This window comes from Burkholderia sp. AU17457 (assembly GCF_002223255.1).
Taxonomy (GTDB): domain Bacteria; phylum Pseudomonadota; class Gammaproteobacteria; order Burkholderiales; family Burkholderiaceae; genus Burkholderia; species Burkholderia sola.
Genome location: NZ_NKFB01000005.1, coordinates 919355 through 976359, shown reverse-complemented (window position 1 = coordinate 976359; position 57005 = coordinate 919355). Strand labels below are relative to the sequence as shown.

General features: G+C 67.2%; 51 protein-coding genes (2 of these 51 running past the window's edge). 23 read left to right on the top strand and 28 right to left on the bottom strand.

What is annotated here, in order from left to right:
• Together CFB49_RS21635 and CFB49_RS21630 are read right to left on the bottom strand one after the other, a co-directional pair.
• Positions 1-636: the 5' portion of a response regulator gene (locus tag CFB49_RS21635; protein WP_069616428.1), read on the bottom strand. The gene continues 39 nt to the left of window position 1, outside the view; only the first 636 of its 675 coding nucleotides appear in the window; it begins with the start codon at positions 634-636; its stop codon lies beyond the left edge, outside the window.
• Between the two features lie 125 nt (positions 637-761).
• Complete coding sequence (locus CFB49_RS21630; protein WP_089492265.1) at positions 762-1997, bottom strand: multidrug effflux MFS transporter; 1236 nt, start codon at positions 1995-1997, stop codon at positions 762-764.
• A 101-nt stretch (positions 1998-2098) separates the two neighbouring features.
• Here CFB49_RS21630 and pdxR point away from each other — a divergent pair, with 101 nt between their 5' ends.
• The 5 genes from pdxR (at position 2099) to CFB49_RS21605 (ending at position 9065) form a co-directional block, all read left to right on the top strand.
• On the top strand, positions 2099-3577 hold the full coding sequence (pdxR, locus tag CFB49_RS21625; protein WP_089492264.1) for a MocR-like pyridoxine biosynthesis transcription factor PdxR: 1479 nt from the start codon (positions 2099-2101) through the stop codon (positions 3575-3577).
• A gap of 191 nt (positions 3578-3768) precedes the next feature.
• A complete protein-coding gene (locus tag CFB49_RS21620) occupies positions 3769-4869 on the top strand; it encodes an ABC transporter substrate-binding protein (RefSeq protein ID WP_069616425.1) in 1101 nt (366 codons plus the stop codon).
• 113 nt (positions 4870-4982) lie between these two features.
• A complete protein-coding gene (locus CFB49_RS21615) occupies positions 4983-6755 on the top strand; it encodes an ABC transporter permease (protein WP_069616424.1) in 1773 nt (590 codons plus the stop codon).
• A complete protein-coding gene (locus CFB49_RS21610) occupies positions 6748-7815 on the top strand; it encodes an ABC transporter ATP-binding protein (protein WP_089492263.1) in 1068 nt (355 codons plus the stop codon). The genes CFB49_RS21615 and CFB49_RS21610 overlap by 8 nt, the downstream gene beginning before the upstream one ends.
• A gap of 158 nt (positions 7816-7973) precedes the next feature.
• The gene (locus tag CFB49_RS21605) at positions 7974-9065 is read left to right on the top strand and encodes a porin (RefSeq protein ID WP_089436375.1); all 1092 of its coding nucleotides are present in this window, start codon (positions 7974-7976) and stop codon (positions 9063-9065) included.
• A 178-nt stretch (positions 9066-9243) separates the two neighbouring features.
• Here the strand turns inward: CFB49_RS21605 and CFB49_RS21600 are convergent, their stop codons facing one another.
• From CFB49_RS21600 to CFB49_RS21585, 4 genes are all read right to left on the bottom strand, one after another.
• Positions 9244-9819, bottom strand: coding sequence for a PIN domain-containing protein (locus tag CFB49_RS21600; RefSeq protein ID WP_069616421.1), 576 nt, complete (start codon positions 9817-9819; stop codon positions 9244-9246).
• Complete coding sequence (locus CFB49_RS21595) at positions 9816-10283, bottom strand: helix-turn-helix domain-containing protein (protein ID WP_089492262.1); 468 nt, start codon at positions 10281-10283, stop codon at positions 9816-9818. Before CFB49_RS21595 ends, CFB49_RS21600 begins: the two co-directional genes overlap by 4 nt.
• A gap of 187 nt (positions 10284-10470) precedes the next feature.
• Positions 10471-11430 carry a quinone oxidoreductase family protein gene (locus tag CFB49_RS21590; RefSeq protein ID WP_089492261.1) on the bottom strand — a complete coding sequence of 320 codons (960 nt, stop codon included), beginning with the start codon at positions 11428-11430 and terminating at the stop codon, positions 10471-10473.
• 31 nt (positions 11431-11461) lie between these two features.
• Positions 11462-11713: a hypothetical protein gene (locus tag CFB49_RS21585; RefSeq protein WP_069616418.1), complete on the bottom strand. Its 252-nt coding sequence runs from the start codon at positions 11711-11713 to the stop codon at positions 11462-11464.
• Between the two features lie 96 nt (positions 11714-11809).
• On the opposite strand from CFB49_RS21585, the gene CFB49_RS21580 reads away from it, so the two are divergent.
• Positions 11810-12601 (top strand): AraC family transcriptional regulator, encoded by a 792-nt coding sequence (locus tag CFB49_RS21580; RefSeq protein ID WP_069616417.1) that lies wholly within the window; start codon positions 11810-11812, stop codon positions 12599-12601.
• Between the two features lie 75 nt (positions 12602-12676).
• On the opposite strand, the gene hpaI is transcribed toward CFB49_RS21580, so the two are convergent.
• The 7 genes from hpaI to CFB49_RS21545 form a co-directional block, all read right to left on the bottom strand.
• Positions 12677-13483 carry a 4-hydroxy-2-oxoheptanedioate aldolase gene (gene hpaI / locus CFB49_RS21575; RefSeq protein ID WP_089492260.1) on the bottom strand — a complete coding sequence of 269 codons (807 nt, stop codon included), beginning with the start codon at positions 13481-13483 and terminating at the stop codon, positions 12677-12679.
• 12 nt (positions 13484-13495) lie between these two features.
• Positions 13496-14299 (bottom strand): 2-oxo-hept-4-ene-1,7-dioate hydratase, encoded by an 804-nt coding sequence (gene hpaH, locus CFB49_RS21570; RefSeq protein ID WP_069616415.1) that lies wholly within the window; start codon positions 14297-14299, stop codon positions 13496-13498.
• Between the two features lie 20 nt (positions 14300-14319).
• Positions 14320-14712, bottom strand: a complete 393-nt coding sequence (locus CFB49_RS21565) for a 5-carboxymethyl-2-hydroxymuconate Delta-isomerase (RefSeq protein ID WP_069616414.1) — start codon at positions 14710-14712, stop codon at positions 14320-14322.
• Positions 14713-14756: 44 nt separating this feature from the next.
• Positions 14757-15605 (bottom strand): 3,4-dihydroxyphenylacetate 2,3-dioxygenase, encoded by an 849-nt coding sequence (gene hpaD, locus CFB49_RS21560; RefSeq protein ID WP_069616413.1) that lies wholly within the window; start codon positions 15603-15605, stop codon positions 14757-14759.
• A gap of 216 nt (positions 15606-15821) precedes the next feature.
• On the bottom strand, positions 15822-17285 hold the full coding sequence (gene hpaE, locus CFB49_RS21555) for a 5-carboxymethyl-2-hydroxymuconate semialdehyde dehydrogenase (protein ID WP_089492259.1): 1464 nt from the start codon (positions 17283-17285) through the stop codon (positions 15822-15824).
• 25 nt (positions 17286-17310) lie between these two features.
• Positions 17311-18075: a fumarylacetoacetate hydrolase family protein gene (locus CFB49_RS21550; RefSeq protein ID WP_089492258.1), complete on the bottom strand. Its 765-nt coding sequence runs from the start codon at positions 18073-18075 to the stop codon at positions 17311-17313.
• Positions 18072-18761: a fumarylacetoacetate hydrolase family protein gene (locus CFB49_RS21545; RefSeq protein WP_089492257.1), complete on the bottom strand. Its 690-nt coding sequence runs from the start codon at positions 18759-18761 to the stop codon at positions 18072-18074. The genes CFB49_RS21550 and CFB49_RS21545 overlap by 4 nt, the downstream gene beginning before the upstream one ends.
• Before the next feature lie 152 nt (positions 18762-18913).
• On the opposite strand from CFB49_RS21545, the gene hpaR reads away from it, so the two are divergent.
• On the top strand, positions 18914-19354 hold the full coding sequence (gene hpaR / locus CFB49_RS21540) for a homoprotocatechuate degradation operon regulator HpaR (RefSeq protein WP_050010892.1): 441 nt from the start codon (positions 18914-18916) through the stop codon (positions 19352-19354).
• 54 nt (positions 19355-19408) lie between these two features.
• Here the strand turns inward: hpaR and CFB49_RS21535 are convergent, their stop codons facing one another.
• Positions 19409-20620 carry an SDR family oxidoreductase gene (locus tag CFB49_RS21535; protein ID WP_089492256.1) on the bottom strand — a complete coding sequence of 404 codons (1212 nt, stop codon included), beginning with the start codon at positions 20618-20620 and terminating at the stop codon, positions 19409-19411.
• Between the two features lie 647 nt (positions 20621-21267).
• Here CFB49_RS21535 and CFB49_RS21530 point away from each other — a divergent pair.
• On the top strand, positions 21268-21615 hold the full coding sequence (locus tag CFB49_RS21530; protein WP_069616407.1) for a DUF3564 family protein: 348 nt from the start codon (positions 21268-21270) through the stop codon (positions 21613-21615).
• Between the two features lie 423 nt (positions 21616-22038).
• Entirely contained in the window at positions 22039-23937 is a 1899-nt protein-coding gene (locus tag CFB49_RS21525; RefSeq protein ID WP_089492255.1) for a peptidoglycan D,D-transpeptidase FtsI family protein, read from the top strand.
• 27 nt (positions 23938-23964) lie between these two features.
• On the opposite strand, the gene CFB49_RS21520 is transcribed toward CFB49_RS21525, so the two are convergent.
• The 4 genes from CFB49_RS21520 to CFB49_RS21505 form a co-directional block, all read right to left on the bottom strand.
• The gene (locus CFB49_RS21520; RefSeq protein WP_069616405.1) at positions 23965-25680 is read right to left on the bottom strand and encodes a cation:proton antiporter domain-containing protein; all 1716 of its coding nucleotides are present in this window, start codon (positions 25678-25680) and stop codon (positions 23965-23967) included.
• 205 nt (positions 25681-25885) lie between these two features.
• Positions 25886-27313 (bottom strand): cytochrome c, encoded by a 1428-nt coding sequence (locus CFB49_RS21515; protein ID WP_089492254.1) that lies wholly within the window; start codon positions 27311-27313, stop codon positions 25886-25888.
• Positions 27310-29088 (bottom strand): GMC family oxidoreductase, encoded by a 1779-nt coding sequence (locus CFB49_RS21510; protein WP_069616403.1) that lies wholly within the window; start codon positions 29086-29088, stop codon positions 27310-27312. Before CFB49_RS21510 ends, CFB49_RS21515 begins: the two co-directional genes overlap by 4 nt.
• Positions 29088-29828 carry a gluconate 2-dehydrogenase subunit 3 family protein gene (locus CFB49_RS21505; RefSeq protein WP_069616402.1) on the bottom strand — a complete coding sequence of 247 codons (741 nt, stop codon included), beginning with the start codon at positions 29826-29828 and terminating at the stop codon, positions 29088-29090. The genes CFB49_RS21510 and CFB49_RS21505 overlap by 1 nt, the downstream gene beginning before the upstream one ends.
• Positions 29829-30417: 589 nt before the next feature.
• Between CFB49_RS21505 and CFB49_RS21495 the strand changes: the two genes are divergently transcribed.
• Positions 30418-31005, top strand: coding sequence for an RNA 2'-phosphotransferase (locus CFB49_RS21495; RefSeq protein ID WP_089492253.1), 588 nt, complete (start codon positions 30418-30420; stop codon positions 31003-31005).
• Positions 31006-31024: 19 nt separating this feature from the next.
• Here the strand turns inward: CFB49_RS21495 and CFB49_RS21490 are convergent, their stop codons facing one another.
• A complete protein-coding gene (locus CFB49_RS21490; RefSeq protein ID WP_089492252.1) occupies positions 31025-31441 on the bottom strand; it encodes a DUF3995 domain-containing protein in 417 nt (138 codons plus the stop codon).
• A gap of 287 nt (positions 31442-31728) precedes the next feature.
• On the opposite strand from CFB49_RS21490, the gene ald reads away from it, so the two are divergent.
• Positions 31729-32844, top strand: coding sequence for an alanine dehydrogenase (gene ald / locus CFB49_RS21485; RefSeq protein ID WP_089492251.1), 1116 nt, complete (start codon positions 31729-31731; stop codon positions 32842-32844).
• Positions 32845-32889: 45 nt separating this feature from the next.
• On the opposite strand, the gene CFB49_RS21480 is transcribed toward ald, so the two are convergent.
• From CFB49_RS21480 to CFB49_RS21465, 4 genes are all read right to left on the bottom strand, one after another.
• The gene (locus CFB49_RS21480; RefSeq protein ID WP_089492250.1) at positions 32890-33093 is read right to left on the bottom strand and encodes a hypothetical protein; all 204 of its coding nucleotides are present in this window, start codon (positions 33091-33093) and stop codon (positions 32890-32892) included.
• 8 nt (positions 33094-33101) lie between these two features.
• Positions 33102-33494, bottom strand: a complete 393-nt coding sequence (locus CFB49_RS21475; RefSeq protein ID WP_069616397.1) for a TraR/DksA family transcriptional regulator — start codon at positions 33492-33494, stop codon at positions 33102-33104.
• A gap of 389 nt (positions 33495-33883) precedes the next feature.
• Complete coding sequence (locus CFB49_RS21470) at positions 33884-35290, bottom strand: undecaprenyl-phosphate glucose phosphotransferase (protein WP_089492809.1); 1407 nt, start codon at positions 35288-35290, stop codon at positions 33884-33886.
• 11 nt (positions 35291-35301) lie between these two features.
• Positions 35302-36084 (bottom strand): Crp/Fnr family transcriptional regulator, encoded by a 783-nt coding sequence (locus CFB49_RS21465; RefSeq protein ID WP_069616396.1) that lies wholly within the window; start codon positions 36082-36084, stop codon positions 35302-35304.
• A 915-nt stretch (positions 36085-36999) separates the two neighbouring features.
• On the opposite strand from CFB49_RS21465, the gene CFB49_RS21460 reads away from it, so the two are divergent.
• The 6 genes from CFB49_RS21460 (at position 37000) to CFB49_RS21435 (ending at position 43921) form a co-directional block, all read left to right on the top strand.
• Entirely contained in the window at positions 37000-37782 is a 783-nt protein-coding gene (locus CFB49_RS21460) for a Crp/Fnr family transcriptional regulator (protein WP_176730121.1), read from the top strand.
• A gap of 179 nt (positions 37783-37961) precedes the next feature.
• Positions 37962-38213 (top strand): acyl carrier protein, encoded by a 252-nt coding sequence (locus CFB49_RS21455; RefSeq protein WP_006490451.1) that lies wholly within the window; start codon positions 37962-37964, stop codon positions 38211-38213.
• Entirely contained in the window at positions 38210-39406 is a 1197-nt protein-coding gene (locus tag CFB49_RS21450) for an acyl-CoA dehydrogenase family protein (RefSeq protein WP_089436358.1), read from the top strand. Before CFB49_RS21455 ends, CFB49_RS21450 begins: the two co-directional genes overlap by 4 nt.
• Complete coding sequence (locus CFB49_RS21445; protein WP_069616394.1) at positions 39403-40386, top strand: amino acid--[acyl-carrier-protein] ligase; 984 nt, start codon at positions 39403-39405, stop codon at positions 40384-40386. The genes CFB49_RS21450 and CFB49_RS21445 overlap by 4 nt, the downstream gene beginning before the upstream one ends.
• Positions 40383-41438, top strand: coding sequence for a DUF1839 family protein (locus CFB49_RS21440; RefSeq protein ID WP_089492808.1), 1056 nt, complete (start codon positions 40383-40385; stop codon positions 41436-41438). Before CFB49_RS21445 ends, CFB49_RS21440 begins: the two co-directional genes overlap by 4 nt.
• Positions 41439-41467: 29 nt before the next feature.
• Complete coding sequence (locus CFB49_RS21435; protein ID WP_249190215.1) at positions 41468-43921, top strand: glycoside hydrolase family 2 protein; 2454 nt, start codon at positions 41468-41470, stop codon at positions 43919-43921.
• A 41-nt stretch (positions 43922-43962) separates the two neighbouring features.
• On the opposite strand, the gene CFB49_RS21430 is transcribed toward CFB49_RS21435, so the two are convergent.
• Both CFB49_RS21430 and CFB49_RS36850 read right to left on the bottom strand, forming a co-directional pair.
• Positions 43963-45354 (bottom strand): sigma-54 dependent transcriptional regulator, encoded by a 1392-nt coding sequence (locus CFB49_RS21430; RefSeq protein ID WP_069616393.1) that lies wholly within the window; start codon positions 45352-45354, stop codon positions 43963-43965.
• 146 nt (positions 45355-45500) lie between these two features.
• Positions 45501-45623 carry a hypothetical protein gene (locus tag CFB49_RS36850; RefSeq protein ID WP_256976287.1) on the bottom strand — a complete coding sequence of 41 codons (123 nt, stop codon included), beginning with the start codon at positions 45621-45623 and terminating at the stop codon, positions 45501-45503.
• Between the two features lie 919 nt (positions 45624-46542).
• Between CFB49_RS36850 and CFB49_RS21420 the strand changes: the two genes are divergently transcribed.
• Both CFB49_RS21420 and CFB49_RS21415 read left to right on the top strand, forming a co-directional pair.
• Positions 46543-47121, top strand: coding sequence for a drug:proton antiporter (locus CFB49_RS21420; protein ID WP_089492806.1), 579 nt, complete (start codon positions 46543-46545; stop codon positions 47119-47121).
• The gene (locus CFB49_RS21415; RefSeq protein ID WP_069616392.1) at positions 47118-48695 is read left to right on the top strand and encodes a mannose-1-phosphate guanylyltransferase/mannose-6-phosphate isomerase; all 1578 of its coding nucleotides are present in this window, start codon (positions 47118-47120) and stop codon (positions 48693-48695) included. The genes CFB49_RS21420 and CFB49_RS21415 overlap by 4 nt, the downstream gene beginning before the upstream one ends.
• Before the next feature lie 95 nt (positions 48696-48790).
• Here the strand turns inward: CFB49_RS21415 and CFB49_RS21410 are convergent, their stop codons facing one another.
• A complete protein-coding gene (locus CFB49_RS21410) occupies positions 48791-50077 on the bottom strand; it encodes a right-handed parallel beta-helix repeat-containing protein (RefSeq protein WP_089492249.1) in 1287 nt (428 codons plus the stop codon).
• A gap of 292 nt (positions 50078-50369) precedes the next feature.
• Between CFB49_RS21410 and CFB49_RS21405 the strand changes: the two genes are divergently transcribed.
• The 4 genes from CFB49_RS21405 (at position 50370) to CFB49_RS21390 (ending at position 55166) form a co-directional block, all read left to right on the top strand.
• Positions 50370-51416 (top strand): glycosyltransferase family 2 protein, encoded by a 1047-nt coding sequence (locus CFB49_RS21405; RefSeq protein ID WP_089492805.1) that lies wholly within the window; start codon positions 50370-50372, stop codon positions 51414-51416.
• A 317-nt stretch (positions 51417-51733) separates the two neighbouring features.
• Positions 51734-52882 carry a glycosyltransferase gene (locus CFB49_RS21400; protein ID WP_089492248.1) on the top strand — a complete coding sequence of 383 codons (1149 nt, stop codon included), beginning with the start codon at positions 51734-51736 and terminating at the stop codon, positions 52880-52882.
• A 21-nt stretch (positions 52883-52903) separates the two neighbouring features.
• Positions 52904-53983, top strand: coding sequence for a glycosyltransferase family 4 protein (locus CFB49_RS21395; protein ID WP_089492804.1), 1080 nt, complete (start codon positions 52904-52906; stop codon positions 53981-53983).
• Between the two features lie 130 nt (positions 53984-54113).
• Positions 54114-55166 (top strand): acyltransferase family protein, encoded by a 1053-nt coding sequence (locus CFB49_RS21390; protein WP_089492247.1) that lies wholly within the window; start codon positions 54114-54116, stop codon positions 55164-55166.
• A gap of 39 nt (positions 55167-55205) precedes the next feature.
• Here CFB49_RS21390 and CFB49_RS21385 read toward each other — a convergent pair whose 3' ends face one another.
• Together CFB49_RS21385 and CFB49_RS21380 are read right to left on the bottom strand one after the other, a co-directional pair.
• The gene (locus CFB49_RS21385; RefSeq protein ID WP_089492246.1) at positions 55206-56594 is read right to left on the bottom strand and encodes an oligosaccharide repeat unit polymerase; all 1389 of its coding nucleotides are present in this window, start codon (positions 56592-56594) and stop codon (positions 55206-55208) included.
• Positions 56591-57005: the 3' portion of a polysaccharide biosynthesis tyrosine autokinase gene (locus CFB49_RS21380; protein WP_089492245.1), read on the bottom strand. 1859 nt of this gene lie beyond the right edge of the window; 415 of the gene's 2274 nt are visible here — the last part of the coding sequence; the start codon falls outside the window, past its right edge; its stop codon occupies positions 56591-56593. The genes CFB49_RS21385 and CFB49_RS21380 overlap by 4 nt, the downstream gene beginning before the upstream one ends.

Here is a 57005-nt window from a genome sequence, read left to right as displayed (position 1 = left end):
GCGCAGCGTGACGATCGCGACGCCCGAGTTCTCCAGCTTCTTGCGCAGCCGGTACACGTAGATCTCGATCGCATCGGCGTTGACCGACTCGTCGAGCCCGAAGATCTTCTCCGACAGCGTGTCCTTGTTGATCGCGCGGCCGTTGCGCAGGATCAGCACCTCGAGCACCGAGCGCTCGCGCGGCGTGAGCGACAGCGGCTCGCCCGCGAGATGAAAGCCGCGGTCGATACTGTCGTACGAAAGCGGCCCGCATTCGACGCGCGAATGTTCGTGGCCGAGGCTGCGCCGGATCAGCGCGCGGGCACGCGCCTCCAGTTCGGTCAATTCGAACGGCTTCGCGAGATAGTCGTCGGCGCCGAGGTCGAGCCCCTTCACGCGGTCCTCGACCGACCCGTGCGCGGTGAGGATCAGCACCGGCACCGGGTTGCGACGGGCGCGCAGCCGCCGCAGCACCTCCAGCCCGTCGAGCTTCGGCAGTCCGAGATCGAGGATCACCAGCGCGTAATCCTGCGTGCGCAGCACGTGGTCCGCCGCCTCGCCGTCGGCCATGTGATCGACCGCGAAGCGCGCGGCGCTCAGCGCGTCGTTCAGCGACTGGGCCAGGTTCGGGTTGTCTTCGACGAGCAGCACGCGCATGGGGATTCCGGTAAGGTCAGCGACAGCCCGCTACATTACATGATCCTTTCCGTCTCCACGCCTCGCGCAAACACGGGTTGCGCGGGTGCCGCGAACCCGCCGCGGGCGGTGCCGGCGGCTGCCGCTCAGCGCTCGGCAGCCGGACGGTTGCGCGCCGCGATGCGCGCATCGCCGGTCACGCGCCGCTCGCGAAAACCGGCCACCACCGCGACGAACGCGATACTCGCGCCCGCCGTGACGACGATCATCGGGCGCGCGGTGCCGTCCGACAGCCATGCCAGCACGCCGCCGCACGCGGCCGTGATCGCCATCTGGATAAAGAAGAACAGCCCCGACGCCGTGCCGGCGATCCTCGTGTAGGGCTGCATCACCGCGAACTGGCAGGCCGGAATCGCGATCCCGACCGCGATCATCACGACGAACATCGGTGCGACGAGGGCCGTCACCGAGGTCGGGGCGATCGCGCCGCCGATCCCCAGCACGGCGGCGCCGACCAGATTGACGGCCGCCGCCGCCGCGATGACCGAATCGGCTGACCAGCGCGCGCTGATCCGCGCGAACATATTCGACCCGACCAGATAGCCGAGCACCGTCACGCCGAAGATCGCCGCATAGACCGGTCCGGACACGCCGATTTGCCGCTGGAACAGCGTCGACGATTCCGCGATGAACGGATAGTACGTGCAGTAAGCGCAGCTGATCGCGAGCGAATAGCGCAGGAAGCGCCGCTCGCGCAACAGGCCGGCATAGGTCCGCAGCAGCCCGGCGCCGGCTGGCGGCCGCGCATCGCATTCGCGCGTCTCGGGCAGGTAGCGCCGCACCATCGCGGTCGCGACCAGCCCGCCGGCCGCCAGCCAGCCGAACACGCCACGCCAGCCGAGCCACTCGGCAATCGCGCTGCCGGCCAGCGGCGCGACCACCGGCGACAACGCCATGCCGGCCGAAATATGGCCGAGCATCGTGGCCTGCGTCGCGGCCGGAAAGCGCTCGCGCACGATCACGCGGCCGATCACGGTGCCGCTGCAGCCGCCCAGCGCCTGGAACATGCGCGCGACGATCAGCGCAGGGATGCTCGTCGACCATGCGCATGCGACGCTCGCGACGACGTACACGCACAGGCCGCCGAGCAGCACCGGACGTCGGCCGTAGCGGTCGGACAGCGGCCCCGACACCAGCATCGACAGCGCATAGCCGACCATGTACAGCGTCAGCGTGAGCTGCAACTGTGAGTCAGTGCCGTGCAGCGCGTCCGCCATCGCGGGCAGCGACGGCAGGTACGCATCGATCGTGACGCGCGGCAGGCACACCACGAGCATCAGCAGGAACAGCCAGCCCCATCGGGGTAACGAGCGCGTCTTCATGCGGTGAGTCCGTTTCGGTCAGGATGGTTGGGGCGACAGCAATCTAAGGCGAAAGTGATATAAGCTGAAGGACCATTAAATCGACCGTTGACTGGACCACTATGCCGCGAGGCAAAGCCGCGATCCCGCTGGACCTGCCGCGCCCCGCTGGGCTGTCGGGCGGCAGCCCGCAGTCGAAGCAGGAATGCATCGCCGATACGATTCGCGACGCGATCCTGAAACGTCTGCTGCCCGCCGACAGCCCGCTGCCATCGAGCCGGACGCTGGCCGCGCGCTGGGACGTCGCGCGCGGCACCGTCGAAGCGGCATACGACATCCTGTGCGCCGAGGGCTACATCGCTCGCGCTCAAGGGTCCGGCACGCGGGTCTGCGCGGTGGTGCCGGACAGTTATCTGCGCGCGGCCGCGCAGTCGCGCGGCGGCAGCCCGCTCCACGCCGCCGCCTCCCCCGCGCCGGCAGCGGCGGCCGAACCCGAGCACGGCGTGCGTCCGGGCGTCCCGTTCGTCGCGCGGCTCGCCGATCCCGGCCTGCTGCCGATGCAGCAATGGAAGAAGGCGCTCGGCGCCAGCCTGCTTGCCGCGACGGCCGACGAGCTCGGCGCGACGCCGGCCCAAGGCGTCGAAAGCCTGCGCGCGGAAATTGCCGCGTACCTGCGGGAATACCGCGGCATCCCGTGCGGGGCCGGCGACATCGTCATCACGACCGGCATCCGCCACGCGATCGATCTCGTCGCGCGCACGCTGCTCGCGCCCGGCTCGACGGTGCTGATGGAGGATCCCGGCTATGCGTCGGCGTGGCAGATCTTCACGATCGCGGGCGCGACCGTGATCGACGTGCCGGTCGATCGGGAAGGCATCGACACCGCATCGCTGGACCGCCATCCCGATGCGCGTGCCGCGTATGTGACCCCGGCCCATCAGGCGCCGCTCGGCGTCACGATGTCGGTCTCGCGCCGGCTCGAGCTGCTCGACTGGGCGCAGCGCAACCGCACGTGGATCATCGAGGACGACTACGACGGCGAATTCAGCTACCAGACCGCCCCGCTGCCCGCGCTGAAATCGCTCGATGCGTGCGATCGCGTGATCTACTGCGGGTCGTTCAACAAGACGCTGTTTTCCGGACTGCGCATCGGCTTCATGATCGTGCCGGCGGCACTGCGCCCGGCGCTGTCCGCCGTGTGGCACGCGACCGCGCGCTCGGTCGGCGTCGCGCCGCAGCTCGCGCTCGCGCGCTTCATCGGACACGGCGATTTCGCGAAGCACCTGCGCGCCGCGCGTCACGCGTACCGTCAGCGGCGCGACATCGTGCTCGACCAGTTGGTGAAGCATGCCGGCGGCCGGTACACGGTGTCCGGCGAGCACGCGGGCTTTCATTTCGTGCTGTGGCTGCCGCCCGGTATCGATGACGCTGCGTACGTCTCGCAAGCCCGCGCGGCCGGCGTCGAGTTGCAGCCGATCCGCGGCTTCTGTCGAAGCGCCCGGTGCGAAGCGGGCGTCGTCGTCGGATATGCCGCGCTGACGGCCGCGCACGCGCGGCATGGCGGCCGCCTCCTCGGACAACTGCTGGCCGCGTCCGCGTAGCCGGCAACCTCGCCCCTCTCCCTTTCGAGCCCTGCCGCGCCCCGCGAAACCCGCGGCCGGCGCCGCGCCGACCTCGGGAAATCCATGACACGAATGGCATGATTGCGAACGGAAATGAAAGCGGGCTGAAAGTGCCTCGCACTTAACATCCGCGTCACTCGAACAACATCGACGCATCACTGGAGGAAGACATGCCGTTTGCACCGAAGCACCTCGCCGCCGCGCTGGCGGTCGTTCTGGGCGCTGCCGCCGGCAGCGCCGCCGCGCAGGTTCCGGCCGGCTACCCGGGGAACTACCAGGGCGTGATCGACGCCGCGAAGAAAGAAGGCAAGCTGATCGTCTACTCGACGACCGACACGGGCCTCGTACGTCCGCTGATCAAGGACTTCGAAAGCCTGTACGGCGTGAAGGTCGAGTACAACGACATGAACAGCACCGAGCTGTACAACCGCTACATCAGCGAGAACGCGGCGAGCAGCACCAGTGCCGACGTGCTGTGGAGCTCCGCGATGGACCTGCAGGTCAAGCTCGTCAACGACGGCCTGATGGCGTCCTACGATTCGCCGGAAAGCCCGAACGTGCCGCAATGGGCGCAATACCAGAAGCAGGCGTACGGCACGACGTTCGAGCCGCTCGCGATCGTCTACAACAAGCGCCTGATCCCCGAGAACGAAGTGCCGACGACGCGCGCCGACCTGATCAAGCTGCTCACCACGCAGGCCGACAAGTTCAAGGGCAAGGTCACGACCTACGACATCGAGAAATCGGGCGTCGGCTTCAACTACCTGACCCAGGACGCGCACGTGAACGAGAAGGTCACGTGGGAACTCGTGAAGGCGATCGGCGCGACCGGCCCGAAGCTGCAGTCGAGCACGGGCGCGATGATGGAGCGCATCTCGTCGGGCGAGAACCTGATCGGCTACAACATCATCGGCTCGTATGCGTACGCGAAGGCGAAGAAGGACAAGTCGATCGGCTACGTGTTTCCGAAGGACTACACACAGGTCGTGAGCCGCCTCGCCACCGTGTCGAAGAAGGCGAAAAACCCGAACGCCGCGAAGCTGTGGGTCGACTACCTGCTGTCCAAGCGCGGCCAGACGCTGATCGCGAACCAGGCGAACCTGTATGCGATCCGCGCGGACGTGACCGGCGAGACGTCGGCCGCGAGCCTCACGAAGGAACTCGGCGATTCGCTGAAGCCGATCCAGATCGGCACCGGCCTGCTCGTCTATCTCGACCAGTCGAAGCGCCTCGCGTTCCTGAAGCAATGGCAGCAGGCGATCAAGCGCTGATGCGCTGATCGGCTTCGGCTGACCCAGGCCGCCCGCCGCCCGTCGCGCGGGCGGCTCCTTCTCCTCACCGACTTCCTTGAGGCGGCCATCCGGATGGCCGCAGGGGCGAACTCATGCTTTCAACCAGCACACGCGGCACGGCACCGGCCGCGCCACCCGCCGCCGGCCCGCGCGACGCCATTCCCGCGCTGCCGGTCAGCCGCCTGCAGCCGCTCGCCGGCATGCTGCGCTGGATCGTCGTCGCGGTACTGACCGTCGCGGTCGCGCTGCCGCTCGGCTTCATCCTGTTCCAGAGCCTGCTGTCCGCGCCGTTCTTCGACGCGAACAAGACGCTCGGCATCGACGGCTTCCGCTTCATCTTCAGCGATCCCGATTTCTGGTCGGCCGTGAAGAACTCGTTCATCATCGCCGGCGGGATGCTGTTCATCTCGATCCCGCTCGGCGGCATCCTCGCGTTCCTGATGGTGCGCACCGACCTGCCCGGCCGCCGCTGGCTCGAACCGCTGCTGCTCACGCCGGTGTTCGTGTCGCCGATGGTGCTCGCGTTCGGCTACGTGGTCGCGGCCGGCCCGGTCGGCTTCTACTCGGTATGGTTCAAGGAACTGTTCGGGGCGCAGAACGTGCCCTGGAACGTGTATTCGATCTTCGCGATCACGGTGATCGTCGGCCTCACGCACGTGCCGCACGTGTACCTGTATTCGTCGGCCGCACTGCGCAACCTCGGCTCGGACGTCGAGGAAGCCGCACGCGTGACCGGCGCCCGTCCGTTCCGCGTCGCGCTCGACGTGAGCCTGCCGATGACGATGCCCGCGCTGCTGTTCGCCGGCGTGCTGGTGTTCTTCCTCGGCTTCGAGGTGTTCGGGCTGCCGCTCGTGCTCGGCGACCCGGAAGGCCACCTCGTGCTCGCGACCTACCTGTACAAGCTGACCAACAAGCTCGGCGTGCCGTCGTATCACCTGATGGCCGCGGTCGCCGTGTGCATCGTCGCGATCACGTTCCCGCTCGTGCTGCTGCAGCGCCGCCTGCTGAAGACGGCGAACCGCTTCGTCACGGTGAAGGGCAAGGCCGGCCGCGCGACGGTGCTGCCGCTCGGCGTGTGGCGCTGGGTCGCGCTCGCGATCGTCGCGCTGTGGCTGATGCTGACTGTGATCGTGCCGATCTCGGGCATCGTGCTGCGCGCGTTCGTGACCAACTGGGGCGAAGGCGTCGCGCTCGCCGAAGTGCTGACGCTGTCGAACTTCATCGAGCTGTTCGAGCAGGACAACCTGGTGCGCGCGATCGTCAACACGCTCGGCATCGGCGTGATCGGCGGCGCGCTCGCGATCGGCTTCTACTCGCTCGTCGCGTTTGCCGGCCACCGCCGCCCCGACTGGGCGACCAGGCTGCTCGACTACCTCGTGCTGCTGCCGCGCGCGGTGCCGGGGCTCCTCGCCGGTCTCGCGTTCCTGTGGATCTTCCTGTTCGTGCCGGGCCTCCGCGAGCTGAAGAACTCGATGTGGAGCATCTGGATCGCGTACACGGTCGTGTGGCTCGCGTACGGGATGCGGCTGATCCAGAGCGCGCTGCTGCAGGTCGGCCCCGAACTCGAGGAAGCCGGCCGCAGCGTCGGCGCGACGCGCAGCCGCGTGTCGCTCGACGTGACGTTGCCGCTCGTGCGCTTCGGCCTGCTCGCCGCGTGGCTGCTGATCTTCATGATCTTCGAGCGCGAATACTCGACCGCCGTCTACCTGCTGTCGCCCGGCACCGAAGTGATCGGCGCGCTGCTCGTGTCGCTGTGGGCGACCGGCGCCGTCGACCAGGTCGCCGCGCTCTCTGTCATCAACATCGCGATGGTCGGCGCCGGTCTCGGCGTGGCCCTGCGCTTCGGAGTGAAACTTCATGGATAAGCTCATCGTCGACGATCTGCACCTCAGCTACGGCGCCAACCCGATCCTCAAGGGCGTGTCGTTCGAACTGAAGGCCGGCGAAGTCGTGTGCCTGCTCGGCGCGTCGGGCAGCGGCAAAACCACGCTGCTGCGCGCGGTGGCCGGCCTCGAACAGCCGTCCGACGGACGCATCCAGCTCGACGAGCGCGTGTTCTTCGACGGCGCGCAACGCATCGACCTGCCCGTCGAACAGCGTTCGCTCGGCCTCGTGTTCCAGTCGTACGCGCTGTGGCCGCACCGCACCGTCGCCGACAACGTCGGCTACGGCCTCAAGCTGCGCCGCGTCGCGCCGGCCGAACAGAAGCGCCGCGTGCAGACCGCGCTCGACCAGCTCGGCCTCGGCCACCTCGCCGAGCGCTTTCCGCATCAATTGTCGGGCGGCCAGCAGCAGCGTGTCGCGATCGCCCGCGCGCTCGTCTACAACCCGCCGGTGATTTTGCTCGACGAGCCGCTGTCGAACCTCGACGCGAAGCTGCGCGAGGAAGCGCGTGCGTGGCTGCGCGAGCTGATCGTGTCGCTCGGGCTGTCGGCGCTGTGCGTGACGCACGACCAGACCGAGGCGATGGCGATGTCCGACCGCATCCTGCTGCTGCGCAACGGCCGCATCGAGCAGGAAGGCACGCCGGCCGAGCTGTACGGTGCGCCGCGCTCGCTGTACACCGCCGAGTTCATGGGCAGCAACAACCGGATCGACGCGCGCGTCGCCGCGATCGACGGCGAATGCGTGACGCTCGCCGGCGACGGCTGGGAGTTGCGCGCCATCGCCCGCGACACGCTCGCACCGGGCCAGGACGCCCAGGCCGTGATCCGTCTCGAACGCGTGCAGGTCGCCGACGGCCCGGGCGCGAACCGGCTGCAGGCCGACCTCGTCACGTCGATGTATCTCGGCGACCGCTGGGAATACCTGTTCCATTGCGGCGACATGCGCCTGCGCGCGTTCGGTCATGTGCCGCGCGCGGCCGGCAAGCACTGGATCGAATTCCCGACCAACGACTGCTGGGCGTTCGCGAAAGCGGGCTGACCCGACCGCGGCGGCTCACGCGCCGCCGCGCATGCAGTCAAGCGCGCATCCCTTTGCGACTCGCATCGGCGGACGCTTCCTCGCGTCCGCCGATGGCGCGCTGCGTACCTGTTTTCTGTTTCACCTCACCCAAAACAAACCAAGGAGACACCGTCAAAATGAAGTCACGCGCAGAACGTTCGATTCGAACAGTAGTCCTCACCGGTTCGGCCGCGGCAGCCTGTCTCGCCGCGCCGGCCGCGCACGCGCAGTCGTCGGTCACGATATACGGGATCATGGACGCCGGCATCGAATACACGAACCATGCGGCGCCGGATGGCGGCAATTCGTTCAAGCTGAAGTCGGGCAACAAGAACACGTCGCGCTGGGGCTTGCGCGGTGTCGAGGATCTCGGCGGCGGGTTGAAGGCGGTGTTCCGCCTCGAAAGCGGGATCGATCTCGCGAACGGCGCGTCCGACGACGGCCCCGACTCGATCTTCGCGCGCCGTGCGACGGTGGGCCTGAAAGGCAAATGGGGTGAGCTGACGCTTGGCCGCAACTTCACCGTCACATACGACTACATGCTGCCGTTCGACCCGATGGGTTACGCGCAGAACTACTCGTGGGCGACGTCGTCGATGGCGACCGGCGGCCGCAAGGACGGCCTGTTCACGCGCTCGTCGAACGCGGTGCGCTACGACGGCGAATTCAGCGGCTTCAAGTTCGGCGCGCTGTACGGTTTCGGCAACGTGCCGGGCAGCGTGAAGACCAGCTCCAAGTACGATTTCGCGATCGGATACGAGACGGGGCCGTTCGCCGCCGTCGTCACGTTCGACCGGCAGAACGGCGCGGCCGACAGCGTCACGCCGGCCGATACCGTCAACTATATCCAGGGCATCCATGCGGGCCTGAGCTACGACTTCGGCAACCTGAAAACGATGGCCGGCTATCGCAATTACAAGCGCACCTTCCGCACCGCGGCGGCGAACCAGTTGAGCGACATGGTCTGGCTCGGCGGGTCGTACCAGTTCACGCCGACGTTCTCGCTGATCGCGGCCGTCTATCACCAGAACATCAAGGGCGGCACGGATGCCGATCCGACGCTGGTGTCGGTGCGCGCGCAGTACGCGCTGTCGAAGCGCACGGTGCTGTATGCAGCCGGTGCGTTTGCGATCGCGAAGCACGACCAGAAAGTCGGCGTGTCGCGCGATTTCAACGGGTACGGCACCACGCAGGTCGGGGTAACGGCGGGGATCCAGCAGCGGTTCTGACCGTTGCGACGTGACGGCAAGCGGAGGACGGCACAAGCGTTTCGGGAGCGCGTCGTCATCCGCTTCGTCGAATGTCGGGGCACGGCACGAGCGACCGAAGAAACATGTTGAAACTGAAACAGATGCGCGAGCAACGTGCCGGCGATTCGCTGAGCACGCGAACGCGATGGCGGCTCGTTCAGAGAATCGCCCGGTAAGCTTCGAGCGCCTTGCAGGTCTGAACCATCCCCTGCCGCTGCAGGATGTCGAGGTAACGATCCACCATCACCGGAGGATGCTTGAGCATTTCGCGTTGTCGCCGTGCTGCGGCGACAACCGCAGCCGGCTCGAGATCGAAGAGATTGTCGACGAACACGTCGGGATGCTGCGCCTCCACCCCGTACGCCGACAACACTTCGTCGGGAAAGTCCTTCTGGTTGAACGTCACGATCACACTGGCGTTGCAGCGGATCGCGGCGGCCAGTACATGCCGATCAGCGGCATCCGGCAACGTCAGGCCCTCGATCAACGCTTCGTACCCGGTCACCAACGCATCAGGTATCGCCCGATCCATCAGACTCGCGGTACGGTCGAGTTGCGCGGCACTGAGGTCCGCGCGCTTGCGCAGCAGATTCCGTTTCCATTCGTTGTGGATATCGATACTCCAGCGAGCCCTGAAACATCCGCTCAATGCAAGCCACATCAGGAAATCGCGCAGCGGTGCCGGGTACAGCACGCAGGCATCATAGACCGCCGTGAATGGCGAACTCGTCATTCGTAGCCCATCCCGAACGCCTGCGCTTGCCGACTCAACTCTTCCATCGCACTGGTGCTCGCCTGATCGCGTTCGGTCTTGTAACGCATCAGATCGGAAAAGCGCACACGACGGTGCTTGCCAGTCTTGTGATATGGCAGCGCCTTCAATTCGAGCAGCTTGATCAGGTGTGGACGGGACACATTGAGCAGGTCGGCTGCTTCCTGCGTGGTCAGTTCCGCGTGAACGGGTACGACCTTGACCGCATTGCCGTCTGCGAGCTCCGCGAGGATGTCGACCAGCAGACGCAGTGCAGAAGTCGGAAGCTCGACCTGATGCGCACGATTCTCGTCATCGAAAATCTGGATGCGCTGTATTTCCGTTCGCGTGGCCAGATAAGCCGCCAGCGCACGCTGTCCTTCGACCGCCGCCTGCACCTCCCGCTCCACCGGCAAAATCGTATCGGACATCGAGGTATGGGGCATCGCGCACTCCCAAGCAGGTTCTCAAATGCGCCATCTTATTCGAAATAAACGAAATTCGCAATAAACGAAAATCGATGCGACCCTTATAAGATCGCCGAACCTCGATATCAGTCAATACGCGCCGTCACTCGGCTTCTGGCCCTTACTCTTGGCGGGCGACGATCACTGCACGCCGATGCGCCGCTCACTAGCCGCGCATCGTGAACACCAAACGTACGACGCTGCTCGTATCGCTCCAATGTTCGCCGACCGCCGACAGCGGCACCGTGCGCGTGTCGATCGTGAGGCCTGCCTCACCGGCCGCTTCGAATACGCCGCGCACCGACGCCAGCAAGCGCGGCAACGACACGCTGCCGATCCCGCTGCCCATCAGTTCGATCGCGGTGGCCCGCAGCACGGCGCCGGGCACCAGCACGTCCGCGCCGCCGATCGAGCCGATCTGCACGAAACGCAGCCGCCGTCCGCCGGGTGTCGCTTTCGCGGCCGCGCCGAGCAGTGTCTGCGCGCTGGCGCCCCACAGATAATCGAGCACGACATCCACGCCCGCGCGGAAATGCGGTTCCAGCGCCCGCGCCAGATCGGCGTCGTCCTGCTGCAGCGACACGACGGCGTCCGCGCCGGCCTTCAGCAACGCCTGCAACGCGGCCGCGTTGCGGCCCGTCGCGATCACCTTCACCGCGCCGAGATGCTTCGCGATCCGCACCGCGAGCCGCCCCGACGTGCCCGTTGCGCCGTTGACGAGCACAGTCTCGCCCGCGACGAGCCGCGCACGTTCGGTCAGCGCCGCCCACGACGACATCCCCGGAATCGCGATCGCCGCGGCGGTGACATCGTCGAGCGTGTCCGGCAGCGGCACGCACTGCGTATCGGGCACGATCGTGCGTTCGGCCATCGCCCCGAACGGCACCGGGGCGCCGAAGAAGTAGACGCGCCGGCCATCGTCGAGACGCCCCACGCCGTCGACACCGACGACGAACGGATAACCGCCAACGGAGGAATAATGCGTCCCCGCCGCACGTCCCTGCGCGATGCGGCTCAGCGCGGACGCCGTCACGTCGATCAGGCGGTGGCCCGGCATCGCGCGCGGCGGTTCGAACGCCGTATAAACCGGGCGCTGTCCAGCGCCTTCAACGACTGCTGCTTTCATGCTGGTTCCTTCAATTCTGGAGAAAGGGCCTTTACCGGGCATCGAGCCACGCGCGCAGCGCGGGATCGCGTACTTCCAGCACGTCGAACAGGCCGAGCGCGCGCAGTGCTGGCAACGCATCGATCGCATCGGCCTCCGCGCGCGCCCGCTCCTCCGGCGCGGCGTTCGGGTCGATCAATACACGCGCATTGACCAGAAACGCACCAACGGTGCCCTTGCGAATCGTCGTACCGCCGGCATCGATCCGGTCGGCATGGTCGGGAAGCATCTGTTCGGCTCGCATCGCGTCTTACTCCGGTTGTCATCGATGGAATGCAGTGTAGGCGTGCGAAGCCGGCCAATCTCCGGTATAACAGCCATTCGATACCGATATCCGGCCATGTCCGATCCGCTCCTGCCCGCCCGCTTCGTCACGTCCGACGACGGCCCGTTCGTGGTCGCCGCCGTCCTGTCGCAACGCGACCCGCGCATCACCGCGCCGCATTCGCATGCGCGCGGCCAGCTCGTCGGCGCGCTGAGCGGGCTGGTGACGATCGGCCTCGACGACCAGGAATGGGTCGTACCGGCGATCCACGCGATCTGGATTCCGCCGCATTGCCGGCATTCGCTGCGCTCGTTCGGACCGATTTCGGGCTGGTCGGCGTTCGTCGCCGAAGCCCGCTGCGCGGCGCTGCCGGCGACGCCGCGCGCGATCCGCACGACGCCGCTGCTGCGCGAAGCCGTGCAGCGTGCGGCAAGCTGGGGGGATGCCGAACTGAATGCCGCGCAGACGCGGATCGCCGACGTGATCCTCGATGAAATCGCGGCATCGGAAGCCGAGGCGCTGGGGCTGGTCCGGCCGCGCGACCCGCGGCTCGTGAAGATCACCGATGCGCTGGCCGCGGATCTCGCGAACGACCGGCGGCTGGAGGAGTGGGCCGAATGGGCCGGCATCGGCGCGCGGACGATGAGTCGCCGCTTCGTCGCCGAGACGGGGCTGACGTTCGCGCAGTGGCGTCAGCAGGCGAGGCTGCTGCGGGCGCTGGAGCGCATTGCCGACGGCGTGCCGGTGACGACGATCGCGCTCGATCTCGGGTACGACAACGTGAGCGCGTTCATCGACATGTTCCGGCGTGCGCTGGGGACGACGCCGGGGAAATATATGGAGGCGGGAAGCCAAGCGCAGCGATAGGTGCGGCCATGCGCATGAATGAAGCCGCACGGCGAAAGGCCGGCGGTCGGCACACGAACACAGCCCGCCGCTGCATCAATACGTGCCGTCGCCCTTCTTCACGACATCACCGCCAATCCCCTTGAACTGCGCGGAAAGCCGCTCCGCGCTCCGTGCCAGCAGCGTCGTATCGACGCCGACCGCGACGAACAACGCGCCCGCTTCCAGATAGCGCCGCGCGGCTGCTTCATCCGCGCTCAGGATGCCCGGCGCCTTGCCGGCCGCCTTGATCGCGCGGATCGCGCCGTCGATCGCGGCCTGCACGTCCGGGTGCCCGGGGTGGCCGAGATGCCCGAGATCGGCCGCGAGATCGGCCGGCCCGATGAACACGCCGTCCACGCCGTCGACCCGCGCAATCGCGTCGACCGCATCGAGCCCCGCGCGCGTCTCGACCTGCACGAGCACGGCCATCTCGTCGTTCGCGCGATGCAGGTACTCCCCGACGCGATTCCATCGCGACGCGCGCGCGAGCGCACTACCGACGCCGCGCATCCCATGCGGCGGATAACGCGTCGCGGCCACCGCCACACGCGCTTCGTCCGCGCTCTGTACCATCGGCACGAGCAGCGTCTGCGCGCCGAGATCGAGCACCTGCTTGACGATCACCGGATCGTTCCACGGCACGCGCACGACCGGATGCGACGGATACGGCGCGATCGCCTGCAGTTGCGCGAGGATCGTCGGCACCGTATTCGGCGCATGCTCGCCGTCGATCAGCAGCCAGTCGAAACCGGCGCCCGCGACCACTTCGGCGCTGTACGGATTCGCGAGGCCGAGCCACAGGCCGATCTGCGCGTCGCCGCGTGCGAGCGCGGCCTTGAAGACATTCGACGGAATCTGCATCGTTCGCTCACCTCACTCGAAGTAGCACTGGATCGTCCCGAGCGGGCCGTAGTCGACGCTGAACGTATCGCCCGAACGCGCCGCGCACGGCCGCGTAAACGATCCGCCGAGCACGATCTGCCCCGGCTCCAGCGCGACGTCGAAGCGCGACAGCCGGTTCGCGAGCCATGCGACACCGTTCGCCGGATGGTTCAGCACGCCGGCCGCGACCCCGGTTTCCTCGACCACGCCGTTGCGCGACATGATCGCCGCGACCCACCGCAAATCGACGTCCTGCGGGCGCACCGGCCGGCCGCCGATCACGACGCCCGCGTTCGCCGCGTTGTCGGCGATCGTGTCGAACACCTTGCGCGGCCGTTTCGTGTCGGGGTCGATCGACTGGCTGCGCGCGTCGATGATCTCGAGCGCCGGCACGACGTAATCGACCGCGTCGTACACGTCGAAGATCGTGCAGTTCGGGCCGGCGAGCCGCTTGCCGAGCACGAACGCGAGCTCGACCTCGACGCGCGGCACGATGAAGCGGCCGGTCGGGATCGTGCCGCCGTCGGCGAAGAACATGTCGTCGAGCAGCGCGCCGTAGTCGGGTTCGTCGATCTGCGACGTGTTCTGCATCGCCTTCGACGTCAGGCCGATCTTGTGCCCCTTCAGCGTGCGGCCTTCCGCGAGCTTGAGGGTCACCCACGCGCGCTGGATCGCATACGCGTCGTCGATCGTGATGTCGGGATGGTCGAGCGAGATCTGGCGGATCTGCGTGCGTGCGCGCTCGGCGTCGTGCAGACGGTGCGCGAGCTGGTCGATGATGGCGGGTTCGAGCATGATCGGATCGGGAATGGGGTTCAGCCGGCCCGCTTGTAGCGGGCGTGGATGTTGTTGTGCTTGTACGAGCCGCTTTCGCTGAACTCGGTCAGCTCCATCGACAACGCGAGGCTGCGTTTCGCGTACAACTCGGCGAAATGGGCCTTGATCGCGTCGAACAGCGCGTCGCATGCGGCTTTCTTCGTTTCGTCGCTGCGGCCTGCGCCGATCTTCAGCGTCACGTGGACGAACGCGTCGTCCTCCGTGCCGTCGGCGACGCAGTAGTCGTGCAGCTCGATCGCGCGCGAACGGATGCCGCCGGTGGGGAACACGCCGCCCTGCGCGATCAGCGTCGCGTTGATCGTGCGCAGCAGCGCGGGAATGCGTGCGTCGTCGCGGATGTTCGCGGTGTATTCGACGACGATGTGTGGCATGGCAACGCTCCAGTCGGTTTCGAAGGCATGGTGGACGGCAACGCTCAGGGCAACGGGAAGATCGCGTTGATCTGCCCGGTGCCCGAGCTCGCGAAATAGTCGGTGACGATCTCGACGGGCTGGTCGTAACGATCCCAGCCGAGCAGCCCGAGCAGCATCGCCGTGTCGTGCATCCCGCCTTCGCCGTGGCAATGCACGTTGTATTCGGGCAGCATCGCGCAAAAGGTCTTGAAATCGCCCTGCTTCCACAGCTCGACCACGCGCAGGTCGACCTGCCGGAAGAATTCGCGGCTGATCTGGTGGATCGATTCCTCGGGGCTGCCGTTGTCGTTGAAGCGGTGCGACAGCGACCCGCTCGCGAGGAACGCGACGTTCGAATCGCTCTTCTCGATCGCCTCGAGCAGCGCCTCGCCGAAGCGCCGGCTTTCGTCGAGCGTGTGCCACATGCACCAGCCCGCGATCGACACGACCTTGAAATGCTGGTCGCCGTTCATGTAGCGCATCGGCACGAGCGTGCCGTATTCGAGTTCGAGGCTGTCGATCTCGTGCGCACGCGTCGCGACGCCGCGCTCGGTGGCCGTTTCCGCGATCAGCCGGCCGAGCGCCGGGTTGCCCGGATACGCGTACTGCATGTCGCGGATGAAATGCGGCAGCTCGTTGCTCGTATAGGTGCCGGCGAACCGCGCATTGCAGTTCACGTGATAACCCGCGTTGACGAGCCAGTGCACGTCCGACACGACGATCGTGTCGACGCCGAGCGCGCGGCAGCGTTCGCCGATCAGCCGGTGGCCGCGGATCGCCGCATCACGGCAGCCGTGATGCTTGCCGGGCAGTTCCGACAGGTACATCGACGGCACGTGCGTGATCTTCGCGGCGAGGGACAGTTTGCCCATCGTTCAAGTCTCCTGTCGACCGGAGTTAGCGCTTTAGCGGTTACTCCGGTCCCATGCTTCGCGGTCGACCGGAGTTAGCGCTTTAGCGGTTACTCCGGTCCCATGCTTCGCGGTCAACCGGAGTTGGCGCTTTAGCGGTTACTCCAGTCCCATGCTTGTTGGCCGGCGTGCCGGCCAAGGAATCGTTCGTTCTTGCGGCGCCACGGCCCGCGCCCTTCAAACGCCCCAGCGAGGAATGTGATGCGAACCCATCGAGATGCACACGTTCTTGATCTCCGCGAACACCTCGAAACTGTACTCGCCGCCCTCGCGCCCGGTGCCCGATTCCTTCACGCCGCCGAACGGCTGGCGCAGGTCGCGCACGTTCTGGCTGTTCACGAACACCATCCCGGCCTCGATGCCGCGCGCGAGCCGATGCACCTTGCCGACGTCCTGCGTCCAGATGTACGACGCGAGGCCGTACGCCGTGTCGTTCGCGAGCCGCAGCCCTTCGTCTTCGTCCTCGAACGGGATGATGCACGCGACCGGCCCGAAGATCTCTTCCTGCGCGATGCGCATCCGGTTGTCGACGTCGGCGAATACGGTCGGCCGCACGAAGTTGCCGTGGCGCAGATGATCGGGCAGCCCGGCCGGCTTGTCCGCGCCGCCCGCGACCACGCGCGCGCCTTCCTGCTCGCCGATGCGGATATAGCCCGTCACCTTCTCCCAGTGCTGGCGCGTGATCATCGCGCCAAGGTTGGTGGCCGGATCGGTCGGATCGCCGACCACCAGGTTGTTCGCGCGGCGGGCGAATTCCTGCACGAAGCGGTCGTAGATCGTGCGCTGCACGAAGATCCGCGAGCCGGCGGTGCAGCGTTCCCCGTTGATCGAGAAGATCGTGAACAGCGATGCGTCGAGCGCGCGGTCGAAGTCGGCGTCGTCGAAGATCAGCACCGGCGACTTGCCGCCGAGCTCCATCGAATACTTCTTGAGGCCCGCGCGCTCCATGATCCGCTTGCCGGTGACGGTGCCGCCGGTAAACGACACCGCGCGCACGTCAGGATGCCGCACGAGCGCGTCGCCGGCCGTCGCGCCGTAACCCTGCACGACGTTCAGCACACCGGGCGGGATGCCGGCTTCGAGCGCGAGCCGGCCGAGCTGGTCGGCCGTCAGCGGCGACAGCTCGGACATCTTCAGCACGGCCGTGTTGCCGAGCGCGAGACACGGCGCCGTCTTCCACGTGGCCGTCATGAACGGCACGTTCCACGGCGACACCAGCGCGCACACGCCGACCGGCTGGTACAGCGTGTAGTTCAGCATCTGGTCGTCGACCGGATAGGTACGGCCGTTCATCTGCACGCACACTTCCGCGAAGAAGTTGAAATTCTCGGACGCGCGCGGAATCAGCTGCTTGCTCGTCTGCGCGATCGGCAGGCCGGTGTCCTGCGTCTCCAGCGCCGCGAGCATCGGCACGTTCTTCTCGATCAGTTCGCCGAGCTTGCGCATCAGCTTCGCGCGCTCCTTCGCCGGCGTGTTCGCCCATTTCGGGAACGCATCCTTCGCCGCGCGCACGGCCGCGTCGACCTCGGCCTCGCCGCCCGACGCGACGTCGGTGATGACGTCGCCCGTCGCCGGGTTCAGCGTCGTGAAGGTGTCGCGGCTCTCCACTTCGCGGCCGCCGATCCAGTGCTTGATGGTCATGTGCTCTCCTTCGTTGGCGACGGCCTCAACCGGCGCGATAGTAGTCCGCTTCGCCGACGATCGTGTTCACGAGCCGGCCGATCCCTTCGATTTCGGTCACGACCTCGTCGCCCGGCTGCGTGTCCGCCAGCCCCTCGGGCGTGCCGGTCAGGATCAGGTCGCCCGGCGAGAGCGTCATGAAGCTGCTGATGTGCTCGATCAGCGCCGGCACGTCGAACACCATGTCGCGCGTGCTGCCGCGCTGCGTCTCCCGGCCGTTCACGGTCGTGCGCAGCGTCAGGTCGCGCGCGTCGCCGATCTCGTCGCGGCTGACGAACCACGGCCCGAGCGGCGTGCAGGTGTCGCGGTTCTTCACGCGCAGGTTCGGCCGGTAATAGTTCTCGAGATAGTCGCGGATCGCGTAGTCGTTCGCGACCGTATAGCCGGCCACGTAGTCGATTGCCTGCGCACGGCGCACGTGGCGCGCGGGCCGGCCGATCACGACGGCCAGCTCGCACTCGTAGTGCATGTGCGCGGCGTCCGCCGGGCGCACGGTCAGCGACCGGTGGCCGACGAACGTGTTCGGCCCCTTCAGGAAGATCAGCGGCTCGCTCGGCGCGTTGAACGCGAGTTCCTTCGCATGGTCGGCGTAGTTCAGGCCGAGCGCGAACGTCGTGCGCGGCGCGACGGGCGGCAGCCACACTACGGCCTCCTCGGCCACCACGCGCCCCGTATCGATGCGGATCGCGCCGCCGCCGGCCGGTTCGGCCGCATGCAGTGCGCCGTTGTAGATCACGCGCGCCGTCTTCATCGTGCCTCCTCCGCCGTCAGCGTATGCCGCAGCGTGCCGATCCCGGCCGCGGCGATCTCGATCGTGCTGCCTGCGCGGGCATGCGGTGCGCCGCCCGCGACGCCGAGCAGCAGCACGTCGCCCGCGTCGAACGACATGAAGGCCGTCACGTCGGCGATCAGCTCGCGCACCGGGCGAATCAGCGTCGCGGTCGACGCGGACGCGCCCACCTTGCCGTCGATCCGCACCGTCAGCCCGATCGCGTCGACATCGGCGAGCGCGGCGGCCGGCACGATCGCCGGGCCGAGCGGACAAAAGCCGTCACGGCACTCGAAGCGCACGGCCGGACGGTAGTAATCCGGATGCGGCACCGACACGTCGCTCGCGAGCGTGAAGCCGTGCACGTAGTCGAGCGCACGCGCGGCCGCCACGCGCGTCGCGCGACGCGCGAACACGACGGCCACCGACGCGCCGATTTCCAGCGCGTCGACGCCGGCCGGCACGACGACGGCGGCGCCGTCGGCCGCGTGCGTGTTGGCGGATTTGATGTACAGGATCGGCGCCTGCGGCGGCCGGCCGTAAGGCGGTGCGTTCACCGCATCGCCGAGCGCGGCGAGCGCCGCGCGCTCGTTGAGCAGCGCACCGTAGACGGTACCGATGGCGACCGGCAACGGCGGCGCCGCGGCGGTCGTGCAAGACAGCTCCATGCGTCATTCCCCTGCCGCGCGTCGCGGCGCATCGTCAATAGTTAATATCTTAAGTAAACAATCGGGCGCTGACAACCTCGATTACCCTGATACACGAAATTCATCAGCTTCGGCTGTTAAGATTGATGCGTCCCCGTCCTCTGCTCACCCCGATGAACCGTACGCTCGACCATCGCAACCTGGCCATGCTGCTGCTCGAGGCCCGCGAAACGCTGATGGGCCTGTTTCGCCCCATTCTCAAGGAATTCTCGCTGACCGAACAGCAATGGCGGATCATCCGCGTGCTCGACGGCGAGCCGGCGCAGGCGCTCGAAGCCGGGCAGATCGCGAAACGCTGCTGCATCCTGAGCCCGAGCCTGACCGGCGTGCTGGAACGGATGGAGCGCGACGGCCTGATCACGCGCACGCGCGCGCAGGAGGATCAGCGCCGGCTGCTGGTCAGCCTGACGCCGCAAAGCAGGAAACTGGTGACGGAAATCGGTCCGCGCATCGACGAGCAATACCGTCAGCTCGAAGCGCGATTCGGCGAGGACGGCCTCGACGACATCTACCGCGCGCTCGACCGGCTCATCGAACTCGGCAACCAGGCATAAAGACGGCGCCGCGCCCGCAACGTACGGGAACGGGCGCCGGGGCGATGTGGCCGGTTAGTGGACCGCGCCGCGCATCAGCTCGGTCACCGCCACGCCGCGCGACGTGCGCATGCATTCCTCGACGTAGTCGATGAACGGCAACGGCTCGAAATCGATTTCGTCGCGCACGCGGCGATTGTCGAACACGCGATCGACCGTCGCGAATTCGCCGCAGCGCTGCAGCGCCCGGCCGATCACGCGCTCGAGCGCCGGATCGGGGCGCCCGAGCACGTCGCGCACGACGAGCGGCAGTTCGGCCGGCGCGCATGCCACGTAGCGCGGCGCCCCGGTCATGCCCGCCGCCTCGTCCATCGCGCGCACGATCTGCGCGACCTGGGGCGCCTCGTCGCCGGCCGATACGTGATAGACGTCGTGCGCGAGCGTCGGCTTGACGGCCAGCAGCATCGTCGCGCGGGCCACGTCGTCCACCGACACGATGTCGATGCGCGTCATCGGCCGCGCGGTGAAGCGGCGCGCCGCATGCGCGAGCCGGAACATCCAGAACGAATTCGGCGCGGGCCGCGTACCGAGCACCGTGTGGCCGACCACGTGCGACGGCCGCACGACGACGAGCGGCAGCCCGAGCGCGCGCAGGCGCTGCTCCGTCTCCGCCTTCGCGTGCAGGTAGTCGGCCGCGAGCACCGCGCCCGGCAGGCCGTCATCGGCCCGCGGCGCGACGTCGTTCCCCGTGCGCTCCGCCTCTTCCTGCACGATCCCGCCGCGGCCCGCATGCGCGTAGGCCGTGCCGACGTACACGAAGCGTTGCAGGCGCGGCGCGCGCGCAAAGCGCTCGGCGAAGCGCACCGCATCGGCGATGTCGGCCTGCAGGTGCGCGCCGTCGGCCGGCGACGCATGGCCCGCGCAGTGAATCACATGCGTCGCGCCGGCCAGGCGCGGCGCATCGGCGCCGTGCCATACGTCGCCGAGCGCGCCGACGATCACGTTCGCATCGGTCAGACGCGACGCCCAGTACGGCGCGAGCCCCGCGCGCAACGCGGCTTCACGCAGCCGCGCGACCGCATGGCCGCGGTCCTGCGCGCGCACGACGCAGACGATGCGTTCGAGCAGCCCTGCATTGACGAGCGCCGTCAGCACGGTACTGCCGATGAAGCCGGTGGCGCCGGTCAGCACCAGCCGTCCGACGTTCGCCGCCGCGACCGGTGCGCTGGCCGGCGACACGAGGCTCGTCCGCCAGTTGAGCGACAACGCGGTTTTCCAGATCAGCACGATAGTCTCCTTCGAAGAATCGGCCGGGCGGCGCGGCGCCCGCGGTTGCGGGCGGCGCCCGGCTCGCCGGCCGGGCCGGGGCCGACGCGGGCCCCGGCGGCTCCCGACCGGGCGTGCGGCCTGCGATCGCGTCGATCGCGCTCTGGCACGAGACGGCGGCAGCCGGCGCGGACGGGCGTCCGCGGCACAGGATCGGGAAGTTCCCAGTGTGGGGCCCGACCGCTTGCAAGTCTGTCCCGAAAGTTTCGTGAAAGTGTGCCGATTTGTACGCGATTGTCGGAGTGTGTCGTGCCGGCCATCTGATCAAAACGATGAAACGTTCGATCGGCTGCATTCGACCGGTGCCGAAACGCGCCGGTCGGCCCGGTTGCGATGGCGGCCGGTGCGCGACAGATCGACGCGGCCGGCGGCCTTGTCATCCCATGTCTCGACCGCCGCGCGTGCCCGAACGGCCACGACTATCGCCGGTATCGCGCGCCTGTGCTGACGCGTCGGGAATGACCATGAATCGTCAGACGTCCTTTCATCTGGAATCGAAATAGGCCCAATATAAATTTATTGCGGATTATCACTTGCGTTTCACACCAGTCTATCTAGACTGTTCAAGTTCAAACGGTCGAATGTGTCTTTTTTCAGGAGACGATGCAATGCGCCTCACCATTCGGATTAATGGCAGCGAATCGGCAACCCGGCATTCCTTCGCAGTCTTGTGGGTCGATACCGACGAGGGTCTGTGGTCGCGCGAGGCACATCAGGGCATCGACCTTCCGACCTGGGGCAAGGTCCGCGACATCGAAGGTGCGATGGCGCTCTGTGCGGCCGACAGCGGCAATGCCGTCTGCCAACTGAAGGGACTGTCGTTCGACGCGATGCGCCGCGAACAGGGCCCCGCGGTGCTCGCCGGCGATCATCCCGACGGCGCGTGGCGCCTGCAGGCGGTCGATACCTGCACGACCGAGCCGGAATACCGGGAATTTATTTCCGTTGCCCGATAGGTATTATTGACATGAATCGTCTACGGTTGTCGGGTTCATTCCGGCAGTAGTGATATTCATTTCGATATTCAACATGGATGGCGCCTCCGTTCGAGGCGCTTTTTATTTTCAAGAGTAGAGAAATAATCGCCGCGCGGGCAATTGATCGTGGGCCCGGGATGATTGCGTTCGAGCGATGGCGGAAATCGCGACCCCGAATCGGCATGCGATGAGTCAATCCGCGTTTCACCATCGGCGCCCGCCGCGAAAACCCTGCGTCGGCCTCGCCTTTCCGGTCCGTTCCTCTCGCTCTTCCCGATGGCCTGCCGTTCGCCTTTTTTGCGGGGCCGGAACATACTTTCCTCACACGGCGTTTACTCATTTATTACAATCGCATTATTCAGACTGACCAGCCGCCATCCGGCGGCTCCACCCGGCCATTGCATGAGCGTGAAAAAGAAGACCCACCCTGCCGATCCGTATGCAGCGGCGACCAAGAATCCGATGCTCGCCGCGCGCCTGCCGATGTGGCGCTCGCGGCTGATCGTGGTCGTCGTGTTCCTCGCATTCGCCGCGCTGATCGTGCGCGCTTTCTGGGTGCAGGTCGCGAACCAGGATTTCTACGTCGGCCAGGGCCAGAAGCGCTATCAGCGCACGATCGAGCTCGACGCGATGCGCGGGCGCATCGTCGACCGCAACGGCGCGATGCTCGCGGTCAGCCTGTCGACCTATGAAATCTGGGCGAACCCGAAACAGGTCGCCGACACCGACTACCCGCAGATCGCGAAGCTGCTCGACCTGCCGCTCGCCGAGGTGAAGCGGCGTCTCGGCAACGACAAGACGTTCGTGCTGCTCAAGCGGCAGGTCGACGCGGACACCGCCAGCCGGCTCGACAAGCTCGCGATCGACGGCATCACGCAGATCGCCGATTCGAAACGCTTCTACCCGGAAGGCGAATCGGCCGCGCACGTGGTCGGCTTCACGAACGTCGAGGACAAGGGCCAGGAAGGCGTCGAGCTCGCGGCGAATGCGCGCCTGCAAGGCACGTCCGGCCAGCGCGAGGTGATCCGCGACCGCCTCGGCCGCATCGTGTCGGACACGCGCCCGCTCGTTCCCGCGCAGCACGGCGCGACGATCGAACTGACGATCGACCGCCGCATCCAGCAACTCGCCTTCAGCCAGCTCAAGGCGGCCGTGATCGAGAACAACGCGGTGGCCGGCAGCGTCGTCGTGCTCGACGCGCAGAACGGCGAGATCCTCGCGCTCGCGAACTATCCGACCTTCGACCCGAACGACCGCGCCCGCCTCACCGGCCAGCAATTGCGCAACCGCGCGGTGATCGACACGTTCGAACCGGGCTCGACGATCAAGCCGCTCGTCGTCGCACTGTCGATCGACGAGCGCAAGGTCACGCCGAACACGATCATCAACACGTCGCCGGGCACCTACAAGATCGGCCCGGCGGTGATCCACGACACGTCGAACCACGGGTCGCTGACGGTATCGCAAGCGCTGCAGAAGTCGAGCAACGTCGCGCTCGCGAAACTGGCGCTGAACCTGCCCGCCGAAACGATCTGGAACAAATACCAGGAGTACGGGATCGGCCGCGCGCCGGAACTGACCTTCCCGGGCGTCGCGTCGGGCCGGCTGCGCGGCTACAAGCGCTGGCGGCCGATCGAGCAGGCGACGATGGCGTACGGCTACGGGCTGTCGATGTCGCTGCTGCAGATCGCGCAGACCTACACCGCCTATGCGGGCGACGGCACGCTGCACCCGGTGTCGCTGCTGAAGAACGGCACCGACCAGCAGACGATCGACGCGCACCGCGGGCATCGCGTGACGTCGCCGCAAACGGCCGCCGCGATCCGCTCGATGCTCGAGATGGCGGTCGGCGAAGGCGGCACGGGGCGCCGCGCGCGCGTCGACGGCTACCGGATCGGCGGCAAGACGGGTACCGCGCGCAAGCAGGTCGGCGCGAGCTATGCGAAGGGCAAGTACCGCGCGCTGTTCGCGGGGATGGCGCCGATGAGCAACCCGCGCCTGATCGTCGCGGTGATGATCGACGAGCCGCGCGGCAAGGGCTACTACGGCGGCACGGTCGCCGGCCCGGTGTTCGCGTCGGTCACGAGCGGCTCGCTGCAGTTGCTCGGCGTGCCGCCCGATGCGCCGGTCGAACCGGAGAAGAATGCGCCGACGCAGGCCGCCGCGGCGCAGAAAACGGTCGCGGCGCCGAAAGCGGCGGCGCCGGCAGCGACGACCGTCACGCAGAAACCCGCGGCATCGTTGAAGACGGCCGCGCAAACCGGTACCGCCGCGCTCGCGAAGGCGGCTACCGCAGGCTGACGAGGCCCGACGCGCCGCCGCGCGCCGTCAATGCGCGGCCGCGACAGGCTTCGCCATCCGGCCGAGCACGTGCTCGGTCATCCCGCGCGCGAGTTCGGTCTCACCCATGAACACGGTGCCGATGCCCTCGCTCGACAGCAGCGCGGCCTCGTCGCCGCTGTTCGTGCACAGCACGACCTCGAGCGTCGGGTTGAGCGTGCGCGAGATCTCGACGATCTGCCGCACGTCGAACACGTCGGGCAGCGTGACGACCAGCATCCCGGCGCGGGCGATATGCGCCTGCACGAGCACGATCGGCTCGATCGCGTCGCCCGACACGGCCGCGGTGCCGTCCGCGCGCAGCTTCTCGACGAGCTCGCGATTCTGCTCGACAACGACATAGGCGATCCCGCGCTCGTCCAGCGCATGCGCGATCCGCGTGCCGACCTTGCCGTAACCGACGATCACGACCTGCCCGGTCAGATGCGTCTGCGGCGTCGACATCGGCAGCGCGGCGAGCGGATCGTCACGCGCCTCGAGCTTGCGTGCGAATGCCGAATGCTTGCGGATCCACGCGAGCGCCGGATCGATCATCGCGAACAACAGCGTGTTCATCGCGATCGAGATCAGCGCGACCGCGAGAATCAGGCTCTGCCCCTCGGCCGACAGCAGCCCGAGTGCGCGGCCGAGTCCCGCGAGGATGAACGAGAATTCGCCGATCTGCGCAAGGCCCGCGCCGACCGTCAGCGCGGTGTTCAGCGGATAGCGGAACGCGATCACGAGCGCGACGGCCGCGAGCGTCTTGCCGACCAGCACGATCGCCGCGACCTCGATCACGTGCACCGGCTCTTCGATCAGGACCTTGGGGTCGAACAGCATGCCGACCGAGATGAAGAACAGCACCGAGAACGCGTCGCGCAACGGCAGCGTCTCGTCGGCCGCGCGCCGGCTGAATTCCGACTCGCGCATCATCATCCCCGCGAAGAACGCGCCGAGCGCGAACGACACGTCGAACAGTTTCGCCGCGCCGAACGCGATGCCGACCGCCGCGGCAATCATGCAAAGCGTGAACAATTCGCGCGAACCCGTGCGCGCGACGAGCCACAGAATGCGTGGGAACACGCGCTTGCCGACCACCAGCATCAGCGCGATGAACGCGGCAACCTTCAGCATCGTGACGCCGAGCGTGCCCCACACGCTGCCGCCGGCCGCATGCGCGTCGCCGGGCGGCGTGCCGCCGAGCAGCCCCGCCACCGGCGGCAGCAGCACCAGCACGAGCACCATCACGAGATCCTCGACGACCAGCCAGCCCACCGCGATGCGCCCGTTGACCGTCTCGACGAGCCCGCGCCCTTCGAGCGCGCGCAGCAGCACGACGGTACTCGCGACCGACAGCGCGAGCCCGAACACGAGCGCCGCTCCGAGGCTCCAGCCCCAGGTGAGCGCGAGCCCGCCGCCCAGCAGCGTCGCGACGGTGATCTGGACGATCGCGCCCGGCAGCGCGATCTTGCGCACCGCGAGGAGATCACCGAGCGAGAAATGCAGGCCGACGCCGAACATCAGCAGCATCACGCCGACTTCGGCGAGTTGCTGCGCGAGCGACAGATCGCCGACGAAACCGGGCGTGCCGGGGCCGATCACGATCCCGGCGAGCAGATAGCCGACGAGCGGCGGCATTTTCAGCAGCGACGCGAGGTAACCGAAGATCATCGCGAGACCGAAACCGGCCGCGAGCAACGCAATCAGGCTGACGTCATGAGGCATCCCCCCTCCCAAGCTCTTGTAACTATTTAGTAAGGTTCAAGAGTGAAAGGATAAGGGATGAGGCGGAAGAATGGCGCGCAGCCGGGGAAAATTTCACGGCGTTGCGCGCGGCGCGGGGTACAACCCCGGCGAAGGGAAAGGCGTCGCGGGCCGCCGCGCGTGGGCGTCAACGCGGCGGCAGGCGGGGCTCACGCCCCGCCTCCCGTCAGCGCGACGCTTGCGGGAACCGCGCGCCGGGCGGCGGCTCGGGCCGCGTCGACGGCACGCTCTTGCGCACCTTCGCGACCTGCGCGGCCGTCACCGGCGCGCCTGTGTTACCCCAGCTCGTGCGCACGAAGTTCGACACGTCCGCGACTTCCTGGTCCGACAGCCGCCAGCCGAACGGCGGCATCGTGAAGGTCGACGGCGCGGTGCGCGTACCCTGCAGTGCGCTGCCTTCCAGCACGACGTGGATCAGCGACGTCGGATCGTCGCCCTGCACGACCGGGTTGCCGGCGAGCGCCGGGAACACGCGCGTGTAGCCGTGACCGTCGCTGCGGTGGCAGGCCATGCAGTTGTCGCGATAGACGGCCGCGCCCGGCTTGCTCGCGTCGCCGGTCTGCAGCGCCTTCGCCGCGGCCGCGTCGTACACGTGCGGCTGCTCGCCCTGCACGCGCGGCGGCAACGTCTTCAGGTAGCGCGCGATCGCGTTCAGGTCGTCGTCGGTCATGTGCTGCATGCTGTGGCCGACCACGTCCGTCATCCCGCCGAACGCGGCCGTACGCAGCGTGCGGCCGGTCTTCAGGAACTGCACGATCTCGGTTTCGTTCCACATGCCGAGACCGGTGCGCGGCTCGCCGCGCAGGCTCGTCGGCACCCAGCCGTCGATCGCCGCGCCGCCGGCCAGGAAGTCGGGGCCATCGGCGTCGGTCAGCCCGCGCTCCTGCATCGTCGGCGCGCGCGGCGTGTGGCACGCGCCGCAGTGGCCGAGCCCCTGCACCAGATACGCGCCGCGCGCGACCACCGGGTCGGGGTACGACGCCGCGTCGAACGGCTTCGGCGACGGCGCGAACAGCTTGCGCCAGATGCCGAGCGGCCAGCGCATCGACAGCGGCCACACGATGTCGACCTTGCGGTTCTCGTGCTCGACCGGCGCGACGCCGTGCATGAAGTACGCGTACAGCGCCTTCATGTCGTCGTCGGTCAGCCGCGCGTACGACGGGAACGGCATCGCCGGATACATCGTGTCGCCGTTCTTGCGCACGCCTTCGCGCACCGCACGAGTGAAGTCCTGGTAGGTCCAGCCGCCGAGGCCCGTCTTCGAGTCCGGCGTGATGTTCGTCGAATAGATCGCGCCGATCGGCGTGTCGAACTTCAGTCCGCCCGCGAACGGCTTGCCGCCGTTCGCGGTGTGGCAGGCGATGCAGTCGCCCGCGCGCGCAAGATATTCGCCGCGCTTGACGAGGGCCGCGTCGGCCGACGGGGTGGCAGGTGCGGCCGCCAGGCCCGAAGCCGCGGCCGGCGCGGCCGCCGGCTGCGCGAACGCGGCGCCGCCCGCGAGACCGAAGGCCGCCCATGCCGTGCCGATCGCCAGCGCGCGCCGCAGCGGGGAAACCGGGTGGGCGGCGTTGTGGTGGTTCATCGTCCTCTTCATGCGGTCACCAGCGGGGCGGGATTTTTCAGGTATTGCTCGCGGATCGCACGTGCCGACCAGTAGGCCAGCGCCGCGATGATCCCGGTCGGGTTGTAGCCGATGCCCTGCGGCAGCGCGGATGCGCCCATCACGAACACGTTGTGCACATCCCAGCACTGCAGGTAGCGGTTCAGCACGCTCGTTTTCGGGTCGGTGCCCATGATCGCGCCGCCGACGAGGTGGGTCGTCTGGTACTGGCGCGAGTCGAAGTGCTTGCCGAACTCGCGCGTCGACACGCCGATCGCCTTCGGCCCCATCGCCTCCGCGATCTTCTTCATCTGCCCGGTCACGTACTGCGCCATCTTGATGTCGTTGTCCTTCCAGTCGAACGTCATCCGCAACAGCGGCTGGCCGTACGAATCGCGATAGGTCGGATCGAGGTCGAGATACACGTCGCGGTACGACATGTTGGTGCCGTGCGCATCCATCGAGATCGTGTGCGCGTAGTTGTCCTTGACGGCCTTCTTCCACGCGGAGCCCCACTGCGGCGTGCCGGGCGGCGTCGCGATGCCGCTGATCGGCTTCACGCCGGCCTGATTCACCCACAGCGGCGAGCCGCCGACGAAACCGAGCGGGCCGTGGTCGAAGTTGTCCGCGTTGAAGTCGTCCACCGCGACGCCGTTGCCACCCGCGCCGATGAACGGATTCGTGTAGGTATCCTTGTCGAAGAACGCCTTGATCGTCGACAGGTTCTGATACGCGAAATTGCGGCCGACCACGCCTTCGCCCGAGATCGGATCGTACGGCTTGCCGATGCCCGACAGCAGCAGCAGGTGCACGTTGTGATACTGGAACGCGGCCACGATCACGAGATCGGCCGGCTGGTGCACTTCGCGCCCGGCCGGATCCACGTAGGTCACGCCGGTCGCGCGCTTCTTCGTGTCGTCGAGGTCGACGCGCAGCACGTGGCACTTCGAGCGCAGCTCGAAGTTCGGCGCCTGCTTCAGCGCCGGCAGGATGTTCAGGTTCGGCGACGCCTTCGAATACATGTAGCACGCGTAGCCGCTGCAGTAGCCGCAGAAGTTGCACGGGCCCATCTGCACGCCGTACGGGTTCGTGTACGGGCCCGACGTGTTCGCCGACGGCAGCCGGTACGGGTGCAGGCCGAGCGAATGCGCCGCGTCGAAGAAGCGCTGTGCCGAATACGTATTGAGCTGCGCGGGCAGCGGGAAATTGTCGCTGCGGTTGGCCTCGAACACGTTGCCGTCGCCGACCACCTTGCCGCCGACCTTGTACGCCTGCCCCGAGGTGCCGAACACCTTCTCGGCGAAATCGAAATGCGGCTCGAGCTCGTCGTACGTGACGCCCGTATCCTGGATCGTCATCCCTTCGGGGATGAATTTCTTGCCGTAGCGCTCTTCATAGTGGCTGCGCAGGCGCAGCTCCTCCGGCGTGATCCGGAAGTGCACGCCCGACCAGTGCAGCCCCGCGCCGCCGACGCCTTCGCCCGGCAGGAACGCCGCGAGCTGCCGGTACGGCAGCGCGGTGTCCTGCAGGCCGTGGCGGATCGACACGGTCGTCTTCGACAGGTCGAGGAACAGCTTCTTGCGGATGTTGTAGGTCAGCTCGTCGATCGTGTTCGGATACGCGCCGTCCGGGTAGGTGTCGCGATATTCGCCGCGCTCGAGCGCGACGACGTTCAGGCCCGCTTCGGTCAGTTCCTTCGCGAGAATCGCGCCGGTCCAGCCGAAGCCAACGATTACCGCATCGACATGCGGCTTCTTGTCTGCGGCCATCAGCTGCGCTCCCCGTTGATCGAGACGGGGCCGTACGGATAGGGCTTGCCGCTCTGGTTGACGAAATCCATGAAGTCCGCGCGCGCGCCCGGGAAACCGATCATCTTCCACGCGGCCATGTCGCGATTGCCGCCATGCACCGGATCGCAGAAATAGCCTTCGCGCGTGTTCTGCAGCAACTGGCCGAGGAACACGCCGGGCGGGACGTCGTCGATCTGCGCGCCGCCCTTCTCCAGCGCGCCGAGCACGGCGTCGCGCGTCGGCGCGTCGAGATCCGCGAACGCCTTGCCGTGCGCCTTTTCGCAATAGCGGTTGACCGCCGCGATGCCGAGCCGGTAGATGTCGCGCGGCACCAGTTTCAACTGGTAGCCGAGCTCGGGCACGCCCTGCTGGAACGGCCCCTGCATGTACCACGTCGCGCCGTGCGCATACGGCGTCTCCATCTGGCGATCGATGAATTCGGGCACGCCCGCTTCGAGCGCGCCGGGGCCTTCGGCGTCAGCCGGAATCAGCCGGTCGACGGCGGCCTGGACGAACGCCCATTCCTTCGCATCGAAAAAGGTCGGCTTGTACGGCGCGCGGTCGGCGCTGGCCGACGCAGTGGACGCGTTGCCGGCCGTCGTCGCGGACGGCGACGACGAGCGCAGGTCGCAGCCGGCGACCGACGCGATCGGCACGAGCGCGACCGATGTGCGCAGAAAACGGCGACGCGAATTGGGTTTGTCAGGTGGCGTGGACATGGTCGGATATTGATCGTTGGGGATCGGGGTTCGGACGCGCGCATTCCGCATGCAGCGTGCCCGGCAGGCAGCCGTGCCGCAGGCGGCCGGTCGCCCTGTTCTTTCGTGTGTTGCGCACAACCTCGATGCAGGGGGCCAGCCGCGACGAGCGGGGCCCCTTATTGCAGCCGCGCATCGCCCCGGATGCCGGCGGCGGGCTGCACGGATTGCCCTGTTCTCGGGCCTATCGTCGGACAAATACCGGCATCGGCCTGCATCTGTCCGCCATCGCCCGAACCCTTGTTCAACTTAGACGTCGCGTCTGCACACGGCAAGCGCAACGTGCACGACCCTCTTTCGGGTCCGGCGACGAGTGCGGGCGATTATATATGGAACCGGTTCCATTGCTAGGGGGTTCAATGCAATTCAGTGCATCGAAATTAGCAACAATGGGAAATCTTGAAGCCGGAATGTGCAAGGATGGCGAGATCGCGGCAGCCTCGCCGGTCGGGAGAACGATCAGGCTGCGGCGCGCGCGTGTCGCTTTCCGGCGACGCCCGAGCAGATGACGGTATCGAGTTGCAGCGCGCTCTGATAGCCTCCGCAACTCATGAATACCGAGAAAAACAAACAGCCGGCGCCCGATGCGACCGGCATCAGCAAATATTTGAGCTACGTGCTGCGCCACGAGCCGCAGGCCATTGGCCTGCAACTGGACGCCGAAGGCTGGGCCGACATCGACGCACTGATTGCCGGCGCCGCCCGTCACGGACGCCGGCTCGATCGCGCGACGATCGAAAGCGTGTGCGCAACCAGCGACAAGCAGCGCTTCGCGCTGTCGGATGACGGTCAACGCATCCGCGCGGTACAGGGTCATTCGACGCCCGCCGTGCAGCGCCAGTATCCGGCCGTGCAACCGCCCGGGCGTCTCTATCACGGCACGGCGACGCGCTTCCTCGATTCGATTCGCGCGCAAGGGCTGAAACCCGGCGCCCGTCATCACGTACACCTGTCGGCGGACGTCCGCACGGCGCTGGCCGTCGGTGCGCGCTACGGCGTGCCCGCGATCCTCGCAGTCCATGCGCGGCGCATGCATCGGCAGGGCCATACGTTCTTCGTCTCCGAAAACGGCGTCTGGCTGACCGATGCCGTACCGGCCGAATACCTCGAGTGGATCGACGACACGCGCACGGAGTGAGCCGTGCGCCGGCCGCCATTCACCACGGCCAGAACATCGACGCGATCGACAACGCCAGCGCCGCGCACAGCGGCGAGTAATACAGCGTGTCCATCCGCGCGAAACGCGACCCGCGAATCCGCTTGAAGAAGCCGACGTAGCGGAAATCGCCGACGGCCCGCACCGCGAAGATCAATGCGAGCGCAACGACTGCGAACGCGACCGTGCATGGATGCGCATTGCGCCCGAGCCAGCCGGCACGCGCGGCGACCACGCCGGCGCCGCCCAGCAGTGCCGCCGCGACGGCGAGCGTGCCGACGGCAGTCGGCCGCAACAGCGGTACGCCGTCCTGCTCCGGAATGGCCGCACGCTTGCCCAGCCGCCCGCCGAACGCCCAGTAGACGTGCACGAGCGCGATGGCGCAAAGCGCCGGCACGCTGAAATACGCACCTGTCATGTCGATCGATGTCCTCGTCTCGTTGTTTTGCCGAAAGGATCCGGCACGCGGCCCCGGCCCGCGTCACGCACGACGATACCGAAACCCGGCCACGCGCGCATTGCGACGTCCGGTCGCAATCGGTCGCCGCGCATGCTGCGTTGCAGTGCGGATGCGTCGTCGCGCAAGCCGGCTGCTTGACTTCCCTCCGCGCACCGCTACGCTGTTATTCCAGTACTGCGGTCGGCACGCCGCTGCACAACCGGCTGCCCGCACGACGACGATAACGAAGGCCATGGAGGCGACTCATGCTGATCGGTGTGCCGAAAGAGATCAAGAACCACGAATACCGCGTCGGCCTCACGCCGGCCGGCGCGCGCGAACTCACGCGGCACGGCCATCGCGTGCTCGTGCAGCGCGGCGCGGGCACGGCGATCGGCCTGCTCGACGACGACTACACGGCCGCGGGCGCGTCGCTCAGCGACGGCGCGGATGAAATCTTCGCGCGCGCCGACATGATCATCAAGGTCAAGGAGCCGCAGCCGGCCGAATGCGCGATGCTGCGGCGCGGCCAGATCCTCTACACGTATCTGCATCTCGCGCCCGATCCCGATCAGGCCGCCGCGCTCGTGAAATCCGGCGCGGTCTGCATCGCATACGAAACCGTGACGGGCCCCGGCGGCGGCCTGCCGTTGCTCGCACCGATGAGCGAAGTCGCCGGCCGCATGTCGATCCAGGTCGCGGCGACCCACCTCGAAAGCCCGCGCGGCGGCCGCGGCGTGCTGATGGCCGGCGTACCAGGCGTACCGGCCGCGCACGTCGTCGTGCTCGGCGCCGGCGTCGTGGGCACCGGCGCGCTGCAGATGGCGGTGGGCTTGGGCGCACGCGTCACCGTGCTCGACACCAACGTGAACCGGCTGCGCCAGCTCGATCTCGTGTTCGCCAACCGGATCGCGACCGTCTGCTCGAATGCGCATACGGTCGACGAAGCCGTGCGCGATGCCGACGTCGTGATCGGCGCCGTGCTCGTGCCGGGCGCATCGGCGCCGCGGCTCGTCACGCGCGACATGATCGCGACGATGCGCAAGGGGGCGGTCGTCGTCGACGTCGCGATCGACCAGGGCGGGTGCTTCGAGACCTCGCATGCGACCACGCACGCGGCGCCGACCTTCGTCGTCGACGGGGTGGTCCACTACTGTGTCGCGAACATGCCCGGGGCGGTCGCGCGCACGTCGACCTTTGCGCTGAACAACGCAACGCTCGGCCATGCGCTCGCGCTCGCCGACAAGGGCTGGAAACAGGCGATGCTCGACGATCCGCATCTGCGCGCGGGCCTGAACGTGTGCGACGGCCATATCACGTACGAAGCGGTCGCGCAGGCGCTCGGCCTGCCCTACGTCCCGGCGACCGGCGTACTCGGATGACCTTGCCGGCATGAGTCGAACGCGTCACCGCCGGCCGCGACGCGTTCACGCACGCTTCGGCCGGCTCCGCTTCGTGCCGCTGCCGCCCGTCGTGCGCGCCGGCAGCGGCCGCGGTTGCGCGAGCGTGCGCGTGTTCAGCACGTCATGCCACGTCAGCCGGCCGCGCCCGATCGACGGAATCTTCCCGGGATTGTCGCCGTTCGCGATCGTCGTCGGGATGTCGCGGCCATAGACGGCGATCGTACGCACGCACGACGTCAGAGCGATGCGCGCGGGGTCGTCGCGTAGCGCCGCTCGTAGAGCGACTGGCAGTGCGTGCAGCGTTCGGCGGTCGGGCGCGCCAGCAGGCGCTCGTAGCCGACCGAGCCGTCGCAGTCGATGCATTCGCCGTAACTGCCGTCGCGCATCCGCTGCTGCGCGCGGCCGACCGCGCGCAGTTCGGTCAGCTTCATGCCGATCAACGCATGGTCGACGTCGACGAAGAGGTCCGCGTTCGCCTCGTCGCCCTCGTCCGGCGCCGCGCCGGCAAGCTCCGCATAGGATTCCGACGCGCGCTGGTCTTCGCTCGCGCGGATCTCCGCACGCAGCGCCTGCTCGCTCTCGTTCAGCCGCTGCTTCAGCGTCTGCCGTTGTTGTGGGTCGAGCGACATGGCCGTCTCTCCTGTTCCGGGTTCCGCGCGAAACAAGAGCGGCGCGCGGTATCGCACCGGTGCGCGGCGCGCAGGCATGACCTGCGCCGTCGCATCCGGATGGGCGGCCGGACGCGCGAAACGCCGGACGCATTCGACGCAGGATAAACCCATTGAACACGCGTGTGTTGACCGGAATCAGCGTGCCGTTCACGCGGCGACAGCGGTGCGGAAACTGGGGACGGACGCGCAATCCCGCCTTGCGGCGCGCGCGTCGAAGCGCGTTGGCACAACCGCAGCGCAGCAATTTCCCGCGCGGTCGCCTCGGTTCTATACGCGCCGGCGAACCGCCATCGCGCGGTCGATACGATCGATCGCTCGCGCGGTGCCGCCGCAATCATTCGCAATCCTCAGAACGCGTTGCGTCCGATGAAGCCGCGCACCACCGTCATCAGGATGATCTTGATGTCGAACCAGAAGCTCCAGTTCTGCATGTAGAACAGATCGAACTTCACGCGCGCCGCCATCGCCTCGACCTTGCGCGTTTCACCGCGATAGCCGTTCACCTGCGCCCATCCGGTGATGCCGGGCCGCACGCGGTAGCGATACATGTAGCAGTCGATCAGTTGCCGATACAAGTCGTCGTGTTCGATCGCGTGCGGACGCGGGCCGACCACCGACATCTGCCCGAACAGCACGTTGAAGAACTGCGGCAGCTCGTCGAGCGACGTGCGCCGCAGGAACGCACCGACGCGCGTGATGCGCGAATCGTTGCGCGACGCCTGCCGCACGACGCCCGGCTGCGCGCGATGCACGCGCATCGTCCGGAACTTCAGGATATCGAATTCGCGGCCGTCGATGCCCTTGCGGCGCTGCCGGAACAGTACGGGCCCCGGCGACGACAGCTTGACCGCGATCGCGAGCATCGTCAGCAGCGGCAGCAGTGGAATCAGCACGCCGAACGCGAACAGTCGGTCGAACGCGAACTTGGCCCACAGCTCCGGCGCGGAGCGCGGCGTGGTCGCGAGATTGATCGCCGGCATGCCGAGCACGTCGGTCGCGGAACGATCGACGACCGCCATCTGCCGCACGTCGGGCAACAGCCGCAACTCGACGAACTCGTCGCGCAACTCGCGCACGACGCGCTGGATCCGCCACTCGTGCGACATCGGCAGCGTGAGCCACACCTCGTCGATGTCGCCGCCGCGAATCCGGTCGCGCAACGCGTTCCAGTCGGCGATCACCGGTACGCCGCCGATGCCGCCCGCGGCGGCCGGCGCATCGTCGTCGAATACGCATGCGGCCGCGAACGGGCCGTTCGGCGCGAGCTGCATCCGCTCGATCGCCACGCGCCCGTATGCCGTCGCGCCGACGATGGCAACGCGGCGCTGCCGCGCACGCGGATCGCCGCGCGTCAGCGCGAGCGCCAGCAGCGCCGCGCGGCCGAGCAGCAGCGTCGCGTCGCCGGCCAGCACCGTGCGCGCGATCCAGCGGGTCGTCACCGTGCCGCCGCGATTCATGATCCACATCGTGCCCGCCACCGTCAGCACGCTCGCGCACACCACCGCCACCAGCGTGTGCGTCAGCACGTGCACGCCGCCCTGCACCACCACGCCGCCGCGCACGGTGCGCAGGTAGCGCGGCAGCAGCGCCACCGTCAGCACGCACAGCAGCGCGATCGCGCCGCGCTGCGCGTCGGACAGCGCATGCCAGCCGAGCCCCGATGCCGCCTGGGCGGCGAGCGCCCCGGCCAGCACGAGCACGACGTCGGCCGCCGCGATCGCGGCACGCCGGATCGCATTCGTTCCACCGGACATCGACTGCATCGTCACGCACCATGTGCGGGGAATCCGCGGTGCGTGTCCGGCATGCGCGGGCGAATCGTCGCCGGCCTCGCATGCTCGCGCGTGCCGAGCAACCGCCGATAGTCGGCGCGAATCAGGTTGTAGCATTCGCACGCGTGATGTTCGAGGCCGTCGCGGTCGAGCACCGTGATGCGGCCGCGGCGTTGCCGGATCAGCCCGGCTTCCTGCAGGTTCCCGGCCGCTTCCGTCACGCCCTCGCGCCGCACGCCGAGCATGTTCGCGATCGTCTGCTGGGTAACGGCCAGCTCGTCGCCGTCGATCCGGTCGTGCGCGAGCAGCAGCCAGCGGCTGAGCTGCTCGCTGACCGAGTGATGCCGGTTGCACAGCGCGCTGCGCGAGATCTGCGCCATCGTCGCCTGGCAGATATTGAGCAACAACCGGTAGGTCTGCGCCGACCGCTCGAATTCGGCGCGCATCACGCAACTCGGCACGCGATAGGCCATTCCGCCGATGCGCACCTCGACCCGGCTCGACGCGGCGATACCGCCGACCAGCGTCCCCAGCCCGACCACGCCCTCGCGGCCGACCACCGCCACCTCGACCATCGCACCGTCCTCCATCAGGTGCTGCACCGACATCATCGCCGTCGTCGGAAAATGCAGATGACGCATCGGCTCGCCGACCCGGTCGAGCATCCCGGCCTTGATCCTGACCAGTTCGAGATGCGGGGCGATGGCGCGGATGCTGTCCTCCGGGAGGGCAGCAAGGATGGCGTTCGCCGAATAGCTCGAGTGAAGATGAAGCATGTCTGTATCCCTTTTATCGTCCGCGCCACCAGCGGCAGGCACGGAACTCGTTATCGCGATGCGCGCCCGGACATTGACAACGGTTGCGGCCCACAACCCTGAATCCGACCGATCATCGGCTTGTCAACGCCGAATTGAGTCGACTGCCCCGTTTCGACACGCCAGCCCGAATAAGCGATTTACGTGCCAATAGCCGCCCGTCCTTAATATATGAATCACATCCGATTTAGAGCCGCCGAATAACGGACCCAAAAACCAAAAAAACGTCTCATTTCCGGACACTCCCCCATGCGGCGGACACAGCACGCATTCGACTGATCAATTCCCGCGCGCTGGATCAGGACGCGGCGTTACGGCCGCGATGCTTATCGTTCAAATACTTACAGCCGTTTTTCAATTGTTTCCGTGATGTGCGGCGCAGCATTTCCCGGCATCGCCGCACCGCACATGCCCGTTTCAAACTGTCTCAAATTTGAATCGGCACACTCATTCCAGGCTCTGTCCTCTACCGCACATATCGCCCACAAGCCGTTGATATAAATGAAAAATATAGCGAGCCCCATTTATTTGTCAAATAATGTTCAATGTCTTCCCGCTACTTCCGCGGTACGATTCGTCACGTTGTCCGATTGATTCCGGTCGACATAGAATGACAAGCAGGTTCACGATTCCATTTCCGGATAATTAATTCCACAGAAAGGAATCCTTAAATCGATATAACGTTTGCGCGCAGTCGGAATCGTCAAACTTTGTGAAATGGCAAAAGCCCGAATTGGCCGATTTCAATTGCGTGCTAGCCTTTTTCGCGAGTATCGTCATTCCGTTTTTTGATCAACAAAAGTCCGCACGGTCGTGCGATTTCCGTTCCGGGATTCGCTGCAACGACGCGCGACCGCCCACCTGCGAGGATGTGCCGTGACTCATCAGGCCACCGACGCCGTCGCTTATGCGAACGGCATGATCGAGCTTTCCCACAGCTTTGACGCCAACCGGTTTCTCGCGGCCATCGACCGCGACGAACTCGCCACCCTGACGCCCCACCTGCAACTCGTTCACCTGAAATCCGGGCAAGTGCTCTGCGAACCCGGCGAAATGCTCGCCGCGGTCTACCTGCCGGTCACGACCGCGATTTCGCTGCAGTACGTGTCGTCCGGCGGCATGACGCTGGAAGTCGCGGAGATCGGCAGCGAAAGCGTGGTCTGCGACGACGTGATCGGCGGCAGCGGCCGAATGCCCTGCCGCGCGGTCGCGTGCCGCGACGGCTTCGTCTACCGGCTCGACCGGCGCGTCTTCGCGACCGCGTTCGAGGCGTCGCCGGTGATCCGCCATCTCGTGTTCGTCTGTGTGCGGCTGCTGATGGCGCAAGTCGCACAGATCACGTTCTGCAGCCGTCATCACGTGCTCAAACATCAGTTATGCAGATGGTTCCTGCTCGCGTTCGACCGCACGCGCAGCATCGAGATCCAGGTGACGCACAGCATGCTCGCGCAAATGCTCGGTGTGCGACGCGAAACGGTCACGGACGCCGCAGGCGAAATCCAGAAACTCGGGTTGATCCGGCAATACCGCAGCTCGATCGAGCTCGCGGACCTCGACGGCCTCGAAAAAATGTCGTGCGGCTGCCGAGCGATCGTGCGCGACGAGATGAAGCGCATCCTGTCGGCCGACTCCGGCGTGCCGGCCGCGTCGCGCACGTGATCGGCTCACCGGACCGGGGCGGCGCTTCGGCGCCGCCCGCGTGCCGGGTCAGCCGTTTGTAGGGTGGCGAACAGAACGCCGTGTCTGCCGATGGTCTACTGATGCCGGACTGCCGGGGGATGTCAGCGCTTGTCGCGCGTCTGCCCGAGCGGACGACACCACGCACGCCGGAGCAGCACGTGAAAAACGAAATCAGAACCATCCTGAAGCACGTCGCCCACCTCGAAGCCGCGATCGACTCGATCGGCGACGGGGACGACCTCTACGAAGCGGGCCTCTCCTCGCTCGATACGATCCAGCTGATGCTCGCGATCGAAAAGCAGTTCAACATCGAGATTCCCGACGAGATGCTGAACCGCAACCTGTTCCGCAGCATCGACGCGCTCGCGGACACGATCGCCACGCTGCAACGCACCGAGCACTCCGCATGAGCGCGCTGCTTCCCGAACTCGCGTCCGACAGCGATTCGCATCGGCTCGACGAGGCCGCGCATGCCGTCGCGCAGATCGCCGCCCAGCATGCCGATGCGGTCGATCGCGACGCGCGCTGCCCCGTCGAGGCAATCGAGGCGATGCGCGCGCGCCGGCTGCTCGGCGCGATGGTGCCGGCCCATCTCGGCGGCGCTGGCGCGTCGCTGGAAGACATCGCGTCGGCCTGCTCGATCCTCGGCCAGGCGTGCGCATCGTCGGCGATGGTGTTCGCGATGCACCAGATCCAGGTGGCCTGCATCGTCGACCATGCCGCCGACCAGGGCTGGCACAAGCTGTTCCTGCAGCAGCTCGTGCGTCACCAGTGGCTGCTCGCGTCGGCCACGTCGGAAGACGGCGTCGGCGGCAACCTGCGCGCGAGCCAGTGCGCACTCGAAATCGACGGCGGCGGGTTCCGGCTGCACAAATCCGCACCGACGATCTCGTACGGCGACTACGCGGACGGCATTCTCGCCACCGCGCGACGCGATGCGGACGCGCCGGCTTCCGAGCAGGTGCTCGTCACGCTGCTGCGCGACGGCTATACGCTCACGCGCCGCGGCGAATGGGACACGCTCGGCATGCGCGGCACGTGCAGCAACGGCTTCGTGCTCGACGCACAGGGCGCCGCCGTGCAATGCCTGCCGGTGCCGTTCGCGAAAATCGCCGAGGAAACGATGGTGCCGGTCTCTCACATCCTGTGGGCCGCGGTGTGGATCGGCGTGGCCGGCGACGCGTTCCATCGCGCGCACCAGTTCTTCCGCGCGCAGGCGCGTCAGACCGACGGCGCACCGTCGCCCGCCGCGCGGCGCATCGCCGAATCGCTCGCGCTGCTGCAGGCGATGCAGGCGCGCGTCGACAACGTGCTGCGCCTCCACGCGAACGCGTCGGCTCGCTCGTGGTCGGCCGGCATGGCGTGGGCCGCCGAGATCAATACGCTGAAGACCTACGTGTCGGCGACCGCGCTCGAGGTCGCGCACCAGGCGATGATGATCTGCGGGATGGCCGGCTACAAGCAAGGCACGCCGTTCAGCATCGGCCGCCACATTCGCGACCTGCACGCGGCGCCGCTGATGATCAGCAACGACCGCATTGCCGCCAACACTGCGAGCCTGTTGCTCGCGCTGCGTCCCGCGACGCTGGAGAAACATACGTGAACGATCGCCTCGCCGTGCCCTCTGCCGCTCCCGCCCCCTCCGCTCCCGCCGATGCACCGCTCGACCGCGCGGGCGTCAATCCGCTGCGCGACGCGCTGATCGACGCGGGCCTGCTGGTCTCGACCGGCATCCAGGGCCTGTTCGGCCGCAGCGAACGATTCGAGCGCGTGGTCGAAGCGCTCGACGCGTTCGTCACGCGCCTCGGCGCCGACCAGCAGGCCGAAGTGCTGCGCTTCCCGCCGGCGATGAGCCGCACCGAGTTCGAGCGCAGCGAATACATGAAGAGCTTCCCGCAACTGGCGGGCAGCGTACATGCGTTCTGCGGCGACGAACGCCAGCATCAGCGCGTGCTGCAATGCCTCGATCGCGGCGACGACTGGACCGAAAACCAGAAGCCGACCTACGTCGTGATGACGCCGGCCGCGTGTTATCCCGTGTATCCCGTCGTCGCGCGCGCGGGCGCGCTGCCCGCGGACGGCCGGATCGTCGACGTGTTCTCGTACTGCTTTCGTCACGAACCGTCGCTCGACCCGACCCGCATGCAGTTGTTCCGAATGCGCGAGTACGTGCGGATCGGCACGCCCGAGCAGATCGTCTCGTTCCGCGAGACCTGGATCGAACGCGGCACGCGGATGATCGATGCGCTGCGCCTGCCGAATGCGATCGATCTCGCGAACGACCCGTTCTTCGGGCGCGGCGGCAAGATCGTCGCGAACAGCCAGCGCGAGCAGAACCTGAAGTTCGAGCTGCTGATTCCGATCGAGCACGACGACCGACAGACCGCGTGCCTGAGCTTCAACTACCACATGGACCACTTCGGGCTGCTGTGGGACATCCGCACCGCGACCGACGACGTCGCGCACACGGGCTGCGTCGGCTTCGGTCTCGAGCGGCTCACGCTCGCGCTGTTCCGCCACCACGGCTTCGACATCGACGCATGGCCGAGCGAGGTGCGCGACGTGCTGTGGGGCGCGCGATGAGGTTCGTTTCCCGCGACGGCGAAGACGCGTCGTTCGAAGGCGTGCGCCACCGCGCGCGTCACTACCGGCCGCACCCGCTGCACAGTCAGGAGATGGTCTGGAAGCAGACCAACTGCTACGTCGACATGTGGCTCGAGGTGCTCCGGTGGTGGGGGCTCAATCCGTATGCGGCGCTGCCGTTTACGATCGCGCTCGATTTCGAGGGCGACCAGTTCACGTTCTTCAAGTTTCCGCACGACGAACTGGAGCGGCTCTACGGAATCGTCGTGCAGGAGCATTCGATCTACGAGCCGCTCGCCCAGCACATCGAGACGCAGGTCGCGCGTGGCCACCTGATGATCGTCGAGGTCGACGCGTGGTTCCTGCCCGATACGCGCGGCACCAGCTACCGCACGCAGCACACGAAGACGACGATCGGCATCGACGCGATCGACCGCGAGAAGCACCAGATCGGCTACTTCCACAACAGCGGCTATTACGTCGCCGAGGATTTCGACTACAACGGGCTCATCGGCGGCAGCTCGCCGATGACGCTGCCGCCGTATGTCGAATGCGCGAAGCGACGCTTCGCGCCGCTCGACGAGCGCGCGTTGTGCGAAGCCTCGCTCGCCGCGTTGCAGCGCCACCTGCGGCGCCTGCCGGTCGTCGATCCGATCGCGGCGTTCCGCCGGCAGTTGCAGACGGACGCGCGGATCCTCGCGGAAGCACCGCTCGAACGCTTCCATGCGTATTCGTTCAATTCAGTGCGGCAGCTCGGCGCGAATTTCGAACTGTTCGGCCACTATGCGCGCTGGCTGCAGGCGAGCGGCTGCACCGGGCCGTTCGCCGAGATCCGCGCCGCGTGCGATCGCATCGCGTCCGAAGCGATGGTGCTCGAATTTCGGCTCGCGCGCGCGTGCGCGCGCGGCAAGGAAGAACGCGGCGATTCGACGCTCGAAGCGATCGAGGCAGCGTACGCCGACCTCGTCGCGTGCGCGCGGCAGATCGGCGCGCCGCTGCGGCACGTGACGCCCGTGCGCGCCGACACGGCGCTCGTGCCGGCCATGCGGTGACGCGCGCGCGCCCCCAGCCCGCGTGGTCGATGCTGGCGACGGCCGCGGGCGCCGCGCGGGCGCCGCGCGACCTTCCGGCCGACCATGACGGCTGGATCGCGGCGCCGGTGCCCGGCACGGTCGCGCAGGCGCTCGCGCTGGCTGGCCGGCTCGACGAAGCCGCGTCGCTCGACGAGCGCGACCACTGGTACCGACTCGAGCTGCGCGGGCGCGGGCCGCGCATCTTGCGCTTTCACGGCCTCGCGACGCTCGCGCAGGCCTGGCTCGACGACACGCCGATCCTCCGCTCCGACAGCATGTTCGTCGCGCACGACGTGCCCGTGGCGCTCGACGGCACGCACCGGCTGACCGTCTGTTTCCGCGCGCTCGCGCCGCACCTGCGCGACGCGCGCGCGCCGCGCCGCGCGCGCTGGCGTACGCGGCTCGCCGAACCGGCCACGCTGCGCACGATCCGCACGTCGCTGTTCGGGCATATGCCCGGTTGGTTTCCGCCGTATGTGCCCACCGGCCCGTGGCGGCCCGTCGACGTGCTCGATCCGGCCAACGGGCCCGTTCTCACCGATTGCAAACTGCATGCGCGCGTCGAAGGCGACACGGGCTGGCTCGATGCGGAACTGACGTTCGCCGCGCCGCTGCCGGACATGTTCGCGGCGCGGCTGTCGTGCGGCGAACATCACGCGACGCTCGAACGGGCCGGCGCGGACCGGCTGCGCACGAGCGTCGCGATACCGAACGTGCGCCGCTGGTGGCCGCATACGCACGGCGAACCGGCGCTCTACGAGATCGCGCTGCATATCGGCGATGCACGCCGGTCGCTGGGCTCGACGGGGTTTCGCACGATCGACGTCGACTCCTGCGCCGACGGCAAGGGTTTCGGACTGCGCATCAACGGCGTGCCCGTATTCGCGCGCGGCGCCTGCTGGAGCAGCGCCGCGCCGCTCGCGCTGCACGCGGACGACGCGACCTACGGCCGCCTGCTGGGGCTCGCGCGCGACGCCGGCTTCAACATGATCCGAGTCGGCGGCACGATGACCTACGAGGCCGACGCGTTCCACGCATGGTGCGACCGGCTCGGGCTGCTGGTCTGGCAGGACTTCGGTTTCGCGAACTTCGATTACGCGCTCGACGATCCCGCGTTCGCGGCCAACGTCGATCGCGAAGCGAGCCAGTTCCTCTCGCGTCACGGCGCTTCGCCGTCGCTTGCGGTGCTGTGCGGCGGCAGCGAGATCGCGCAGCAGGCCGCGATGTCGGGACTCGGGCCGAAGCAGCGCTTCCTCGAGCTGACGGCCGACCGGCTGGCCGGCCACGCGGCCGCGCACCGCCCCGATGTCCCGTACGTGCCCGACTCGCCCGACGGCGGCGTACTTCCGTTCGTGCCGCGCGAACGCGTGTCGCACTACTACGGCGTCGGCGCGTACCTGCGCCCGCTTGACGACGCGCGCCGCGCGGACGTGCGCTTTGCGAGCGAATGCCTCGCGTTCGCGAACGTGCCGTGCGATGCGACGCTCGCGGAACTCGGCTGGCCGGGCGTGCACGAACCGCGCTGGAAGGCGGCCGTGCCACGCGACCCCGGCACGTCGTGGGACTTCGACGATATTCGCGACCATTACCTGCAGACGCTGTACGACGTCGCGCCCGACCGGCTGCGGCGCGAGGACCCGGCACGCTATGTCGAGCTGTCGCGTGCGGTGATCGCGGACGTGATGCGCGAGACGTTTTCCGAATGGCGGCGCACCGGTTCGCGTTGCGCGGGCGCGCTCGTGTGGCAGTTCCAGGATGTGATGCCGGGCGCCGGATGGGGCGTGATCGACGCTGCGCACCGGCCGAAATCGGCGTGGTATGCGCTGCGTCAGGTGCTGCAGCCGATCCAGGTGCTGCTCGTCGACGAAGGCTTGAACGGGCTCGACGTGCATGTGATCAACGAGCGCCCGGCTCCGCTGTCGGCCACGATCGAGCTGGTCGCGCTGCGCGACGGCCGCACGCCGGTCGCACGGGCCGGCTCCCCGGTGCGGATCGCCGCGCACGACACGGTACGGCTCGGCTCGGCCGAACTGCTCGGCCGCTTCTTCGACTGGACCTACGCGTACCGCTTCGGCCCCTGCGAACACGATACGGTCGTCGCGACGCTGCGCGCCGACGACGGCACGCTGCTGTCGCAGGCGTTCCATTTTCCGTCCCGCACGCATCCGGCCGTGCTGGTGCGTCGCGAACCCGGAATCGAGGCATGCGTGTCGCGCACCGGCGCGACGTGGCACGTCGACATCGACACGCGACACGTCGTTCGCCACGTGCAGATCGACGCGCCGGGTTTCGTGCCGAGCGACGACTGGTTCCATCTCGCGCCCGGCACGCCGGCGCGCATCGCGCTCATTCCATTGCGGACCGACGGGAAGCCCGCGGTGGAGGACGACAACGTGCCGCCCACGGTCGAAATCCGGGCCGTCAACGCCGCGCGCGCGGTGCGCGCCACGCAGGCCGGCTGACACGACGCTCGCGACCGGCGCGAGCGTCATGCTGCCGCGTATCAGTCGGACGAGCCCGTTCCGCGCGGTCGCTCGATGCCGTACGCCTCCATCCAGCGATACAGCGTCGCGCGCGACACGCCGAGCTCGCGCGCCGACGCGGCGACGCGCCCGCGCGTCCGCAATAACGCGGTTTCGATCGCCTCGCGTTCGATCGACTTGCGGATGTCGGCGACCGACGGCGACGCCGCATCGAGACAGTATTCGAGCTCGAGATCCTGCGCGGTGATCAGGCGCCCCTCCGTCATCACGACCGCACGGCGCACCCGATTGATCAGCTCGCGGACATTGCCCGGCCAGTCGTGCTTGTAGAGCGCCGTGATCGCATCCGTCGAAAACCCGCGCACGCGATGGCGCGCATCGCCGCGGAAGCGTTCGAGCATGTGGTGCGCGAGCAGTTCGATATCCTTGCCACGCGCGCGCAGCGGCGGCTGGTCGATGCGCATCACGCACAGCCGGTGGAACAGGTCGGCGCGGAAACGCCCTTCCTCCATCGCATCGCGCAGGTCGACGTGCGTCGCCGACACGATCCGGACATCGACCGGCACCGGATCGCTGCCGCCAAGACGATGGATCGAACGTTCCTGCAGAAACCGCAGCAGGCTCGCCTGGCTTTCATGCGGCAGGTCGCCGATTTCGTCGAGCAGCAGCGTGCCGCCGTTCGCGGCCTCGACGTAGCCGATCTTGCGCGCGTTCGCGCCGGTAAACGCGCCGCGCTCATAGCCGAACAGTTCGGATTGCAACAGATGCGGCGGAATCGCGCCGCAGTTGACCGCGACGAACGGGCCATTGCGTCGCTCCGAATGACGGTGGATCGCGACGGCCGTAAGCTCCTTGCCGGTTCCCGTTTCGCCGAACACGAACACCGGTGCGTCGGTGCGCGCGAAACGCCGCACCGTATCGAACAGCCGCAACATCGCGCTGCAGGTGCCGACGATGCCCTTTTCCTCCGATTCGAGCTGTTCGCGATCGCGCGCGAAGAGGCACTCCATGCCGTAGGCATGGCCGACCGTATCGGCGATCCGCTGGTGCGACGCCGGCAGCGTGACGTAGTCGAAGCAGTAGTCGCGCAGCAGCGCGCGCACGTTCGGCGAGGCCGTCTGGCCGACGTCCACGAGCGCCACCCAGACGACGTCGCGCATCGACGCGCAGGTCGACGCGATGCTGCCGATCGCATCGGCATGGCCGCCGCTCAGGTCGAGAATGCCGCAGGTAATTTCGCCCGACGTGTCGCGCAGCTCGTTCGCATGCGCGACGACCGTCACTTTCCAGTCGCGACGCGACAATTCCTTTCGCAGCATCACGGACGGCGACTGCGTCCAGTAAATCAGCGGACGCTGCCCGTTACCGCTCCCCGCGCCGGCGCTCTTATCGCGCGTTATTGGCATATTCATAACGAACCGTCACTCTCTGCACTCCGCGAACCGTTCGCGTGCGCTGCGGCCGGCGGCGCATGGCCGCCCTTCCGCGCTGCGTTTCCGCAGCTTTGGCGAAGATCGAAACTGCACACGGCGAAAACCCCCGGAGGTCGAGCCGGATGTCATCCGGCCTCGTTGTCATCAAACTCGAACGGAATGCGCGGCTGCGGGAGCCATGACATTCCGGCTTTGAAGCGATCCGCCGTCAGGCGGGGCACGCCGGCAAACGGAAATTCCTTCCGCATGTGCGTCGCGTCGTACACGACACTCGCGCCCGATGCTGAACCGGAGGGCCGCCAAACCGCGCCCGGATCGACCGCCCCATTTCATCCGCACCTGAATCTACACCCCGTTTCGAGATGACCTTGTTACCAAAAGATAATCCTGAATCAGTCGGTTACGCTGCCCGTGACCCCGCGCTGCGCGCTTTTGACCACTGAGATTTGATTATCTCCGACCATTCCCGTCAATCAGTGGCAAATACTACTTTTCCGCAACATTGATACTAACGATTACCTGCGATTTTCACCGAAATCTCCCCAAAGTGCGTGGGACCGCGCGCGCGGCCCACATAATCGCGCTGGCCGGACGGCCGCCGCATCGCATTGCGCCGGCGCGCGGGCCGCCCGGCCGTTACACGTCGTAATCTCCGGCATCGCGCCGCGCAGCACCTTTTCGCGAGTTCCGGCCGACGGGCGCGGCCGGGCCTCGGACGCCCGCCCGTGTGCCGTGCGGTGCAACATGACGGCCCTGCCGGCGCGATCGCCCACCGCGCACGCGTTGGCCGGAGCAGACGCACCGGCAGATCACCACGGCGGTGCAGGCGCGCGATCGGCCGGTCGCGAACGACCGCAATCGTCGGTCCCGCCTCCGGGTGACTTGTTTGCGCGCGATATCGGCCGGCCACGCTTCATTGCAGGCCGCCACGACGAAGCAATTATGAAAAGGCACCGGCCCCGACGGTGTGTGCTACCGCACATTGCGACGCTCCCGTAACGCGCACGTCGCGTCGTATCCCGCGCCGTGCATGCGAATCCGGAGCGTGAGTACGCTTTCGAACAGACTGCCGCACCATGCATCCGGATGATGAAGATCGCCGCGCCGCACGGAACGACCTCGTCCGTGCGGCGCGGCGTGCCGAAGGCATCACGCGAGGACAGCATCATGGAATGGCATTGTTGTGAATTCGAACACCTGAGCGCCGTCGATCTCTATGCAATCCTGCGCGCGCGCAACGCCGTGCTGGTGGTCGAGGATGCGCACACGCATCTCGACATCGACGGCAAGGACGCGGGCGCGTTGCACGTCTACGCGAGCGTGCGCAACGGCGACACCACGGAAGTCGCCGCGTACGCGCGCATCCTGCCCGGCGACGACATCGATCCGGACGTCGTGATCGACAAGGTGCTGACGAGCGAAAGCTGCCGCGACGACGACACGCTCGAACGCTTGATCGGGCGCGCGCTCACCGCCGCGCAGGCCGCATGGCCGGACACCGCGGTGCGCACGCACGTCCCCGCGCCGCGTCAGGCGTTCTACAAACAGTTCGGATTCCGCAAGGCGTACGGCCCGTATCTCGAACAGGGTGCGCCGTTCGTCGGCCTGGTACGGTCGGCCGACCGTGCAGCCGGCGCACTGCGTCAGCTGCTGTCGCGAGCTGTTTCGGTCTCGCGCAACGACGACACACGCGCCGACGGCCGCGTGCGCACCCGACTACCCGTCGACACCGGAGCGAACCGATGACCCCCACCCTTCGCCCCGTTCCCGAACCCGATCTGCCGAGCATCCTGCCGGTGATTCTGGCCGGCGGCTCCGGCACGCGGCTGTGGCCGCTGTCGCGCGAGCAGTATCCGAAGCAACTGATCGAGCTGGTCTCGAACGAGTCGCCGCTGTCGGCGACGGCGCGCCGCCTGAACGGCATCGCGAACGCGTCGCTCGGCGACACGCTGCTGCTCGTCTGCGGCGAACAGCATCGCTTCATGAGCGCCGAGCAGGTGCACGGCCGCTCGGCGCCCGCCCGCATCCTGCTGGAGCCGGCCGCGCGCAACACCGCGCCCGCGCTGACGCTGGCCGCGCTCGACGCCAGCGCGCTCGCGGACGACCCCGTGCTCGCCGTGATGCCGGCCGATCACGTGATCGTCGATGTCGGCGCGTTCCAGGACGCGATCGCACGCGCGGCGCGCTATGCGCAGGAAGGCGCGATCGTCACGCTCGGCGTGCTGCCGCGCCGCGCGGAGACGGGCTACGGCTACATCCAGGTCGGCGAGCCGCGCTCGGGCCGCCACGGCAGCCAGGGCGGCTACGCGATCGGGCGTTTCGTCGAAAAACCCGATGCGGCGCTCGCCGAACGCTATCTGCAATCGGGCGATTACTGGTGGAACAGCGGGATCTTCGTCACGCGCGCATCGGTCTGGCTGAAGGCGATCGGCGCGCTCGCGCCGGACATCCACGCCGCCTGCGAGAACGCATGGCGCGCGGGCGTCGCCGACGATCCGTTCTTCCGGATCGATGCGGCGGCCTTTGACGCGTGCCCGTCGGATTCGATCGACTATGCGGTGATGGAGCGCCTCGCGCAACACGGCGAGCTCGGCATCGAAGGCATCGTGGTGCCGCTCGCGGCCGGCTGGTCGGACGTCGGCACGTGGGATGCGATCTGGGAAATCATGCCGAAGGACGATCAGGGCAACGTCGCGCGCGGGCCGATCGTGTTCGAGGATACGCAGGACAGCCTCGTGCGCTCGGAAGGCCGCCTCATCGCGTGCGTCGGGATGAAGGACGTCGTCGTGATCGAGACGGCCGATGCGGTGCTGGTCGCGAACAAGCACGACGTGCAGCGCGTGAAGAACATCGTCGCGCGCCTGAAGACCGACCAGCGCCCGCAGGCGAGCGAGCACCGCAAGGTGCAACGGCCGTGGGGCCATTACGATTCGATCGATTTCGGCGAGCGCTTCCAGGTGAAGCGGATCGTCGTCGAACCCGGCAGGCAGCTGTCGCTGCAGATGCATTATCACCGTGCCGAGCACTGGATCGTCGTGCGCGGCACCGCGAAGGTCACGCGCGGCGCCGAGACCTTCCTGCTGTGCGAGAACGAATCGACGTATATCGCCGTCGGCGAAGTGCATCGACTCGAGAATCCCGGTCGGATTCCGCTGGAAATCATCGAGGTGCAATCGGGCAACTATCTCGGCGAGGACGATATCGTGCGGTTCGACGATCAGTATGGGCGGGCAGTCGTCGGGACGGCTCAGTCATCGACAAGGGCGGCTTCCGCGCAGCCCACGCCGGTCGTACCGCTCTCGGCCGGCGAACCGGGCTAACCGGACGAGCGTCGGGAGGAAGCGGCGGAACGCGATGCCGTTCGACCGGTGCATGGGAATCGCGCCGGCGCGTTGGCGGCGCACCGCATGCACGATCAATCGATGCCGCGTTGGGACCAGCGCACCCGTCTGACGGATTCGCGCACGCGCGGCAGGAGCGACGTATCGGCGCCGAGGGCATCGGGCGCGCCCGGCCGGGACAGGCGCGCGCGCGCGCACGGAGCGCCTTTTGCGCGATTGCTCGCGGACGCGCTCGCGGCCGCGCCGGCTGCGCAATCCGGTTCAGGCCCGACCCGCACCGGCATGCCGCCGATTCCCGACAGCTGATTGTCCGCCAGCCGTACGTCCGACACGTTGCCCCACAACCGAATGCCATCGAATCGTGCATTCGAAACGCGATTGCCGATCACGGTCACCCGCGACACCGAACCGGACCACGTGCTGACCTCGATCGCCCCTTGCTGCGTGAGCGGACGCAAATCGGTCCGGCCTGTCGCCGTCTGGATATCGGCAATCACGTTGCGCTCGACCCGGACGTCAGACGAGCCGACAGTGCGATTGCTGTCTTCCTGCGCGACGAGAATCCCGGCGCTGACCTGCACGTTGCGCACGATGTTGTTTGAAATCGTAACGTTCGCGCCGCCGACGACGGTGATGCCGCGGCCCCACGGGTTGCCCTCCAGCGAGTTGCCGGTAATCATCACGTTGCGGGTCAGCACGCCTTCCGCCTGGTAGCTCACGACGGCGATCATGTCGTCGCCGGTTCCACGCACGACGTTGCCCTGCACCAGCACGTTGTGCGAGCCGTGCGTCATGTGAATGCCGTCCGCCAGCGTCGACAGCACCTCGTTGCCGACGATCGCGACATCCGCGCCGCCGAACACGAAAATGCCGGCCCCTGCGCCACCGTCGACGATGTTGTCGAGCACCTGCACGTCGCGCCCCGTGACCTCGATCTTCGTCGACTCCGGCGTCGTGAGACGCGTGGTGCCGGTTCCCGTGAGCCGGAACCCGACGAGCGTCGTACCGTCGCCGCGCAACTCGATCGTCTGATCGTTCGGCGCTGTCGCGATCAGCGTCGCGCCGAATCCCGACAGCACCACACGTGCCTGTCGCACGACGAGCGACCGGCTGACGACATACCGCCCCGGTGCGAATACGAGCCGTTGCCCCGGCCGCAGCGCGTCAAGCTCACGTTGCAGCGCGTCGCCCTGATCGGCCCCGGCGGGATCCGGACGCACGTACGCGTCCGGTACGGGCGCATCAAGTGCGGCCGGCCGGGTCGCGGAGGTCGCGGGCGCGGCGAGTTCCGGCCACGATAGCGCGCCCGCCATGCACATGCCGGCGACCACAATGCGCAACAGGCGTTGCAACTCATGCATATCGTATCGTTTCCCTGGCAAGTCTTCGTGCGCGCCGAACCGCATGCATTGAAGGCCGACTGCATGGCGTGTCCGCCAAGCCGACGAAAGCGGCGACGCTCCAACGTTGATTAGATCACGGGCTCCGAACGGCGTCGGTGCGTCATCAGACCAAGCGCCCCGGCACCGCATCGACGACGCGACATTCCACGCGCGCGCGAATTCCCGAACGGTAGGCTCGCGAACTGTGCGCAGCCGCGCGATCCGTATCATGAGCCCGATCGTCCGCGCGCCGCCCGTCCGACTTCAGCACATGACCGACCTGACCATCGCAATCTGCAACTACAACCACGGCAAGTACCTGCGCGACGCGATCGACTCGGCACTCGCGCAGACCGCGCACGGCGTCCGCGTTCTGATCGTCGATGACGGGTCCACCGACGATTCGCGCGACATCATTCGCTCGTATGGCGAGCGCATTGCCGCGGTGTTCCAGGAGAATCGCGGTCAGGTTGCCGCGTACAACCGGGCGCTGGAACATGTCACGTCGCGCTACGTCATCCTGCTCGACGCGGACGACCTGCTCTATGCCGACGCCGCGGCACGCGTGCTCGCCGCGTTCGCATCCGGCGATTTCGTGAAGGTCCATTTCCGGCTCGACGTGATCGCGCACGACGGCGCGCGAACCGGCGCGAGCGTCCCGCAGTCGGTAGTCGATACGGATTGCGGTCGCCTGTTGCGCGCGGGCTGGCTGTACCCGTCGCCGCCTGCATCGGGCAATGCGTATCAGGTCGCTGCGCTCAAACGCATCTTTCCGGTGCCCGTCACTGCCGACAATCTGCATGGCGCCGATTTCTACGCGATCTACGGCATCGCGCTGCTCGGTGCCGTCCACATGATCGATGCGACGCTCGGCGGCTATCGCATGCACCAGCCGTCGAACGCAAGCGCGGCCGACGGCCCGGCCCTCGCGCTCGCCAACTCGGAAGACGCGGCAACCGGTGCACTGAAGGCCGAACGCCGCTGGTCGATCCTGCGCACGCTCGCCGGCACGCGGTTGCGGGAAACGCTGCCGATGGCCCCACTCGACTTCGCCATCGAGAAGGCACGCTTCGCGAGCACGCTGTATCGCGCGCCGCTGGCGCGGCGCTGGCGCTGGTTCCTGTGCGAATCGGGGCGCTACTGGCACACCGTGCTGCGCAACCCGTTCTGGCGCCCGGCCAAGAAGGCGGCGGTCACCGTGTTGTCGCTCGCGTGCTTGCTGCCATCGTCAACGCTGAGCAATCGCGCGATCCGCTATCTGTCCAATCCGCTCGCTCGCGTTCGCAAGTCGCCCGCCCCACGCGCCGGCGTGCGATGAATACCATCCGAGCGCGACCGCGGCTGCCGATTCGCTTGTTCGGTTAGCCATCGCACCGAGTGCGTGCGGCATGCGCTCCACAATGGTCCTCACCAGTTGATGCATGCGTGGCGGTAGATATCGCGGTCGCGTGGCGTGTTCGCGCGACCATGCACGATGGACGGGAAGCAATGGCGGCGATGATCACGCATCAATCAATCAGGAATACGTAATGCATCGGACGTCCGGTTTGCGTGACTCGCCGACGGATTGACGATACGCCGCCCCCATCGTCGCACTGGGTAACGAACAGCGCGACCGAATCGACAGACCGAGAGATGACCCAAGAAAAGATCGTTCATATTGCCGAAGCATTCGGCGGCGGCGTGCTGTCGATGCTCACCTATCTCGCCAATCATGCGGCCGCGGCCGGCGTCGACGTGACGGTGCTGCACTCGATCCGGCCGGAAACGCCGACCGATTTCTCGACGCTGTTCCGGCCCGACGTGAAGCTGGTCCACGTCGACATGGTGCGCGAGGTCAACGTCCGGCAGGATCTGCAGAGCGTGCATGCCCTCGTCCGCAACCTGCGCGACTGCAAGCCGACCGCGATTCATCTGCACTCGTCGAAGGCCGGTGTGCTGGGACGCATCGCTGCCCGGATCGCCACCCCGAATGCAACGGTCCTCTACTCGCCGCACGGCCTGTCATTCCTGCGCTGCGACGTGTCGCCCATCAAGCAGTTCGCTTATCTGAGCTTCGAGCGCATCGCGGCGCGCATCGGCGGCACCATTGTCGCGTGCTCGGGCAGCGAGCTCGGCGAGATCAACGGAAAAGTCAGGCCGAGATCGGCGGTCCTGGTGGAAAACGGCGTGAACGTCGCGGAGATTCCGGCCCGCCGTACGCGCGACGACCACAAGATCGTGATCGGGATGAGCGGCCGCGCGTCGTTCCAGAAGAATCATGAAGCATTCGTGCGACTCGCCGACACGTTGCACGGCGCCGGCGTCGAGTTTCTGTGGATCGGCGGCAACGCGGCCGAGATCCCGGATTCCGCCGCGCGCGAGGCCGTCGCATGCAGCGGCTGGGTGACCCGCGAGCGCGCGCTGGCGTTGACGTCGGAACTCGACATCTATGTCCAGACCTCGCGCTGGGAAGGCATGCCGGTCGCGCTGATCGAAGCGCAGGTTGCCGGAATCCCGGCCGTGGTGACGAACGTCGTCGGCAATCGCGACGTGGTGATTCACGGTGTGACGGGCTATGTCGCGTCAACCCCCGACGAGATGGTCGAGTACGTGACCGCCCTCCGAGACGATCGCCAGCTTCGCGAGCAGATGGGCCAGGCTGCGCGAAATCGCGCCATTCAGCGATTTTCGATGAGCGCGATCTTCCGGCAATGGCATGCGCTTTACGGACTCGGCACCGACGAGCCGCGCGTCGACACGCGCGACTTCAAGCCGGTTGCAGCGGATCACGTCAAAGCCTGATTTCGATATCCCCTTATGGACATGATCTCGTTCAAGAAACCGAAGCCACTCGTATACAACGGCCGATTCACCACGCAGAAGACAACCGGGGTGCAACGCGTCGCACGCGAGCTGATCGCCGCACTGGTCAAGTTTCAGCCGCAGGATCCGGTAACCGTGCTGGTGCCTCCGCAACCGGGCATCGAGGTAAGCGGAGCGAAGACGGTCAAAGTCGGCTTTTACAAGGGCGTGGTCTGGGAGCAACTGGTCCTCCCGTTGTTCGCGCGCCGCGGCCGCATCGTCAATCTCAGCAATTCGGCATCCATTTTCATCGGCAACCAGATCATCTACATGCATGACGCGGCCGTGTTCGACACCCCCGCGCATTTCTCGCGCCCGTTTCGCGTGTGGTACCGGATCATGTTCTGGATCCTGGCGCGCACCTCCGTCTGCGTGCTGACCAACTCCTATTTCTCGCGGGATCGCCTCGCGCATCACTGCGGGGTTGCCGCGGAGAAGATCAGCGTCGTACCGCTCGGTGCGGATCATCTCGACACCCTGGAACCGGACACCAGCGTGCTCGACCAGCATGCGCTGACACCGAACCGGTTCGTGCTCGCGGTCAGCAGCATGAATCCCACCAAGAACTTCGGCCGGCTGATCGCGGCGTTCAGGCAGATCAACGATCCGTCGGTCGATCTCGTCATCGTCGGGATGCAGAACACCATCGTGTTCGGCCAGCAGGACCTCATGCCGGCGGCGGAACCGAACATCAAGTACGTCGGCTATATCAGCGACGAACAATTGAAGGCGCTGTATCAGAACGCCGCATGCTTCCTGTATCCGTCGATCTACGAAGGCTTCGGCATACCGCCTCTCGAGGCGATGCGCTACGGCTGCCCCGTGGTGGTCGGCAAATCGGCGGCCCTGCCGGAAGTCTGTGCCGATGCGGCGCTGTACTGCGATCCGTACTCGCAGGACGACATCGCGCGGAAATTGCGGAGCCTGCTCGATTCCGACGCACTCAGGGCCGAACTCAAACGCAGGGGAAGCCTGCACGCGGAGAAGTATCGCTGGAGCCGAAGCGCCGAGATGATGAAGGCCATATTCGAGGGGCTGTAGGCCATCCGTCGGGTTGCACGACGATCCACTGTCGCCCACCGCACTGTCCTGCGCACGGGCCCGCCATACAGTGAACGACTGTCCGATTTCTCGGCGGTGCGGAACCTGACGGGCCGGCCGCCCCTTCATCATGACTGCTCGCGAAACCAGCCTCGATGTCGCCCGCGGCGCGGGAATCATTCTTGTCGTATACGGACACGTGCTGCGCGGTGCCGTTTCCGCCGACCTTGTGCCGGCAGGCGCGGCCGACACGGCATTCGCGTGGAACGACTACGTGATCTACACGTTCCACATGCCGTTGTTCTTCTTCCTGTCCGGCCTGCACGTCTGCAGCTCGCTGCGCCGGGCGCCGCACGGTTTCTTGTGGTCGAAGATCAGGACGATCGTGTATCCGTACCTGTTGTGGTCGATTGCGCAGGGCGCCGTGCAGATTGCAATGGCATCGCACGGCACCAATCATCCGTTCACGCTGGACGACCTGCTGGCGATCGGCTGGCGACCGTTCGCACAGTTCTGGTTCCTGTACGCGCTGATGCTCTGCATGCTCGGCATCCGGGCTTTCGCGGCGGCCGTGCCGGATGCGACACGTTCGCCCATGCCGTCGCGGGCGCGCGGCTGGCTCGCCGGATACGCGGTGCTCGGGCTGGTGCTCGGCGCGGCGACGCGGTGGGGCATCCTGTCGATCACGCTGATGAACGCACCATTCTTCGTGGCGGGCGTCCTTGCGTCGCAGGCATTGCCCGGCTGGCTCGCGCGCAACAGCGGGCCAACCGCATGCGCCGCCACGGCAACGGCCTTCGTCGCGGCGGTCGTATTCGCGCACGGCTTCGGTAGCGCGACGAGCATCTGGGCGCTTCCCGCTGCGTTCTCGGGCATCGCGCTGGCGCTGCAACTCGCGCATCGGTATGCGTCACAGCCGGCACGCGCGGCATGGCTGGCGGCGATCGGTTGCGCATCGATGCCGATCTACCTGACCCATATCTTCGCGATGGCGGCCGTACGGATCGTGCTGATACGCGCCGGCGTCACCGATCTCGCGGCACACCTCGTACTCGGCACGCTGGCCGGTGTCGCGATCCCGATCGCCGTCTATCTGGTCGCATTGCGGACAGGGGTCGCGCACATTGCCGGTTTCCCGTCGTGGCCAGGACGCGACACGGCGTCACGAACGCGCACCGCATGAGCTTCAGGGTCATCCTGAGGCCGGACGCCCTGTGCGTTGCTAGGCCGTTGCACTGCCGTCGCGCCCGTTCGTTTCCGAGGTGCGCGTCCCGCGCCCGGATGCGGTACGCGTGGCGGAAGGCGCAACGCTCGCCGGCCGCTTCCCGAACCAATGGAACACGATGATCGGCAGCACGATCGGCAGGAAATTGCGTCCGCTGAACAGATTTGGCGTACGCATGATTTCCATCAATGACACGTAGAGCACCGCGTGCGCGCAACACCAGAACCCGTTGCCGCTGCGCCAGCCCGCATAGCTTCGGCCAACGATCCAGCCCAGCACGGCCGCGTCGAGCAGCCCGAACCAGCCCCATTCATAGAAGTGGACGAAGATCCCGGACGGATTGTTGAATTCCGGGTCTGCGTAGCTGTTCAGAAACAGGTTGAAGCTGTCGCTTGAATCGAACCACGGCTGGAACGCCGCGCCGATCACCGGAAAGCGCATCAGCCAGTCGAACGTGAACATCGGATGGCCCTGACCCCAGCCGAGCACGGCAAGCATCCCCGCCCCATTGTTCAGCGACGTCGAATAGTACAGGCCGAGCCGTTCAAGCGCGAAATCGAAGATGTTGTCGTAGACATTGACGTAATAGGCTTCCCACGACCGGTTGTACTCGTTCGCGATAAACAGCGCGAACAACAGCGGGATCGCCGCGTACGGCCCGAGCGTCAGCAGCCGCGCATACCGGCCGTGCAGCCGGAACCGCACGACCATCAGCGCGAGCGGCATCACCATCTCGATCAACGCGAGGCGCTCGGCGAAGAGGAAGCTGCGCAGCAGCGTCAGCACCGCGAGCACGGCCATGTAGATCTTGTAGCGGTTCAGGCCTTTCGCCGGCGTCCGGAACACGTAGAAATAGAGCGCGACGAACGGCGACGTCGCCTGCGTAAACGAGCTCAACCCGGTGATGCGACCGATCTGCTGGAGCATGTCGTACGCGGTAGCCTGTCCGTGCAGGAACTCGAGCAGCAGCGCCGGACGCGCGATGATCCCGCTCATCATCACGAGATTGCCGAACAGCGCGAGTGCAAACAGGACATCGAGCACGCGCGACGGCACCTCGACGGGCGTTTCCGGCGGCCCGCGCCGCGTCCGCGCTTCGGTCGTCGCGAGCCACGCCGTCGCCGTCACCACCATCAGGAACAGCGCGCCGGCGAACGCGTAGTAGCCGTCGAAATAGATTCGCGCAATCGACTTCTGGTCGCCCAGCAGGCTGAGCGACAGCAATCCGTACAACGGCAGGATGAACATCAGCACGAGCCGGGCCGGATCTTCCCACCAGTAGCCCGTGTAACCGCCCGCCGCACCGCGCACGCGCGCCATCCTGCGCAGCGTCGCCGGGTCTTGCCGAGGCCCGGCGGACCCAACCCCGCCCGCTCGCCGGTTCATGACGGGCGTTCCGCCCGTTGCCGCGACGCCATCATCCCCGTCAACCCGGACGTGGCCTGATGCGTGTTCGCGTCGTTGTAGCCGTAGTCGTACCGTCCCGGCGCGCCCTTGTAGTCGTTCAGGATCACGCCGCGCACGCCGATATGCGCGTGCTCGAGCCGCCGCGCGCTTTCGTCGAGTTCCGTCAACGTCGTCACGCCGCTCCGCGCGACGAGAAACACGGTGCCCGCCAGGCGCCCGAGCACCAGCGCATCGGCGACCGGGAGCAACGGCGGGCCGTCGAGCACGACCATGTCGTAGCGCGACGCGACCCGCTCGATCAGTTCGGCGAGCGCGGGCTGCAACAGCAGTTCGCCCGGATCGGGAACGACGTTGCCCATCGCGATGAAATCCAGGCCCGGTGCGACGCCG

Excerpts from the sequence above, each read along its gene's own strand:
- CFB49_RS21630 (WP_089492265.1), bottom strand. The coding sequence starts at position 1,997 with ATGAAGACGCGCTCGTTACCCCGATGGGGCTGGCTGTTCCTGCTGATG.
- pdxR (WP_089492264.1), top strand. The coding sequence starts at position 2,099 with ATGCCGCGAGGCAAAGCCGCGATCCCGCTGGACCTGCCGCGCCCCGCT.
- CFB49_RS21620 (WP_069616425.1), top strand. The coding sequence starts at position 3,769 with ATGCCGTTTGCACCGAAGCACCTCGCCGCCGCGCTGGCGGTCGTTCTG.
- CFB49_RS21615 (WP_069616424.1), top strand. The coding sequence starts at position 4,983 with ATGCTTTCAACCAGCACACGCGGCACGGCACCGGCCGCGCCACCCGCC.
- CFB49_RS21610 (WP_089492263.1), top strand. The coding sequence starts at position 6,748 with ATGGATAAGCTCATCGTCGACGATCTGCACCTCAGCTACGGCGCCAAC.
- CFB49_RS21605 (WP_089436375.1), top strand. The coding sequence starts at position 7,974 with ATGAAGTCACGCGCAGAACGTTCGATTCGAACAGTAGTCCTCACCGGT.
- CFB49_RS21600 (WP_069616421.1), bottom strand. The coding sequence starts at position 9,819 with ATGACGAGTTCGCCATTCACGGCGGTCTATGATGCCTGCGTGCTGTAC.
- CFB49_RS21595 (WP_089492262.1), bottom strand. The coding sequence starts at position 10,283 with ATGCCCCATACCTCGATGTCCGATACGATTTTGCCGGTGGAGCGGGAG.
- CFB49_RS21590 (WP_089492261.1), bottom strand. The coding sequence starts at position 11,430 with ATGAAAGCAGCAGTCGTTGAAGGCGCTGGACAGCGCCCGGTTTATACG.
- CFB49_RS21585 (WP_069616418.1), bottom strand. The coding sequence starts at position 11,713 with ATGCGAGCCGAACAGATGCTTCCCGACCATGCCGACCGGATCGATGCC.
- CFB49_RS21580 (WP_069616417.1), top strand. The coding sequence starts at position 11,810 with ATGTCCGATCCGCTCCTGCCCGCCCGCTTCGTCACGTCCGACGACGGC.
- hpaI (WP_089492260.1), bottom strand. The coding sequence starts at position 13,483 with ATGCAGATTCCGTCGAATGTCTTCAAGGCCGCGCTCGCACGCGGCGAC.
- hpaH (WP_069616415.1), bottom strand. The coding sequence starts at position 14,299 with ATGCTCGAACCCGCCATCATCGACCAGCTCGCGCACCGTCTGCACGAC.
- CFB49_RS21565 (WP_069616414.1), bottom strand. The coding sequence starts at position 14,712 with ATGCCACACATCGTCGTCGAATACACCGCGAACATCCGCGACGACGCA.
- hpaD (WP_069616413.1), bottom strand. The coding sequence starts at position 15,605 with ATGGGCAAACTGTCCCTCGCCGCGAAGATCACGCACGTGCCGTCGATG.
- hpaE (WP_089492259.1), bottom strand. The coding sequence starts at position 17,285 with ATGACCATCAAGCACTGGATCGGCGGCCGCGAAGTGGAGAGCCGCGAC.
- CFB49_RS21550 (WP_089492258.1), bottom strand. The coding sequence starts at position 18,075 with ATGAAGACGGCGCGCGTGATCTACAACGGCGCACTGCATGCGGCCGAA.
- CFB49_RS21545 (WP_089492257.1), bottom strand. The coding sequence starts at position 18,761 with ATGGAGCTGTCTTGCACGACCGCCGCGGCGCCGCCGTTGCCGGTCGCC.
- hpaR (WP_050010892.1), top strand. The coding sequence starts at position 18,914 with ATGAACCGTACGCTCGACCATCGCAACCTGGCCATGCTGCTGCTCGAG.
- CFB49_RS21530 (WP_069616407.1), top strand. The coding sequence starts at position 21,268 with ATGCGCCTCACCATTCGGATTAATGGCAGCGAATCGGCAACCCGGCAT.
- CFB49_RS21525 (WP_089492255.1), top strand. The coding sequence starts at position 22,039 with ATGAGCGTGAAAAAGAAGACCCACCCTGCCGATCCGTATGCAGCGGCG.
- CFB49_RS21520 (WP_069616405.1), bottom strand. The coding sequence starts at position 25,680 with ATGCCTCATGACGTCAGCCTGATTGCGTTGCTCGCGGCCGGTTTCGGT.
- CFB49_RS21515 (WP_089492254.1), bottom strand. The coding sequence starts at position 27,313 with ATGAAGAGGACGATGAACCACCACAACGCCGCCCACCCGGTTTCCCCG.
- CFB49_RS21510 (WP_069616403.1), bottom strand. The coding sequence starts at position 29,088 with ATGGCCGCAGACAAGAAGCCGCATGTCGATGCGGTAATCGTTGGCTTC.
- CFB49_RS21505 (WP_069616402.1), bottom strand. The coding sequence starts at position 29,828 with ATGTCCACGCCACCTGACAAACCCAATTCGCGTCGCCGTTTTCTGCGC.
- CFB49_RS21495 (WP_089492253.1), top strand. The coding sequence starts at position 30,418 with ATGAATACCGAGAAAAACAAACAGCCGGCGCCCGATGCGACCGGCATC.
- CFB49_RS21490 (WP_089492252.1), bottom strand. The coding sequence starts at position 31,441 with ATGACAGGTGCGTATTTCAGCGTGCCGGCGCTTTGCGCCATCGCGCTC.
- ald (WP_089492251.1), top strand. The coding sequence starts at position 31,729 with ATGCTGATCGGTGTGCCGAAAGAGATCAAGAACCACGAATACCGCGTC.
- CFB49_RS21475 (WP_069616397.1), bottom strand. The coding sequence starts at position 33,494 with ATGTCGCTCGACCCACAACAACGGCAGACGCTGAAGCAGCGGCTGAAC.
- CFB49_RS21470 (WP_089492809.1), bottom strand. The coding sequence starts at position 35,290 with ATGTCCGGTGGAACGAATGCGATCCGGCGTGCCGCGATCGCGGCGGCC.
- CFB49_RS21465 (WP_069616396.1), bottom strand. The coding sequence starts at position 36,084 with ATGCTTCATCTTCACTCGAGCTATTCGGCGAACGCCATCCTTGCTGCC.
- CFB49_RS21450 (WP_089436358.1), top strand. The coding sequence starts at position 38,210 with ATGAGCGCGCTGCTTCCCGAACTCGCGTCCGACAGCGATTCGCATCGG.
- CFB49_RS21440 (WP_089492808.1), top strand. The coding sequence starts at position 40,383 with ATGAGGTTCGTTTCCCGCGACGGCGAAGACGCGTCGTTCGAAGGCGTG.
- CFB49_RS21435 (WP_249190215.1), top strand. The coding sequence starts at position 41,468 with ATGCTGGCGACGGCCGCGGGCGCCGCGCGGGCGCCGCGCGACCTTCCG.
- CFB49_RS21430 (WP_069616393.1), bottom strand. The coding sequence starts at position 45,354 with ATGAATATGCCAATAACGCGCGATAAGAGCGCCGGCGCGGGGAGCGGT.
- CFB49_RS36850 (WP_256976287.1), bottom strand. The coding sequence starts at position 45,623 with ATGCGGAAGGAATTTCCGTTTGCCGGCGTGCCCCGCCTGACGGCGGAT.
- CFB49_RS21420 (WP_089492806.1), top strand. The coding sequence starts at position 46,543 with ATGGAATGGCATTGTTGTGAATTCGAACACCTGAGCGCCGTCGATCTC.
- CFB49_RS21415 (WP_069616392.1), top strand. The coding sequence starts at position 47,118 with ATGACCCCCACCCTTCGCCCCGTTCCCGAACCCGATCTGCCGAGCATC.
- CFB49_RS21410 (WP_089492249.1), bottom strand. The coding sequence starts at position 50,077 with ATGCATGAGTTGCAACGCCTGTTGCGCATTGTGGTCGCCGGCATGTGC.
- CFB49_RS21405 (WP_089492805.1), top strand. The coding sequence starts at position 50,370 with ATGACCGACCTGACCATCGCAATCTGCAACTACAACCACGGCAAGTAC.
- CFB49_RS21400 (WP_089492248.1), top strand. The coding sequence starts at position 51,734 with ATGACCCAAGAAAAGATCGTTCATATTGCCGAAGCATTCGGCGGCGGC.
- CFB49_RS21395 (WP_089492804.1), top strand. The coding sequence starts at position 52,904 with ATGATCTCGTTCAAGAAACCGAAGCCACTCGTATACAACGGCCGATTC.
- CFB49_RS21390 (WP_089492247.1), top strand. The coding sequence starts at position 54,114 with ATGACTGCTCGCGAAACCAGCCTCGATGTCGCCCGCGGCGCGGGAATC.
- CFB49_RS21385 (WP_089492246.1), bottom strand. The coding sequence starts at position 56,594 with ATGAACCGGCGAGCGGGCGGGGTTGGGTCCGCCGGGCCTCGGCAAGAC.